The organism is Pseudarthrobacter sp. NPDC058329 (assembly GCF_042879835.1).
Taxonomy (GTDB): Bacteria; Actinomycetota; Actinomycetes; order Actinomycetales; family Micrococcaceae; genus Arthrobacter.
The window spans coordinates 457,657-514,480 of sequence record NZ_JBHVZR010000001.1 but is presented as its reverse complement, the minus strand read 5'-3'; the positions used below and the strand labels follow the sequence as shown (position 1 = coordinate 514,480).

General features: G+C 65.1%; 51 protein-coding genes, 1 tRNA gene and 1 pseudogene (1 of these 53 cut by a window edge). 12 read left to right on the top strand and 41 right to left on the bottom strand.

Annotation, left to right across the window (positions count from 1 at the left end; all coding sequences use genetic code 11):
• Positions 1-626: the 3' portion of an isochorismatase family protein gene (locus ACFVYC_RS02425; RefSeq protein WP_387546157.1), read on the top strand. It extends 13 nt beyond the left edge of the window; only the last 626 of its 639 coding nucleotides appear in the window; the start codon falls outside the window, past its left edge; its stop codon occupies positions 624-626.
• A gap of 66 nt (positions 627-692) precedes the next feature.
• Here ACFVYC_RS02425 and ACFVYC_RS02420 read toward each other — a convergent pair whose 3' ends face one another.
• The 9 genes and pseudogenes from ACFVYC_RS02420 to ACFVYC_RS02380 all read right to left on the bottom strand — a co-directional run bounded on the left by ACFVYC_RS02420 (position 693) and on the right by ACFVYC_RS02380 (position 10,337).
• Positions 693-2,471, bottom strand: a complete 1,779-nt coding sequence (locus ACFVYC_RS02420; protein WP_387546155.1) for a DEAD/DEAH box helicase — start codon at positions 2,469-2,471, stop codon at positions 693-695.
• The gene (locus ACFVYC_RS02415; RefSeq protein ID WP_387546152.1) at positions 2,471-2,812 is read right to left on the bottom strand and encodes a DUF3039 domain-containing protein; all 342 of its coding nucleotides are present in this window, start codon (positions 2,810-2,812) and stop codon (positions 2,471-2,473) included. Before ACFVYC_RS02415 ends, ACFVYC_RS02420 begins: the two co-directional genes overlap by 1 nt.
• Positions 2,813-2,921: 109 nt before the next feature.
• Entirely contained in the window at positions 2,922-3,704 is a 783-nt protein-coding gene (nagB, locus tag ACFVYC_RS02410; protein ID WP_387546149.1) for a glucosamine-6-phosphate deaminase, read from the bottom strand.
• A 60-nt stretch (positions 3,705-3,764) separates the two neighbouring features.
• Entirely contained in the window at positions 3,765-5,336 is a 1,572-nt protein-coding gene (locus ACFVYC_RS02405; RefSeq protein WP_387546146.1) for a transporter, read from the bottom strand.
• Positions 5,318-6,112 (bottom strand): ABC transporter ATP-binding protein, encoded by a 795-nt coding sequence (locus tag ACFVYC_RS02400; protein WP_387546143.1) that lies wholly within the window; start codon positions 6,110-6,112, stop codon positions 5,318-5,320. The genes ACFVYC_RS02405 and ACFVYC_RS02400 overlap by 19 nt, the downstream gene beginning before the upstream one ends.
• A gap of 92 nt (positions 6,113-6,204) precedes the next feature.
• On the bottom strand, positions 6,205-6,489 hold the full coding sequence (locus tag ACFVYC_RS02395; RefSeq protein ID WP_387546140.1) for a DUF3253 domain-containing protein: 285 nt from the start codon (positions 6,487-6,489) through the stop codon (positions 6,205-6,207).
• A 14-nt stretch (positions 6,490-6,503) separates the two neighbouring features.
• A pseudogene (locus ACFVYC_RS02390) lies at positions 6,504-7,600 on the bottom strand (NADH:flavin oxidoreductase/NADH oxidase).
• Entirely contained in the window at positions 7,600-8,583 is a 984-nt protein-coding gene (locus tag ACFVYC_RS02385) for a co-chaperone YbbN (RefSeq protein ID WP_387546138.1), read from the bottom strand. The pseudogene ACFVYC_RS02390 and the gene ACFVYC_RS02385 overlap by 1 nt, the downstream one beginning before the upstream one ends.
• Before the next feature lie 53 nt (positions 8,584-8,636).
• Positions 8,637-10,337 carry a hypothetical protein gene (locus tag ACFVYC_RS02380; protein ID WP_387546135.1) on the bottom strand — a complete coding sequence of 567 codons (1,701 nt, stop codon included), beginning with the start codon at positions 10,335-10,337 and terminating at the stop codon, positions 8,637-8,639.
• 190 nt (positions 10,338-10,527) lie between these two features.
• Between ACFVYC_RS02380 and ACFVYC_RS02375 the strand changes: the two genes are divergently transcribed.
• On the top strand, positions 10,528-11,838 hold the full coding sequence (locus ACFVYC_RS02375) for an AI-2E family transporter (RefSeq protein ID WP_387546132.1): 1,311 nt from the start codon (positions 10,528-10,530) through the stop codon (positions 11,836-11,838).
• A gap of 21 nt (positions 11,839-11,859) precedes the next feature.
• Here ACFVYC_RS02375 and ACFVYC_RS02370 read toward each other — a convergent pair whose 3' ends face one another.
• Together ACFVYC_RS02370 and ACFVYC_RS02365 are read right to left on the bottom strand one after the other, a co-directional pair.
• Entirely contained in the window at positions 11,860-12,660 is an 801-nt protein-coding gene (locus ACFVYC_RS02370) for an alpha/beta hydrolase (RefSeq protein ID WP_387546130.1), read from the bottom strand.
• 33 nt (positions 12,661-12,693) lie between these two features.
• A complete protein-coding gene (locus ACFVYC_RS02365; RefSeq protein ID WP_387546127.1) occupies positions 12,694-13,050 on the bottom strand; it encodes an ATP/GTP-binding protein in 357 nt (118 codons plus the stop codon).
• A 115-nt stretch (positions 13,051-13,165) separates the two neighbouring features.
• Between ACFVYC_RS02365 and nucS the strand changes: the two genes are divergently transcribed.
• Both nucS and ACFVYC_RS02355 read left to right on the top strand, forming a co-directional pair.
• Positions 13,166-13,861: an endonuclease NucS gene (gene nucS, locus ACFVYC_RS02360; RefSeq protein WP_387546126.1), complete on the top strand. Its 696-nt coding sequence runs from the start codon at positions 13,166-13,168 to the stop codon at positions 13,859-13,861.
• 326 nt (positions 13,862-14,187) lie between these two features.
• Positions 14,188-14,391 (top strand): cold-shock protein, encoded by a 204-nt coding sequence (locus tag ACFVYC_RS02355; protein ID WP_011692441.1) that lies wholly within the window; start codon positions 14,188-14,190, stop codon positions 14,389-14,391.
• A gap of 160 nt (positions 14,392-14,551) precedes the next feature.
• On the opposite strand, the gene ACFVYC_RS02350 is transcribed toward ACFVYC_RS02355, so the two are convergent.
• From ACFVYC_RS02350 to argS, 26 genes are all read right to left on the bottom strand, one after another.
• The gene (locus tag ACFVYC_RS02350; protein WP_387546123.1) at positions 14,552-17,095 is read right to left on the bottom strand and encodes a bifunctional lysylphosphatidylglycerol flippase/synthetase MprF; all 2,544 of its coding nucleotides are present in this window, start codon (positions 17,093-17,095) and stop codon (positions 14,552-14,554) included.
• Positions 17,092-18,231 (bottom strand): alpha/beta hydrolase, encoded by a 1,140-nt coding sequence (locus ACFVYC_RS02345; RefSeq protein ID WP_387546121.1) that lies wholly within the window; start codon positions 18,229-18,231, stop codon positions 17,092-17,094. Before ACFVYC_RS02345 ends, ACFVYC_RS02350 begins: the two co-directional genes overlap by 4 nt.
• A 175-nt stretch (positions 18,232-18,406) precedes the next feature.
• Entirely contained in the window at positions 18,407-18,838 is a 432-nt protein-coding gene (locus ACFVYC_RS02340) for a DUF2550 domain-containing protein (protein WP_387546118.1), read from the bottom strand.
• Between the two features lie 10 nt (positions 18,839-18,848).
• On the bottom strand, positions 18,849-19,133 hold the full coding sequence (locus ACFVYC_RS02335; protein WP_013601509.1) for a F0F1 ATP synthase subunit epsilon: 285 nt from the start codon (positions 19,131-19,133) through the stop codon (positions 18,849-18,851).
• A gap of 1 nt (position 19,134) precedes the next feature.
• Positions 19,135-20,589 carry a F0F1 ATP synthase subunit beta gene (atpD, locus tag ACFVYC_RS02330; protein ID WP_387546115.1) on the bottom strand — a complete coding sequence of 485 codons (1,455 nt, stop codon included), beginning with the start codon at positions 20,587-20,589 and terminating at the stop codon, positions 19,135-19,137.
• Positions 20,590-20,670: 81 nt separating this feature from the next.
• Positions 20,671-21,561, bottom strand: a complete 891-nt coding sequence (locus ACFVYC_RS02325; protein WP_307094618.1) for a F0F1 ATP synthase subunit gamma — start codon at positions 21,559-21,561, stop codon at positions 20,671-20,673.
• 73 nt (positions 21,562-21,634) lie between these two features.
• On the bottom strand, positions 21,635-23,272 hold the full coding sequence (gene atpA, locus ACFVYC_RS02320; RefSeq protein WP_387546113.1) for a F0F1 ATP synthase subunit alpha: 1,638 nt from the start codon (positions 23,270-23,272) through the stop codon (positions 21,635-21,637).
• Between the two features lie 82 nt (positions 23,273-23,354).
• On the bottom strand, positions 23,355-24,182 hold the full coding sequence (locus ACFVYC_RS02315) for a F0F1 ATP synthase subunit delta (protein ID WP_387546111.1): 828 nt from the start codon (positions 24,180-24,182) through the stop codon (positions 23,355-23,357).
• Positions 24,182-24,733 (bottom strand): F0F1 ATP synthase subunit B, encoded by a 552-nt coding sequence (locus ACFVYC_RS02310; protein WP_387546108.1) that lies wholly within the window; start codon positions 24,731-24,733, stop codon positions 24,182-24,184. The genes ACFVYC_RS02315 and ACFVYC_RS02310 overlap by 1 nt, the downstream gene beginning before the upstream one ends.
• A gap of 54 nt (positions 24,734-24,787) precedes the next feature.
• Positions 24,788-25,006 carry an ATP synthase F0 subunit C gene (gene atpE / locus ACFVYC_RS02305; protein WP_011775261.1) on the bottom strand — a complete coding sequence of 73 codons (219 nt, stop codon included), beginning with the start codon at positions 25,004-25,006 and terminating at the stop codon, positions 24,788-24,790.
• A gap of 80 nt (positions 25,007-25,086) precedes the next feature.
• Positions 25,087-25,887 (bottom strand): F0F1 ATP synthase subunit A, encoded by an 801-nt coding sequence (gene atpB, locus ACFVYC_RS02300; RefSeq protein WP_387546106.1) that lies wholly within the window; start codon positions 25,885-25,887, stop codon positions 25,087-25,089.
• Between the two features lie 81 nt (positions 25,888-25,968).
• Positions 25,969-26,307: a hypothetical protein gene (locus tag ACFVYC_RS02295; RefSeq protein WP_387546104.1), complete on the bottom strand. Its 339-nt coding sequence runs from the start codon at positions 26,305-26,307 to the stop codon at positions 25,969-25,971.
• Complete coding sequence (locus ACFVYC_RS02290; RefSeq protein WP_387546101.1) at positions 26,300-26,782, bottom strand: hypothetical protein; 483 nt, start codon at positions 26,780-26,782, stop codon at positions 26,300-26,302. Before ACFVYC_RS02290 ends, ACFVYC_RS02295 begins: the two co-directional genes overlap by 8 nt.
• A gap of 97 nt (positions 26,783-26,879) precedes the next feature.
• Entirely contained in the window at positions 26,880-27,905 is a 1,026-nt protein-coding gene (locus ACFVYC_RS02285; protein WP_387546099.1) for a glycosyltransferase family 4 protein, read from the bottom strand.
• Positions 27,902-29,770 carry a polysaccharide biosynthesis protein gene (locus tag ACFVYC_RS02280; protein WP_387546097.1) on the bottom strand — a complete coding sequence of 623 codons (1,869 nt, stop codon included), beginning with the start codon at positions 29,768-29,770 and terminating at the stop codon, positions 27,902-27,904. Before ACFVYC_RS02280 ends, ACFVYC_RS02285 begins: the two co-directional genes overlap by 4 nt.
• A gap of 100 nt (positions 29,771-29,870) precedes the next feature.
• A complete protein-coding gene (locus tag ACFVYC_RS02275) occupies positions 29,871-30,833 on the bottom strand; it encodes a glycosyltransferase (protein ID WP_387546095.1) in 963 nt (320 codons plus the stop codon).
• Between the two features lie 6 nt (positions 30,834-30,839).
• A complete protein-coding gene (locus ACFVYC_RS02270; protein ID WP_387546094.1) occupies positions 30,840-31,751 on the bottom strand; it encodes a glycosyltransferase in 912 nt (303 codons plus the stop codon).
• A gap of 1 nt (position 31,752) precedes the next feature.
• On the bottom strand, positions 31,753-32,532 hold the full coding sequence (locus ACFVYC_RS02265) for an L-threonylcarbamoyladenylate synthase (protein WP_387546091.1): 780 nt from the start codon (positions 32,530-32,532) through the stop codon (positions 31,753-31,755).
• Between the two features lie 12 nt (positions 32,533-32,544).
• Positions 32,545-33,417, bottom strand: coding sequence for a peptide chain release factor N(5)-glutamine methyltransferase (gene prmC / locus ACFVYC_RS02260; RefSeq protein WP_387546089.1), 873 nt, complete (start codon positions 33,415-33,417; stop codon positions 32,545-32,547).
• A gap of 21 nt (positions 33,418-33,438) precedes the next feature.
• On the bottom strand, positions 33,439-34,512 hold the full coding sequence (prfA, locus tag ACFVYC_RS02255) for a peptide chain release factor 1 (RefSeq protein WP_387546088.1): 1,074 nt from the start codon (positions 34,510-34,512) through the stop codon (positions 33,439-33,441).
• Between the two features lie 236 nt (positions 34,513-34,748).
• A complete protein-coding gene (gene rho / locus ACFVYC_RS02250; protein WP_387546085.1) occupies positions 34,749-36,911 on the bottom strand; it encodes a transcription termination factor Rho in 2,163 nt (720 codons plus the stop codon).
• Between the two features lie 297 nt (positions 36,912-37,208).
• Complete coding sequence (gene thrB, locus ACFVYC_RS02245; RefSeq protein ID WP_387546083.1) at positions 37,209-38,183, bottom strand: homoserine kinase; 975 nt, start codon at positions 38,181-38,183, stop codon at positions 37,209-37,211.
• A gap of 2 nt (positions 38,184-38,185) precedes the next feature.
• Positions 38,186-39,292: a threonine synthase gene (gene thrC / locus ACFVYC_RS02240; protein WP_387546081.1), complete on the bottom strand. Its 1,107-nt coding sequence runs from the start codon at positions 39,290-39,292 to the stop codon at positions 38,186-38,188.
• Positions 39,293-40,609, bottom strand: a complete 1,317-nt coding sequence (locus ACFVYC_RS02235) for a homoserine dehydrogenase (RefSeq protein ID WP_387546079.1) — start codon at positions 40,607-40,609, stop codon at positions 39,293-39,295.
• The gene (lysA, locus tag ACFVYC_RS02230) at positions 40,610-42,085 is read right to left on the bottom strand and encodes a diaminopimelate decarboxylase (RefSeq protein ID WP_387546078.1); all 1,476 of its coding nucleotides are present in this window, start codon (positions 42,083-42,085) and stop codon (positions 40,610-40,612) included.
• Positions 42,086-42,089: 4 nt separating this feature from the next.
• Complete coding sequence (argS, locus tag ACFVYC_RS02225; protein ID WP_387546076.1) at positions 42,090-43,754, bottom strand: arginine--tRNA ligase; 1,665 nt, start codon at positions 43,752-43,754, stop codon at positions 42,090-42,092.
• A 171-nt stretch (positions 43,755-43,925) separates the two neighbouring features.
• Between argS and ACFVYC_RS02220 the strand changes: the two genes are divergently transcribed.
• The 6 genes from ACFVYC_RS02220 to ACFVYC_RS02195 all read left to right on the top strand — a co-directional run bounded on the left by ACFVYC_RS02220 (position 43,926) and on the right by ACFVYC_RS02195 (position 48,984).
• Positions 43,926-44,390: a hypothetical protein gene (locus ACFVYC_RS02220; protein WP_387546074.1), complete on the top strand. Its 465-nt coding sequence runs from the start codon at positions 43,926-43,928 to the stop codon at positions 44,388-44,390.
• Between the two features lie 3 nt (positions 44,391-44,393).
• Positions 44,394-45,266, top strand: a complete 873-nt coding sequence (locus ACFVYC_RS02215; protein WP_387546072.1) for an FAD:protein FMN transferase — start codon at positions 44,394-44,396, stop codon at positions 45,264-45,266.
• Entirely contained in the window at positions 45,263-46,807 is a 1,545-nt protein-coding gene (locus ACFVYC_RS02210) for an FAD-dependent oxidoreductase (RefSeq protein WP_387546070.1), read from the top strand. The genes ACFVYC_RS02215 and ACFVYC_RS02210 overlap by 4 nt, the downstream gene beginning before the upstream one ends.
• 125 nt (positions 46,808-46,932) lie before the next feature.
• A tRNA-Arg gene (locus ACFVYC_RS02205) sits at positions 46,933-47,008 on the top strand.
• 549 nt (positions 47,009-47,557) lie between these two features.
• Positions 47,558-48,601, top strand: coding sequence for a M4 family metallopeptidase (locus ACFVYC_RS02200; protein ID WP_387546068.1), 1,044 nt, complete (start codon positions 47,558-47,560; stop codon positions 48,599-48,601).
• A gap of 62 nt (positions 48,602-48,663) precedes the next feature.
• Complete coding sequence (locus ACFVYC_RS02195) at positions 48,664-48,984, top strand: protealysin inhibitor emfourin (RefSeq protein WP_387546066.1); 321 nt, start codon at positions 48,664-48,666, stop codon at positions 48,982-48,984.
• Between the two features lie 9 nt (positions 48,985-48,993).
• Here ACFVYC_RS02195 and ACFVYC_RS02190 read toward each other — a convergent pair whose 3' ends face one another.
• On the bottom strand, positions 48,994-49,962 hold the full coding sequence (locus ACFVYC_RS02190; RefSeq protein WP_387546063.1) for a GlxA family transcriptional regulator: 969 nt from the start codon (positions 49,960-49,962) through the stop codon (positions 48,994-48,996).
• Between the two features lie 81 nt (positions 49,963-50,043).
• Between ACFVYC_RS02190 and ACFVYC_RS02185 the strand changes: the two genes are divergently transcribed.
• Positions 50,044-50,211, top strand: a complete 168-nt coding sequence (locus ACFVYC_RS02185) for a hypothetical protein (protein ID WP_387546061.1) — start codon at positions 50,044-50,046, stop codon at positions 50,209-50,211.
• An 82-nt stretch (positions 50,212-50,293) separates the two neighbouring features.
• Positions 50,294-54,259, top strand: coding sequence for an ATP-dependent RNA helicase HrpA (gene hrpA / locus ACFVYC_RS02180; RefSeq protein WP_387546059.1), 3,966 nt, complete (start codon positions 50,294-50,296; stop codon positions 54,257-54,259).
• A gap of 10 nt (positions 54,260-54,269) precedes the next feature.
• Here hrpA and ACFVYC_RS02175 read toward each other — a convergent pair whose 3' ends face one another.
• Genes ACFVYC_RS02175 through ACFVYC_RS02165 form a run of 3 tightly spaced genes read right to left on the bottom strand, consistent with a single transcriptional unit; the run spans position 54,270 to position 56,779 of the window.
• Entirely contained in the window at positions 54,270-54,695 is a 426-nt protein-coding gene (locus ACFVYC_RS02175; protein ID WP_387546057.1) for an HIT family protein, read from the bottom strand.
• Complete coding sequence (locus tag ACFVYC_RS02170; RefSeq protein ID WP_387546054.1) at positions 54,692-55,867, bottom strand: NAD(P)-dependent alcohol dehydrogenase; 1,176 nt, start codon at positions 55,865-55,867, stop codon at positions 54,692-54,694. Before ACFVYC_RS02170 ends, ACFVYC_RS02175 begins: the two co-directional genes overlap by 4 nt.
• 9 nt (positions 55,868-55,876) lie before the next feature.
• A complete protein-coding gene (locus ACFVYC_RS02165; protein ID WP_387546052.1) occupies positions 55,877-56,779 on the bottom strand; it encodes a sulfurtransferase in 903 nt (300 codons plus the stop codon).
• Positions 56,780-56,824: the final 45 nt, after the last annotated feature.

Below are 56,824 nucleotides of genomic sequence, written 5' to 3'. Positions count from 1 at the left end.
TGATCATTGTTGACGTCCAGAACGATTTCTGCGAGGGCGGCGCGCTTGCCGTGGCTGGCGGCGCAGCGGTGGCTGGTGCCATCAGCGAATACGTTGATGCCCACCACAGCGAGTTCGACCACGTAGTGGCTACCCAGGACTGGCACATCAACCCCGGAGACCATTTCTCCGAAACCCCTGACTTCATCGACAGCTGGCCGCCGCACTGTGTGGCGGGAACCCGCGGCGCAGAGCTCCACCCGGACCTGGACACCGAGTACATCGACGCCTACTTCCAGAAGGGCCAGTTTGCTGCCGCCTACTCCGGCTTCGAGGGACTGCAGGCCCCCGAAGACGCCGTTCCCACCGGGGAACGGCAGCCCGGTGCATTGCCCGGCGCCGGCGACGCTGACCGGTACGCGGCCGCCGAAGATGCCATCGGCCTGGACGACTGGCTGCAGAGCAACGACGTCGAGGACGTGGTGGTGGTGGGCATCGCCACCGACTACTGCGTCAAGGCGACGTCCCTGGACGCCGTACAGGCGGGGTACTCCGTGACGGTCATCCGCTCACTGACGGCAGGAATTGCGGAGGACCTTGAGGAAGCGGTCACCGAAATGGAGCTCGGCGGCGTCGACGTCGCCTGAGCAGCAGCACAAGAAAAGCGTGGCCGGGCCTGGAGGGCACGGCCACGCTTTTCTTTCTGCCCGCTCCTACTTCCGGCCGATGAACCAGTCCTGAAGCTTCCGAAGGCGGGACTGCAGCTGTTCCTCGTTGGCCTGCGCAACCGGCGGACCACCGCAAACCGTCCTCAGCTTGGTGTGGACCACGCCGTGGGGCGTCCCGGTGCGGGCGGACCAGGCAGCGACGTTCTTGGCCAGTTCGTTCCGGAGATCCATCAGCATCCGGTGGTCCGGGACGGCCGGAGCCGCGATTTCCGCCGCCGGGACACCCCGGTTCTTGCGGTTGAGCTGCTCATGCTGGCGCTGGCGCAGCAGCGTGCCCACCTGTTCGGCATCCAGCAGCCCGGGGATTCCCAGGAAGTCCATTTCGTCGTCGGAGCCCACCTCGCCGCCGGTGCCGAACTCGCCGCCGTCGAACAGGACACGGTCGAAGGACGCCTGCGAGTCCAGTGCCTCGAACTTGCCCTTCGTGAGGCTGTCCGATGCCTTGTCCTCCCGGTTGGCCTCCGCCATCAGGGAATCCTCGGGATTGAACAAGCCGTCGGCGTCCTCCTTCTCGGGGCGGTCCAGGGCGTGGTCGCGCTCGGCCTCCATGGAGTTGGCCAGGGCCATCAGCTGAGGCACGGACGGCAGGAAGACCGACGCCGTCTCGCCCCGTTTGCGGGCGCGCACGAAGCGACCCACGGCCTGGGCGAAGAACAGCGGCGTGGAAGTGGACGTTGCGTACACACCCACCGACAACCGGGGCACGTCAACGCCTTCGGACACCATGCGGACCGCCACCATCCACCGCTTCTCACTGGCGGTAAATTCCTCGATCTTGCTGGAGGCCTTGGCGTCGTCGGACAGAATCACCGTGGGCGACTCGCCGGTGATCCGCTTCAGCTGCCCGGCGTAGGCCCTGGCGTCCTCGTGGTCGGTGGCGATGACCAGCCCGCCCGCATCCGGAACGGTACGGCGCACCTCGCTGAGACGCTTGTCCGCCCCGGCAAGGACAGCCGGAATCCATTCGCCGGCCGGGTTCAATGCCGTGCGCCAGGCGTGGGAGGTGATGTCCTTGGTCACCGCTGCCTCGCCAAGGGACGCCGCCATCTCCTCGCCTGCGCTGGTTCGCCAGCGCATCTGCCCGGAGTACGCCATAAACATCACCGGACGGACTACGTGGTCCCGCAGGGCGTTGCCGTAGCCGTAGGTGTAGTCCGCCTTGGACCGACGGATCCCGTCCCGGTCCTCCGCGTACTCCACAAACGGGATGGGAGAGGTGTCGGAGCGGAACGGCGTGCCGGTCAGGGACAGCCGGCGCGCAGCGGGATCGAACGCCTCCCGGAGGCCGTCGCCCCAGGACAGCGCCTCGCCGCCATGGTGGATCTCGTCCAGGATCACCAGTGTGCGCGCGGCCTCGGTCTTGGCCCGGTGCAGCATGGGTTTGCTGGCCACCTGGGCGTACGTCACGGCGACGCCAATGAAGCCGCGCCCGTGCTGGCCGTCAGAGTTTTTGAAGTTGGGATCGATGGCAATACCCACCTTGGCCGCCGCATCCGCCCACTGGCGCTTGAGGTGGTCCGTGGGCGCCACGATGGTCACGCGGTTGACTGCGCCGGAGTCGATGAGCGTGGACGCGACCCGGAGCGCGAAGGTGGTCTTACCCGCGCCGGGCGTGGCCACGGCCAGGAAGTCCCGGGGATTTGTCCTCAGGTAGAGGTCCAGGGCTTCCTGCTGCCAGGCACGGAGTTTCGGGGCGGTTCCCCAGGCTGCACGTTCCGGATAAGCCGGAGGCAGGGTGGGGCCGCCAAAAAGCGTCTCCGTCACTACTTGTTGTTGCCTGAGTCCCCTCCGGGACCCTTGCCGCCGTCGTTGCCCGGGCGGAGGCCTTCATAGACCTCTTTGCACATCGGGCACACCGGGAACTTCTGCGGATCCCGGCCGGGCGTCCAGACTTTGCCGCACAGTGCGATGACGGGTTCCCCGGTCAGCGCGGACTCCATGATCTTTTCCTTGCGCACGTAGTGCGAAAAGCGCTCCCGGTCTCCGGGCTCCACCTCCTGGCGCAGTTCCTCGCGCTCAATGGTGGCCGTGGACGTTCCAGCCCCGGAAAGCTCGCGCATCGGGTCGTTTTCGAGAGGGTCCGTCATGCTAGTCATGCCAACCATCTTAGCCTTTCCGGCTGGTGGGCGTTCGACGGCGGCGCATCCAGCCGCGGTTGGAAACAGCCGCCGCCGCTGTACTTTTCCCCTACTGGACAGGGCCGTTGCCGTGCGGTCAAATACCTTGCCAGCCGGGCTTGTTGTCATAGGTGTGGCGGTAAAAATCCGCCAGTTTCAGGGCCGAGGCGGCAGCCTCGTCCAGCAGGACGGTGGTGTGGGGATGGAACTGCAGCACCGATGCAGGGCAAATCGCGGACACCGGCCCTTCGACAAACTCCCGGACAGCCTGGGCTTTTTGAGCGCCGGTTGCCACGAGGATCACATGCCGGGCATCCATGATCGTCCCCAGACCCTGGGTCAGGACGTGATGCGGAACCTCGGCAAGGCTGCTGAAAAACCGGGCGTTGTCCCGGCGTGTCTGTTCGATGAGGCTCTTGATCCGGGTGCGGGACGCGAAGGAGGACCCCGGCTCGTTGAAACCGATGTGGCCGTCGGTGCCCACACCGAGGAGCTGCAGGTCGATGCCGCCGGCCCCGGCGATGGCCTCCTCGTACGCACGGCAGGCCGCGAGGATGTCTGTGGCCGTCCCGTCCGGTCCGTGGACATTCTCGGGGGCGATGTTGACCCGGTCGGTGAACTCCCGCCGGATGACCTCGCGGTACGATTCGGGATGCCCCGCCGGCAGGCCCACGTACTCGTCCAGGGTGAAAGCCGAGGCACGGCTGAAGTCCAGGCCGTCCCGCTCGTGGCGGGCAGCGAGCTCATCGTATGTGGGCAACGGCGACGATCCGGTGGCGAGCCCCAGGACTGCGTCCGGCTTGTGGCGGAGAAGCTCCCCAATGGCGTCCGCGGCAAGCGTCCCGATCTGTTTGCTGCCGTTGAGGATGACTACTTCCATGCTGTTCCTTCCGGGGCCGTGTCAGTTCTTCACTTCGTTGACTGCTGCCGTGGCAACTGCTTAGCGGTTCACGGTGACCTGGGCCAGCAGCTCAGGTCCGCGGGCGTCCAGCCATCTTCCGCCCAGCCGGACACCCACCACAAACAGGACCAGGCCCAACACGAGACCGACGGCAAGGTTCAACCAGCCGAACAGGCTGTTGCCGGTGACCAGCTGTGCGATCAGGAGGGCGGCCTCCGGCAGCACCAGGACCGTCAGGATTCCCAGTCCGGCGAACTGGACGGCAAGGGTTTGGCCCACATTTCCCGGAGGTTTCTTGAAGGGGCTGTCGCCCGGCAACGGAACTGCCACGGTGTAGCGGGCGGAAACCACCGAGGACAAACCCAGTCCCGTGAAGAGGATCCCCAGGCTTAGCCCCAACTGGCCGGGCAGCACGTCCCAGTCACCGGTGAAGGCAGAGTAGCCACCGGCGAACACCAGGACTACCGGCAGGGCGAAGGCAAGGCACGCCAGGGCACGGCCCAGCCTGTCGTCCAGGCCCCGGACCCCGCTGGCCAGATGCAGGGCGAAGGCGGTGTTGTCATAGGACACATCGGCGGAGATGGACCAGGCGAGGATAAACGCCGACAGCGGGGCCAGGAGCGCCAGGGTGCTGAAGTCACCGGTTTGGCTGCCTTGGAACACCAGCACCACCGGAAGAAGCGGGACCACGATGAGCGAGCCGGAGTAGCGGGGGTCCCGGACCCAGTACGTGAGGGCCCTGGCCATCACGGCGCCGGCAGGAACAGCGGGCAGGAACCCGAGCAGCCCCAGCTTGCCGCCCGTGCGCCTGCCGCTGCCCGAGTAGGGCGGAGTGACGAGGGCCCGTTCCAGCAGCAGCTTCCAGCACCATGCGAGGCCGGCGAGCACCGCAACGGACATCAGCAGCTTCACCGCCGCCGCGTCGGGCCGGCCGGCCGCGACGTCGCCGGCCAGGGCCCAGGGCGCGCCAAGTGGAGTCCACGACAATGTCAGGGCGAAGTCCGGAAGGAATTCGGTGGAGGCGGTGATCCCCCGTCCTACCCCCGCAACGATGGGGCCCAAAAGGACCAGCGGCACCATAAACGCGACGGCGCTCACGTCCTTGAAGCGGCGGGACGACGCGAGGCTTGCCGTAGCCGTGGTCACCACCTTGGACAACACGATGCAGATGAGCAAGCCCACTGTTGCCCCCACCAGGGCTGCGAGCGCGGGCAATACGCCGTGGGACCAGGTCACCACCGTGGACAGTGCCACCAGGGCGGTTGCCAGGCCAGGAATGCCGATCAGTCCGCCCAGCGCCAGCCCTGCGAGCATCTGCTTCATCGGGATGGCGAACGTGGTGAAGCGGGCCGGGTCCAGGGTCATGTCCGTGGCCGAGGCCACCACCGGGATGATTCCCCAGCCGAGGACGGCCGCGGAACCGCCAAGCACCACGGCGGTGTACGCCAGTTCGTGCTCCGCGTGGCGAAGCAGGACCAGCACCACCACCAGGGTGGCCACGACGCTGAGGGCATAGAGCCCTGCGAACGCCATGCCCACCAGCTGCCAGGGGCTGCGGCGCAGGCCGTTGCGCAGCAGCGTGATTTTGAGCCTTAGAAGGTGCGCAACCATTCGAGCCCTTCCGTGTGGCTGCGTCCGCCCACCAGCTGGACGAACCGGTCCTCCAGGGAGACTCCCCCGCGCACCTCGTCGACGGTGCCCGTGGCCAGCAGCCTGCCTCCGGCCACCACCGCGACGTGATCGCACATGCGCTGCACCAGGTCCATCACGTGGCTGGACACAATCACCGTGCCGCCGGATGCCACATAGCTGTCCAGTATGGAGCGGATGTTGGATGCAGACACAGGGTCGACGGCTTCGAAGGGCTCGTCCAGCACCAGCAGGCGGGGCGCATGAATCAGGGCTGAGGCCAGGGCGATCTTTTTGGTCATGCCCGCCGAGTAGTCCACCACCAGCGTTCCGGCGTCCTGGGCCAGGTCCAGTGCCGCCAGCAGCTCGCCCACGCGGCCGGATACAACTTCCTTGTCCATTCCCCGCAGCAGCCCCGCGTACGTAATAAGCTGCTCGCCCGTCAGCCGGTCAAACAGCCGTACGCCGTCCGGCAGGATTCCCATCAGCCGCTTGGCCTCCAGCGGGCGGGCCCAGACATCCACCCCATGGACGACGGCGGTGCCGAAGTCCGGGCGCAGCAGCCCGGTGGCCATCGACAGAGTGGTGGTCTTGCCTGCGCCGTTGGGTCCGACAATCCCGAAAAAGGAACCTGCGGGGACGTCCAGGCTGACGCCGTCCACCGCAATCTTTTGCCCGAAGCGTTTGGCGAGTCCGCGGATGGACAGTGCGGCCACGGTACCGGCGGACCGCGCCGGGTCTGGTTGCTGAGCAGTCATGAAGCCAGACTAGTCCTCAGGCTGCGGCAGCAGGGTCCTCCTGCAGGAGTAGCGAAAAAGGCGTAGGACAACCTCCACCGGGCTACCCGCTTCTACCGCACTTTACGGATCCGAATGGGTCCCCTGGCAGTGGAGGGATCAACCACTGAACCACCCTGGGTGATCTCCACCTCGCCGGCATCCACCAGCCGCCGGGCGGCCTTGCGGGCAGGCTCCATGAGGTCGCGCCAGTTCTCGCCGCCGACTGCGCGCGCAGCATCCGACGGGCAGATGGTGGACGTGGCCGCTCTTGCAGCCAGAAGTTCCAGGATGCTGGCCTCCAGCTGCCGGTCGATCCCGCCATGGGCCTGTTCCTTGTCCGGCCGCCCGTTTGTCATGACGAACGGGTCAATCAGAAGGTGCGCCGGGGGACGGCGCGCTCGTACTGCGGTGCCCAGGTGATGTCATGGCCCAGCTCGAAGGCGGCACGCAACCACCAGTGCGGGTCCCGGAGCGCGGCCCGGGCAATAAAGACGCCGTCAGCCTGTCCGGTCGCAACCGCATGTTCGGCCTGGCCTGCCGAGGTCAGGAGGCCCACGGTGCCGGTGGGTACTCCCGCGTCCCTGCGAATGGCGGCAGAGAACCCCGTTTGGTATCCGGGCCCCGCCTTGATCTGCTGATGGGCTACGGCTCCTCCGCTGGAAACGTCAACGAGGTCCACGCCGTGCCGGGCAGCCTCCTGCGCCAGCCGCACGGAAGCCGCGAGGTCAACCCCGCCGTCGGCCCAGTCACTGGCCGAAATCCTCAGGAGCAGGGGCATGGAGTCCGGAAGACCGCCCGCACCGCATCAACCACAGCAAGCATCAGGCGGTTCCGCCCTGTTTCGTCCCCGCCCCAGGCGTCGGTCCGCGTGTTGATCAGCGGGCTCTGGAACTGGTGCAGCAGGTAACCGTGCGCACCGTGGATTTCCACCGTATCGAACCCGGCGTCGACGGCGCGGACCGCGGCGGCCGCGAAGTCGCCGATCACCCCTTCAATCTGTTCCGCGCTCATCGCGGCGGGTGCGGCGTAGCCGTCGAAGGCCGACGGTGAGGGCCCCACTGTGGTCCACCCGCCGTCGGACTCCGGGACACTGCCGTGCTTGCCGGAGAAGGGCCAGTATGTTGAGGCCTTCCGGCCCGCATGGGCCAACTGGACGCCGATTTTTGCTTCCGCCGCACCGTGCCGGTGCACAAAGGACGTGATCCTCTGCCAGGCTTCGGCCTGGGCATCGTTGTACAGGCCGGCGTCGCGCGGGCTGATCATGCCCTCGTGGTTTACGGCGGCAGCCTCGGTGAGGATCAGCGCGGCGCCGCCGGCGGCAAAGGAGCCCAGGTGCATCAGGTGCCAGTCGTGTGGAACGCCGGGCGCGGCGTCGGCATCGCAGCTGTATTGGCACATGGGCGATACCCAGCCGCGGTGCTGGAGCTCAAGCGAACGGAGCTTCAGCGGCTCAAATAAAGCGGACATTAGAACAGCACCCGCGCGAGTGCCTGGCGCGCTTTGGCAACCCGGTCGTCCGCAGCACCCACAACGTCGAACAGCTCAAGCAGGCGGACGCGCGCAGTCTCGCGCTCCGGGCCGAAATTCCTGCCGATGAAACTGACCAGGCGGTTCAACGCGTCCTCCACGTGCCCGCCGGCAACATCCAGGTCAGCGACGGCAAGCTGTGCCTGCAGGTTGTCCGGCTCGTTGGCGGCATTGGCGCGCAGTGCTTCGCTGTCCTCGGCCGAGAGCGGCTGGAGACGCTCCATCAGCTCCACCTGGGCCAGCCCCGCCTTGGCCTCATGGTCGGCGGGCATCTCGTTCAGGGCCTGCCGGTAGGCTTCGGCCGCCGCCGCGTAGTCGCCTGCTTCGATGGCGTCAAAGGCCGTCTGGTGGAGCGGCGGCAGCGGGGCGGGCCCGTCTTCCTGCGCGGCACCCCCGCCGAGGCTTCCGGTCACGCCGTTAGCCGCGGCCACCTTCAGCAGTTCGTCAAGCAGGCCGCGGACCTGCTGTTCGTCGGCGCCGCCCTGGAAAAGCGGAACCGGCTGGCCCTTGAGTACGGCGACTGCGGTGGGCACGGCCTGCACCTGGAACGCCTGGGCCAGCTGCGGGAACGCCTCGATGTCGGCCGCTCCCAGGACCAACCGGCCGCCGTAGCTGTCCACCACGCGTTCCAGGACGTCCAGCATGGTTGCCGATTCGGGTGAGTAGGAAGCCCACAGGGCGAAAACTACAGGTACCTGCGCGGACAGTTCCACCAGTTGCTGGAAGTTGCCCTCGGTCACGTTGACCACCAGTTCGGGAGCACCGGGAGTGACGCCGGGCTGCGTTCCTCCCGGCGCTTCCGGTCCCGATGGCGGGGCGGCCGCGGCGGGGCGCTGCTTCAGCGAAGAAAGGTCGACGGCGCCGCGCAGGTTAAGCGGGTTGGCAGCGGCAGGAGGGACTGGGCGGGAAGCTGGCGAACTCATGCTTTCCACTCTAGCCACTCCGGCCGCTGCCGGGGGTAATGCAGGGACGGCGCCTACTTGAAGCTGGCGCCCACCAGGCCGCGGGTGGCGGCCACAAGCTTCATGGGGTCGGTGGAGCCGGCCGGGGGAACGTAAACGGCCACGGACTCGGCGAAGCCCAGGACCATCCCGGTGGTGGTTTCCTTGCCGCCGGCCAGGGCTGCGGCGTCGTCACCGATGGTGAGCTTGTCACCGGCAGCCTTCGGCGTTCCCTCGAAGCCGAAGTTAATCCGGCCCAGGACCAGGGCGCCGCCGTCGGCAGTGCGGAACACCACAGTGCTTTCGGGGACAACCTTGTGCGTGAAGGAGAAGTTGCCGTTCTCGCCCGCCTTGACCACTTCAGCCTGGTAGGACAGCGTGTCCGCGATGTACGGCGAGGACTCGCCCTCCACCAGCTTGTCCTTGAACGCGGACTCGGCGGTGGTAAGTCGGTCGGCCAGGCCGGACATGGCTTCCTCGCCGCTGTAGAGCAGCCCGGTCTTGTCACCGGCTGCCAGCGTCTCGGTACCGTCCCGGTTAATGGTGGGGAAGGTGGTACCGGGCTGGAGCGGGTTGGTCTCCACGAGCTTGTAGTTCTCGCGCGGTGATGCCTGGACCATTGTCAGGAGTTGCGGAACCACGTTGCCGTCGCCCTGCGTCACGGCAAGGACGGACCGCGGCCAGTCGCGGTTGCTGGTGACCACGGTGGTGAGGAGCTTGGTGGAACGAACAGGCATGCGTGCCTCGTAGGATCCCACCTGGGAGCGGATCTTGTAGTTCTGGGTCCGGACTTCAAGCTCGGTCCCGCCCACGCGGTCGGCGAGCTTTGCTGCATCCTTCGCTGCGTCGCCGGCGTCCGCTGCGCTGGAGACCTGCTCCAGGACGCGGCGGAACTGGGCGTCCAGCAGCACGGGCGAGCCAGACTGCTCCTGCGCGGCGGCTGAAGCATCCGTGGACGGCTCGGGGGCGGGCGAGGCAGCACCTGCGGCCACACCGGTTCCGGCCACAACAGCAGCCGCAACCACTCCGGCGGCGGCCATGGTCACCCGCGAGGAGGAACGCGCCTCAGTCCTGGCACGGGCACGCTGGGCGAAACCGCTGCCCTTGCCGTCGCCTTCGCCATTGCGCTTGCGCATCGAGAGCAGCGCGAGGACGATCCCGCCGAGGGTCAGGAGCGAGCCCAGCACCATCAGTGGAACTGCCCACGGGGTGGAGGTGTCGTTCGGGAACGTCATGGAGATGGAGGCCGGAGCGGGCTGGGTGCCGTCGGAGGCCAGCAGGAGGGTCCAGTCGCCGTCGGCCGGGGGCGTCCAGGAGTACTCCAACTCGCCGCTGGCGTTCTCCGTGGAAACCCAGAGGTCCGAACCTGCGGGGTTGGGCGCTGTCGCTTCGCCGTCTGCGTGTTCCACCGACAGCGACGTACCGTCCTCCGAAACCCCCGTCACGGTGTTGTGCGCCGTCTGGCCCACCCAGGCGTCCACGTCATCGGGACGCCCTGATGCCAGCAGGAAGTTGCCATCACCCTCGATGTTGATCTTGACGGTGCCGCCGTGCAGGGTGCGCAGGTTCTGGTCAATGACGGTCAGTGGCGCAGCCCCGGCATCAGCCGGCGCAGTGGCCGTGAAAGTCTCGGACGGCGCCCAGATGGTTCTCTGGCCGATACCGGCCAGCAGTGTCAGGAGGCCGAGCAGCACGAGTGCGACTGCAGTCTTTAAACGCAAGGGAACACCTATCATCAGCGGGGGTTTACCTTCAATAGTAACGGTTTGGTTACCGGGACCCTGGTCCGGACGCCCGAAACGCCCCTTCCTCCGCCCCCGAAAGGGGCCCTCCGCAGGTGTTGACAAGGCTGCTGATAGTGTTTGCGATGATCATCACACCGGCCCGCACCAGCGGCGCCACGCACTGAACAGGCCCTAAATTCCAGTGACTGACAAGACGGACGAGTCCTCCGCGGCACACGAGAATCCGACGGGTGCTGAGCCTTCGGCAGGCGCTCCGCAGGTCCCTGCGCCTGTGCGCCGGACGGGGGCAGCCGCGGCGGCCCTCGGACTGGTGGTACGCCGCCTTCGCCAGCCGCTGCCCGGCGCCCAGCCGAGGCTCCGCTTTGAGATGCCGCCCGAGTACTCCCACCAGGACAACAAGGCGGCCGGTGTGTCCGGCGAGGTGGAGCCGCAGTTCGGAGATCCCGGCCCGCGGATGTCGCCGCAGCATCCCCTGTACATGGGATTCATGGGTACCGTGGGTGTGGGCCTGGCCCTGCTGGTCTACTGGATCGGGTCCAACACCACGCAGCTGCTGCTGTGGATCGTGGCTGCGCTGTTCATCTCACTGGGCCTGGAGCCGGTGGTGGGCTGGCTGGAAAGCCGCAAGATCCCCCGCCCTGCCGGAATCCTGGTGTCCGTCACCGTGCTGGTGAGCGCCGTCGTCGGGTTTTTTGCCACCCTTATCCCCACGATCGTGGAGCAGGTTACGGAAATTGTCCAGCAGGCACCTGTCTGGGTACGGGACTTCATTGATTCAGACTTCTTCCGCAGCCTCGATGACCAGTTCGGCGTCCGGGACAGGATTACGGAGGAGCTGGACAAGTTCGTCAACGACCCCGCTGCAGTAGGCGGAATTTTCGGCGGTGTGGTGACCTTCGGATCGACGGTGGCCAACGGCCTGTTCGGCACCCTGATTGTGCTGGTACTGAGCCTGTACTTCCTGGCTGCCCTGCCGGCCATGAAAAAGTGGGGTTACCGGCTGGCACCCCGTTCCCGCCGTGACCGAGTGGAGGCGTTGTCCGAGGAGATTACCCGCTCGGTGGGCAATTACGTGATCGGCCAGGCCTGCGTGGCCCTGCTGAATGCCACATTCGCCTTCATCGTGATGTCAATCGTAGGGGTCCCCTTCGCACTCCTGCTGGCGTTCGTGGTGGCCCTGCTCGCCTTTATCCCTTTGGTGGGCGGGCTGATTGCGGGTGTGCTGGTAGTCCTCATCGCGCTCACCGAAGGCTGGCAGACCGCTACAATTTACGCCATTTGCTACTTTGCATACCTGCAGTTCGAGGCGTACTTCATCTCCCCGCGCATCATGCAGAAGGCAGTCGCCGTGCCGGGTGCAGTGGCAGTCATTTCCGTTATCGCCGGCGGCAGCGTGCTGGGTGTACTCGGCGCCCTGATTGCCATTCCCACGGCGGCCGCCGTCCTGCTGCTGATCCGGGAAATTTACATCGTGCGTCAGGACAAGCACTGACCCACGGCCCCTGAGCCCGGCTTAGGCCGGGGCGTTGGCCGCGGGTCCGTCCCATTCCTGCGGCAGGCTGGTCCCGCCAGGGCCTGCTCCGGTGACCTCATCCACAATCTCGTTCAGGACGCGCCCGGCGTACTTCTCCCCCACCCACAGATGCTTGGCGCCTGTGACTCCCACAACGCGGGCCTGGGGCACCAGGGTGAAGCGAGCGGCTGCGGCCTCCGGCTGCAGGTAGTCATCGTGCTCGGGCACCAGGACCTTGAGTGGTTTTCCTGACTGTGCCCATTCCAGCAGGTGCGCATCCTTGGCCCGGTGCAGCGGCGGGGACAGCAGGACTGCGCCCTCGATCCGCGAAGCGACCGGCTCGGTGGCGCCGTACATCAGGGCAAGTTCGGTGCCGAAGGACCAGCCCACGAGCCACCGGTTGGGCAGGCCGCGTTCGACGGCGAAGCGGACGGCCGCCTCCACGTCATGCCGCTCCCCAACACCCTCCTCGAAGGCACCGGTGCTGGTACCCCGCGGGGACTCCGTGCCGCGGGTATTGAACCGCAGCACCGCGATACCGGCGAGCGCCGGCAGCCTGTAGGAGGCCTTGCGGTAGACGTGGGAATCCATAAATCCGCCGTGGGTAGGCAGCGGGTGCAGGGTAATCAGCGTGGCATTGACCGGGCCGGACTCCGGCAGCGCCAGTTCGCCCACCAAAACGTGGCCGTCCTCCGTCTCCAGCTCCACGTTTTCGCGCCGGGCCGGCAGGACAGTGGAGGCCCGGATGGGAGTGGGGCCGGTGGACTGGCTGTATTCATACGACGCCGGATCAAAAGTCATGCCTGCCAGCTTAGCGACAGCTGCGCCCCTCCCTTACCGGTAGCGGTAACTGCGGGTCATCCAGCAGTTGGTGTGCCAGTGGCGGCGTTCCGCCAGCCCGGCAGCGGCACCGAAGAGGTGGTCATCCTTCCAGACCACCAGGTGGGCAACCCCTGGCAGCACCGCGGTGGAACACTCGGGGCAAATGTAGGTCTTTTCGGCATTCCTTGCCGTCATGGTGCGCACCATCCAGTCGCCGTCCGGAGCGCTTTCCCGCCGGGCGATCCCTGCCCGCGCGCGTTCCAGGTCGAGTTCAGGGACCTCGCTGCTGCCCTTCCTTCCGGCCGCCCTGCCCGAAGCGGCACCGGATTTCCCGGACACGGGACGGCGGGGTCGGTTGGAGCGCGGCATGCATCCATTCTGCCCCAGCACGGGACCCGGCCAATCCCTGCAAGGTCCGCGTCATGCTTGACGCAGGACTTTCCCGGGGCGGAGGCCGGCGGCACCAGACGGTAGTCTGTACGGCGTGCGACTTGTCATAGCCCGATGCTCTGTTGATTATGTTGGCCGGCTCAAAGCCCATCTCCCCCTTGCCACCAGGCTGCTGCTGGTCAAGGCTGACGGCTCTGTGCTGGTCCACTCGGACGGCGGCTCCTATAAGCCGCTCAACTGGATGAGCCCGCCGGCCACCCTCCGGGTCTCCTCCCCCGAGGACGTGGACCTCGAACTGGGAGTTGTCGAGCAATGGACGGTGCAGTCGGCCAAGACGGACGACCGCCTGATCATCAATATCCACGAGAAACTCAGCGAGTCCTCCCACGACCTGGGTGTTGATCCGGGCCTGATCAAGGACGGTGTGGAGGCGGACCTGCAGCGCCTGCTGGCGGAACAGATTGAAACGCTGGGTGAGGGATACTCCCTGATACGCCGAGAGTACTTCACGGCCATCGGACCGGTGGACATCCTTGCCCGCGACTCGGGCGGCGGCACCGTGGCCATCGAGCTCAAGCGGCGCGGCGACATCGATGGCGTGGAGCAGCTCACCCGGTACCTCGAGTTGCTGAACCGCGATCCGCTGCTGGCGCCGGTACGGGGCATCTTCGCTGCACAACAGATCAAGCCGCAGGCCAAGGTCCTGGCCAACGACCGCGGTATCGACTGCGTCACCCTTGACTACGACGCCATGCGCGGCGTGGATGACAGCGAGTCCAGGCTTTTTTGACGGCTGCCATTCCCCGGTACTCCCCCTCCGGGCCAATGAGCCTATTTTGGTCCCGCCCAGGCTCGCACAAGGTCATTTAACCGACTTTTTGCCTAAAATTTAGGTGTTTCCCCGGCCAAACCGTTGACCTCCGCTGGGCAGCGTGAAATTGTTATCTCAGTCTTTGTGTAGGTGTTTTTCATGCTCGCAAGACATGTTGCGAGTGCGAAGCTCCTGCAGCGCCGGTCCCATTTCCGGACGGGCAATCCAGGATTCTTCTCACGGAGTGACCAAGGCCGGCACGAGGTGTGCCGATCTTAAGCAAGTTCCACAATGAGGAGAAATAAATGGCACAGGGAACCGTCAAGTGGTTCAACGCTGAAAAGGGCTTCGGCTTCATTACCCCGGATGACTCCGATGGTGATGTCTTCGTGCACTACTCGGAGATCCAGACCGGTGGATTCAAAACCCTCGACGAGAACCAGCGTGTTCAGTTCGAAATCGGCCAGGGTGCCAAGGGTCCCCAAGCAACCGGCGTAACGCTGGTCTAGTCCCCGCGTCTGGCCGCTAAATGCGGCCGGCAGCGAAAGAATGATCCCCGGCAATTATGCCGGGGATCATTTTTGTTGAATTACGGGTTTCATCCAGTGGCCGCGTTGGGCGGTCCTTCGCCGGCCTGGGCGTGCATTGTTGGTGCTAATTGGAAGAAGTTCAGTTCACCAATTTGCGCACCAGGCGCGCACCCTGCGGAAGGGAAAGCCCTGGCAAGTAGGCACGTGTTAATGCGCGGCCAATTGCGGGCAGGTGGAGCGGGTCCTGGTAATACAGGTAAAGGGCCCGGTACTCCGGCTTGAACCGGGACTTGAAGGCTGCCAGGGACCGGAATCCGTAGACCGGTTCCAGGGCATGTCCCACGAGGTCGAGGATCCGGACCAGGTTATCCGCTTCACCCTCCCGCGCGGAATCGCCGCCGGCTCCGGGGACACTTGCCAGCGGCGAACCCGAAAGGGAGATGACCTCCACCGAACTGCGCAGCTCGAGCACCGCAGAGGCGATCAGGAATTCCATCACTCCCGGGAACCCCTCGGCTCCCCGGCGCATAACGTCGAGCGTCCGGCTGACAAGCCGCCCGCCGTCGTAAACCGGGAGCCAGCTGGTCACTCCATGGACGGTGCCATCATCGTCTACGGCGAGGCAGCACAGTACCTCCCGGTCATCGAGCTCATCAATGCCGCCGAGGGTGAAGCCCATCTCGGGGACAGTCTTTCCAGCTGCCCATTCCTCGGAGACTTCACTCAGGCGTGAGCGCAGCGCCGCGGGCAGCGACTCATACGATCCCCAGACAGCCCTGACTCCCAACTTTGCCGCACGGTTCAGCGCAGTTCGGACGTTCTGCCACTCCTTGCCCTTGAATTCGAGCTCGCGAATGGCCAGCCGGGTCTCCTGCGCCACGGCAACCCGCGAGAAGCCGCGCTCCTGGAGCATGGGCCAGAGGGTGTCGTCGCAGGAGTAGAGCGCAGGGATCAGGGCCTGCTGGCCGCAGTGGGCCAAAAAGCCCGCCGTGACGTCCTTCTGCGACCGCACCGGACCGAAGGCTCCGCCCAGGGTCAGCGCCACGCTGCCGTGCCGCTGGAAGGCCACCGCCCCCCGGCCGTCGGGACTGAACCAGTACTCATTGGGTTCCCAGAGCGCCATCCAGGAAAGCGGTCCGCCGCCCTGGTGAAGCAGCTTGCGGGCCTGGATCCTGTCCTGCCGCCCGGAATCGTTGCCATGGTGTCCGCCCAGCAGCGCCCACCAAACGGCCGCCAGGGCAATCACCCAGAACACTGGACCGGAGTACGCAAAGAGGACAGCCTCCACACTGTTCCGGTCAGAGAAAAGTCGGTGGTAATGCTGCGGGATGGGAACGGGGACGTATTGCCGGGCGAGCTCCGCGAACAGTCCCAGCAGGCCGCCGTCGCGGGTCAGCCCGCCTGCCCAGAACCAGGCAACCGCGTAGGCGCCGGCAAGGACGAGCCACGTTCCGCCCACCACCAGCCCCAGCGTCCGCCGGGCGGAGGGCAGCGTCTGTACGCGGAAATGCCGCCGGTTGAACCAGAGGAGCACCGCCAGCAGCAGCGGTACCCCCACCAGCGGAAGCACGTGGGCGAAGGCAGATCCCATCGGCGCGGCGGACGGCCCGGGCAGCCGGGACGGAACCAGGGCGAACAGCGCCAGGTAGACGGCCGCCAGCCCGGTTACTGCGAACTGGATGGCGAGGGCGATGTTGAGGGCCAACCGCCGGCCGCGGCGCATGCCGTCCGCACAGATCAGCAGCAGGACCACCGGAACAACTGCAAGCGCAAGGCCGAAGGGTCCGGCGAAACCCGCCCTGCCCGCTTCGAGGCAGGATGCTTCCACTGTGGCGCCGCAGTTGAACGCCAGCTGGCTGAATGTGGGCATCGGATTCAGCACGACGTCACGCAGGAGCGCCAGCGGGCCGGTGGGTGCCCGCGCTATACCCGTGAGGATCGGACCCACCGCGAACACGGCGACGGTGAGGGCGAGGAGGTTCCGGGTTTCCCTGCCGGTGGACCGGTGCCGGTGGAGGTGGCCGTGGTCGCCCTGGATCCACCACCCGGCCAGGAGTCCCAGGACAGCGCCCAGCAGCCCGATGACCGTTTCAGCATGCCCAATGTAAAGCACCAGCAGGAGCGAGATGGACAGTATGCCCGTGCGCAGCCGGCGCTGCCACAGGACCGGCAGCGTTCCACTCGCCGCGAGTGCCGTGGTCAGGACTGCCGGATAGGGTCCGATCAGGATGTCATCAGCCATCCGGTCAAGCCATCCGTCGCCCGCGTAGCCTGCCAGTTGGGTGAGCAGCAGGAACAGCGTCACCGCTGCGAACTGGCCGCCGAAGAAGAACGCGGCCGCTGCAGGTGATCCCAGCCGCCGTTCGGCAGGGCCCAGCAACAGCAGGATCATCAGGGATGCGGCAACGTAGGCCATCGGGTTGGTGGCGAAGAAGAGGCTGGTGAACAAGGACCACCAATTGCCCTCGCGCAGCCCCGGCCCGCTGACTCCTGCCACATCGAGCAACTGCTCAGGAGGCCCCGCCATATAGCTGCCGGTGATGGCTCCGGTTGCCAGGAACACCACCAGCACGGCCATGGAGAACGGCATCGATTTCAGCGCCTCGATGATCCGGTTCCGGGCCGGGCGTCCCACGGTGGTCCACGCCAGGGTTGCTGTGCGGACCGGCTGTCCGGAGCTCACTGCTGGAGTCCCCACCGTTCGGCCAGGAACTGCAGTGCATCGGCAATCCGCTTGGACGACACATCCCACGAGTGTCCGGTGTGTTCCACCTCGTGGGCCCGCACACTGAAGCCGGCGTCCCGGGCCGCTGCGGCCAGTGTGTGAAGGTACGCCACAAATTCGGGGTCGTCCTGGCCGGCAGTGAGGTAAGCCCCGCTGGACTCAAAGCTGCGTTCCTTCATGATGGCAAGGGGCGTCTGCCGTTCAAACAAGTCCGGTTCCCCCGGGAAGGCGGCGTCAATGGTTTTCTGCCGTTCCTTGGCTATCGCCGGTTCGGCTTCGCCGGAGAAGGAGAGGACTGACGGAAACAGTCCGGGGTGCCGGGTTCCCATTTGCAGGGCGCAGGTGCCGCCGAAGGAGAATCCGCCGATGGCCCACTGGTGGTGGTTGGTGTCCACTGCAAGGGTGGTGCTGATCCATTCCGTGACATCCCGGGAAAGGTAGGTATCGGCCTTGGCTATGCGGCTGTCCATACACATGGTGTTGGCGGACTGGGCGCCGTTCGGGTCGGGCACCACCACCACTGGTGCGACCCCGCCGTGGGACTGTGCGAACGAGTCCATGTGGGTCTGAATGCTGCCCCCGGTAATCCAGTCAGCGGGGCCGCCGGGCTGGCCGGCTACCAGGACAAGCACCGGAAGGGCAGGACGCTTCTCTGAGAAGTATGCGGGCGGCAGGTAGATATAGGCTTCGCGCGTATCCATGCCGGAAAGGACGCCGGGGATGGCGGACCTGCGGAGCACTCCCCCGCCCGGCAGCGCGCCCTGGGGTGCCCACCCAAGGAGGGGGACGCCGTCGGCCTCACCTGGCTGGCGCATCAGCTCCGGTTCGAGGGCGGGGATTCGGGCCAGCGCCGTGCCGAACAGGTCATCCACAGTTCGGTTCAGTCCAAAATAGGCATTGATCTGGACAGATGAAAGGGCCACAACCAGAACTACTGCCGCCAGGCCGGTGGCGCGTCGGCGCCAACTGCTCCGGGGCAGCCGGAGCAGGAACAGGATCAGGGCGGCGACACAGGGCACCACCCACAGCAGCACCTGATCCGGAATGTTGTCCGGAAACACGGAGAAGACGTTGATGAGGGCCCAGTGGACCATGGCCACCAGCGCGAAGCAATGGCGGCAGCGGCGGTGGCGCGGAGAATCCAGCGCCGCGCGCGGATGTGGGAGGGCGGCGCCAGGAGATAGAGAGCGCCTGCCAGGCCCAGGACGAGGGAACCCCAGTACACCGGGCCCTCGGTGAGCCGGAGATCGAAGAACCAGTCCACGCGGGCTAGCGCCAGGTACCCACGCCGATGACCGGCCCGGCCTCAAGCCAGGACGAGAGACCGGCATAGGCGTCGAATTTCATGGCAAGGCGCAGGTCCTGGCCTTCATACCGCAATTCGACGATGACGACGTCAGGCTGGACCTTGACGGCCTCAGCTTCGGTGGGCTTGCGCCGGCCCAGCAGTTCGAGCGAATGACGCTTGAACTTGTGCTTGGGACGGACGCTCAGCGAGAGCAGCCGGAACCACTCGAGGTCGTTGTCCTGATAACGACAAACCCCCATCTGCCAGCTGTTACCAGCAACGCAAATGGAGGCGTCCACCGTGCCGAGGGCACGCCGCAGATTGAAGCGGCGCACCCCCGAAAGGCACAGTGCAAATATCAGCAATCCAAAAACGATTGCCATGGCGATGAACGGAAGACTCGGTGCGTCCATCAAGGTGGTGCTAGCGGATCCCAGCGGTAGCCGAGCCGCCCAGGTGGGCGTTGTCAGCAACAATAACCACGCGGTTGTTGTCGACGGAGAAGAATCCGCCGTCCACATCTACAGCGATACGGTCACCGGACACCGGCTGGATGGCCAGTTCACCCTCGGCCAGGATCGCCAGCAGGGGCGAGTGGCCGGGCAGGATTCCGATTTCACCATCGCTGGTGCGGGCCTTGACCATCTTGGCCGCTCCGGACCACACGAAGTGGTCCGCTGCGACAATCTCAACCTCAAGCTCAGCCATATTACTTGGTCTGTTCCTGGATCTTGGCCCACTGGCGCTCAACGTCATCAAGGCCACCGACGTTGAAGAACGCCTGCTCCGCAATGTGGTCCAGCTCGCCGTCGCAGATGGCGGTGAAGCCTTCAACGGTGTCCTTGATGGAAACCGTGGAGCCCTCGACGCCGGTGAACTGCTTGGCGGTGTAGGTGTTCTGCGAGAGGAACTGCTGGATGCGGCGTGCACGCGACACAACGATCTTGTCCTCTTCGGAGAGTTCGTCAACACCGAGGATGGCGATGATGTCCTGGAGTTCCTTGTTCTTCTGCAGGATCTGCTTCACACGGACGGCCGTGTTGTAGTGGTCCTTGCCGATGTACTGGGGATCCAGGATGCGGGAGGTCGACGTCAGCGGGTCAACGGCCGGGTACAGACCACGGGAGGCGATTTCACGGGAAAGTTCCGTGGTCGCGTCGAGGTGTGCGAAGGTCGTGGCCGGAGCCGGGTCGGTGTAGTCATCTGCGGGAACGTAGATGGCCTGCATCGAGGTGATGGAGTGGCCCTTGGTGGACGTGATGCGCTCCTGCAGGAGACCCATCTCATCAGCCAGGTTGGGCTGGTAGCCCACGGCCGACGGCATGCGGCCGAGGAGGGTAGAAACCTCGGAACCTGCCTGCGTGAAGCGGAAGATGTTGTCGATGAAGAGCAGCACGTCCTGGTTCTGCACATCGCGGAAGTACTCCGCCATGGTCAGGGCAGACAGGGCCACGCGCAGGCGCGTTCCCGGCGGCTCATCCATCTGGCCGAATACAAGGGCGGTGTCCTTGAGGACGCCTGCCTCTTCCATTTCAACCCAGAGGTCGTTGCCTTCACGGGTACGCTCGCCAACACCGGCGAATACCGAAGTACCACCGAAGTTGCGGGCAACACGCGTGATCATTTCCTGGATCAGAACGGTCTTGCCCACGCCGGCGCCGCCGAACAGGCCGATCTTGCCACCCTTGATGTACGGGGTGAGAAGGTCGATGACCTTGATGCCGGTTTCGAGCATCTCGGTGGAGCCTTCGAGCGAAGCGAAACTCGGAGCCTTGCGGTGGATGGGCCAGCGTTCGCTGATCTCCAGTTCCGCTTCGGTAACGTCCAGGGGCTGGCCCAGGACGTTGAAGATGTGTCCCTTGACGCCGTCGCCGACGGGTACGGAAATCGGCGCACCGCTGTCCACTACGGACGTACCGCGGACAAGTCCGTCGGTGGCCTGCAGGGAGATGGCGCGGACGAGGTTGTCACCCAGGTGCTGGGACGTCTCGAACGTGATGGTCTTGGTCTCACCGTTGAGAGTGATCTCGGTGGTGAGTGCGTTGTAGATGGACGGGATTGCGTCAGCCGGGAATTCGACGTCGACAACCGGGCCGATTACGCGCGCAATGCGGCCGGTGGCACCGGACCTTGCGGCTACGTGTTCGGTAGCAGTGGCAGTCATCTCTCTCACTTCACTCAGTAGATGGCGTGGGTTTAAGTTTATCTGTGGTGGTGCAGGTCCAGCGGAACCGGGCCTTGCAGGCTAGGACGCGAGGGCGTCTGCGCCGGCAACGATCTCGGACAGCTCCTGCGTAATTTCAGCCTGGCGGGCCGTGTTGCGCAGACGCGTGTACTTCTTGATGAGGTCCGTAGCATTGTCGCCTGCGGACTTCATGGCCCGCTGGCGTGCAGCAAGCTCGGAAGCCGCTGCCTGCAGCATGGCCGCGAAGATACGTGACTCGATGTAGCGCGGCAGCAGAGCGTCAAGAACACGCTCGGTTTCCGGCTCGAACTCGTACAGCGGCAACAGGTCCGACTCAGAAGCAGCCTGCTCTTCCACTACTTCCAGGGGAAGCAGGCGGATGACTGTGGGCTCCTGGGTAACCATGGACTTGAAGCGGGTGTACACCACGTGGATTTCGTCCACGCCGCCCTCTTCAAAGTCGGTTGCGAAATCTGCCAGCAGAGCTTCGCCGACTTCGCGCGCGGTAGTGAACTCGGGTGCGTCGGTGCCTCCGGTCCAAACCCGTGAGTATTCACGGTTCCGGAACTCGAAGTAGGCCTGCGCCTTGCGTCCGACGAGGTACGTCTTGACTTCCTTGCCTTCAGCGTGGAGCAGCTCGTTGAGACCCTCCACCTGCTTCAGCACACTTGCCGAGTACGAACCAGCCAGGCCACGGTCCGAGGTGATTACCAGGACGGCGGCACGGCGGATCTGCTCCGGCTCGGTGGTCAGCGGGTGGTCGATTTCGCTTTGGCTGGCGACAGCAGAAACGGCGCGCGTGATCGCGTTCGCGTAAGGCAGTGAAGCTGCTACGCGCGCACGGGCCTTGCCGATGCGCGAGGTAGCGATCAGTTCCATCGCCTTGAAGATCTTGCGCATCGACGTGGTCGAGCTGATCTTCTGGCGGTAGACCCGAATCTGGGCTCCCATACTTATCCTTTCCTAACATTCCGTAGACCGCGTGTGCCGGACCCCGTGGGCCCGGCACACCCGGTCAGTGGAATTAGCGCTTCTGCTTGACGATTTTTTCCTGGTCGACATCGCCCTCGGAGATAGCGCTGTGCTCCTCGTGGCCGGCGCCTACCAAGTGGTTGTCACCTTCACCGAAGAAGCCCTTTTTGAAGGCCACGATGGCGGACTTCAGCGCTGCCACGGTGTCATCGTCCAGCACGTTGGTCTGCGCCAGCGTGGTGAGGATCGAGGACTTGTGAGTGAGGTGCTCCAGGAACTCCGACTCGAAACGGTTGATGTCCTCAACCGGCACGTCGTCGAGGTAGCCGTTGGTGCCTGCCCAGATCGATACAACCTGGTTCTCCACCGGGAACGGCGAGTACTGGCCCTGCTTGAGCAGTTCCATCAGGCGTGCGCCACGGGTGAGCTGCTGGCGTGAAGCGGCGTCCAGGTCAGAGGCGAACATGGCGAATGCCTGCATGTCGCGGTACTGGGCGAGGTCCAGCTTCAACGTACCGGAGACCTTCTTCATGGACTTCACCTGTGCGGCGCCGCCCACGCGGGACACCGACACACCAACGTCAACAGCAGGACGCTGGTTGGCGTTGAAGAGGTCCGACTGGAGGAAGATCTGGCCATCGGTGATGGAGATGACGTTGGTCGGGATGTAGGCCGAAACGTCGTTGGCCTTGGTCTCGATCAGCGGCAGACCGGTCATGGAACCTGCGCCCAGCTCGTCGGAGAGCTTTGCACAACGCTCGAGCAGGCGGGAGTGCAAGTAGAACACGTCGCCCGGGTAGGCTTCGCGTCCCGGCGGACGGCGGAGCAGCAGCGACACTGCACGGTAAGCCTCAGCCTGCTTGGAAAGGTCATCAAACACGATGAGGACGTGCTTGCCGCCGTACATCCAGTGCTGCCCGATGGCCGAGCCGGCGTAGGGTGCGAGGTACTTGAAGCCAGCGGGGTCGGAAGCGGGAGACGCCACAATGGTGGTGTACTCCAGCGCGCCGTTGTCCTCGAGGGTCTGGCGGATGGCGGCAATGGTTGACGCCTTCTGGCCGATCGCCACGTAGATGCAGCGCACCTGCTTGGTCACATCGCCCGAAGCCCAGTTGGCCTTCTGGTTGATGATGGTGTCGATCGCAATGGCGGACTTGCCCGTCTGGCGGTCACCAATGATGAGCTGGCGCTGGCCGCGGCCGATCGGGATCATGGCGTCGATAGCCTTGAGTCCGGTCTGCATCGGCTCGTGCACCGACTTGCGCTGGGTCACGCCCGGAGCCTGGAGCTCCAGTGCGCGGGTGGTCTCGGCCTTGATCTCGCCGAGGTCGTCGATGGGCACGCCCAGCGGGTCAACAACACGGCCGAGGAAGGCGTCGCCCACGGGTACGGACAGAACCTGTCCGGTGCGGTGCACTTCCTGGCCTTCTTCGATGCCGGTGAAGTCGCCGAGGATGATGACGCCGATTTCGCGGACGTCAAGGTTCTGGGCGAGGCCCAGGGTGCCGTCCTCGAAGCGCAGCAGCTCGTTCGCCATGACCGAGGGAAGGCCCTCAACACGGGCGATGCCGTCACTAGCGGTGGTTACGCGGCCGACCTCTACGCGCTCTGCGTTTCCGGGTTCGTAGGACGCCGCGAACTCGTTCAGCGCATTACGGACGTCGTCGGCGTTGATGGTCAATTCGGCCATCTGCAGTCCCTGCTCTCCTGTTTTGTGATCACCGTTGTCCACGGTGACCGGGGTTTCTATCAGTTGTGTTGTGCTTGTCCGGCTAGCCGGCCAGCTGGCGCTGCAGCTCGCCGAGGCGGGTGATGACCGAAGCGTCGAGCACTTCGTCACCTACCTGGACGCGGATGCCGCCAATGAGTGCCGGGTCAACGTTGACGTTGACCTTCAGTTCCCGCCCATACATTGCATTCAGGCCCGCCTGGAGGCGTGCAAGCTGCGTCGGTGTCAGGGGACGGGTCACGCTGACCGTTGCAATCCAGCGCTGCTGCCGCTTGGCCGCCAGTTCGGCGAACCGTTCCACAAGCCGGGTGGGCTTGATGCCGCGGGGCTGGGTAACTGCCTGCGTGATGAGGACTTTTGCTTCCTCGCTCGCGCCGGGCACCAGCTTCTCAGCGAGGGCAGCCTTGGCTGCAGCGCTGGCCTGTGGTTCGGACAGAGCACGTTGTACCTCGTGGCTGGAGGCAACGGCCTGGTTGAAGGAGAACAGATCGTTCTCCAGCTCTTCCAGGCCAGAGATTCCGGAGGCAGAAACGGCCGACTTGTTTTCAGCAACGGAAATGACCACCGTTGCGGCAAGAGTCTCGAGTGCATCGCCGATATCCCGGGCGGTTGCCCAGCGTGAGCCGGCCAGCCCGCCCGCGATCTCTGCAGCATCAGCGGAGACTTTTCCGCCAACCAGCTGCCTGACCAGCGCCGACTTTTCGTCACCGTTGCGGGACGGGTCAGTCAGGGCGCGGCGCAAGCCAGCCGAGCTGTCCACCATTCCCAGAATTCCGAAGAGTTCCTTTGCCAGCTGCAGTGACGCCGTCGGAAGCTTCGCTTCCAACCCGGCCAGCCCTGTTGCCAGCGATTCGCTCGATACGCCTGCCATTACTTAGCTGCACCTGCGTTCTGGGTCTCCAGATCTGCAAGGAAGCGGTCCACTACCCGTGCTGCGCGCTGGTCGTCGTTCAGCGATTCGCCAACGATGCGGCCGGCGAGGGTGGTGGCCAGGGTGCCTACCTCCGAACGCAGGGACACAACGGCCGCCTGGCGCTCGGATTCGATCTGGGCATGGGCCTGGGCCGTGATGCGGGCAGACTCTGCAGCTGCCTTTTCCTTGAGCTCCGCGAGAATCTGCGCACCTTCGGCGCGGGCTTCCTCACGGATGCGGTTCGCTTCGGCGCGGGCGTCGGTCAGCTGCTGCTTGTACTCTTCGAGTGCAGCAGACGCCTCAGCCTGGGCCTTTTCAGCCTTTGCGATGCCGCCTTCGATAGCCTCGGCACGCTCGGCGAAGGTCTTCTCGAACATCGGGACAACGAACTTGACCACGATGAACATGAGGATGGCAAAGCCCACGAGGACAACGCCCATTTCCCAGAGGTTGGGAACCAGGGGGTTGACTTCGCCCTCAGTGGCGGCTGAGATGATCAGCTGATTCATATTTCACCCGTCCTTTTCTACTCGGTTCTGAATGTTCGCTTAGTTCCGAAAGGACTAGCTAAGAACGAAGGCGAAGACGAGACCCAGGATGGCGAGGGCTTCGGTCAGCGCAAGGCCGAGGAATGCGATCGGCTGCAGTACGCGCTGTGCTTCCGGCTGGCGTGCGACGCCGTTGATGTAAGCAGCGAACACGAGACCCACACCGATACCACCGCCGATGGCCGAGAGGCCATAGCCGATGAGGTTGAGGGAGCCGTTGATGGTGCCTTCCATTTTTCTTCCTTTCAAGATGCCACCCATGTGGCAGGTTGTTTGGGTTGCTATCATCCCCGCGAGGGGAAGTTTAAGGGTGCCTAGTGGCTGTCGGCGTGGATTGCGCCTTCGATGTAGATCGCTGTCAGCAGGGTAAAGACGTAGGCCTGCAGGACCATGATCAGGGCTTCAAGCATGTACATGGCGATAGCGCCTGCGAGGACAAGCAGGGAGGTTCCCTTGAGCAGGATGTTCTCCTGCATGATGAGGAACTCGATGCCGTAACCGGCGATCATCACGATGAGGTGTCCTGCGAGCATGGTTGCGAACAGACGGAGGCTGTGCGTGACCGGCCGGACAATGAAGTTGGAGATGATCTCGATCGGGATGACGATCGGCAGAATGTACCAGGGAACACCCGAGGGCACGGTGGCCAGCTTGAAGTAGCGGAGTCCGTTCTTCTTGACGCCGATGGCGATCCAGGTGAAGTAGACAATGCCCGCCAGCACATATGCTCCGCCCACGTGCGAGAACGTGGGGAGCTGGAAGAACGGGATGGCACCGTAGATGTTGTTCACCAGGATGAAGAAGAACAGGCTGAACAACAGCGGGACGTACTTGATGAAGTCCCTGCCGCCGATGATGTCCTTGGCGATTCCGTTGCGGACGAAGCCGTAGGCGGCCTCGCCGGCGAACTGGAGTTTGCCGGGTACCAGCTGCTGCTTGCGTGCAGCGAGCACGAAGAAGACGGCGATAAAGACGACAGAGAGGAGGACCAGCAGCATCTGCTTGGAGAATCCTTCTGCGGCACCCCACGGCAGGATTGCCGGCAAATGCATTTCGTTAATACCAGGAGGAGTGAACTCTCCTGTATTTTGGGCCGGGAGCGCAAGCGCGATCAACGCGTTTCCTCTCTGCAGTGTCCATCATTGGGCGTTGGGCGGGGACCGGCAGCCTGACGGCCTGCTGTTCCCCCTGTGAAATTATTTGGCATTAGTGTCGCCGTCCTGGGACGGCCCGCTGGCAGCATGGCGCTCCCCAGCGTTTTTGCGAGAACTGGTAAGGCCATGCATGTGGGAAAGGTAAAAACCTCCGACGGCTCCAAGCAGAGCGCCTGCGAGCACGATCCAGCGCGTTCCCCACACGTAATCCAGTCCCCACCCTATCAAACTCCAGACGATGATTCCGCCAATGATGTAGCTGAATACGGCCATGCCGGCGTTGTATCCGCCGCTGGTTCCGTCCCTTGATACACCGGGGGCAGAGCCGTTCGAACCGCCTGTGCCGTTGGCACCGTTGGCGGGGTTCTTTGGATCACGCATCGCGGTTTTCCTTGGTCTCTGGATCGTTGTAGATCTGCAGGCGGGCTTTGCTGAAACCGTAAAGTTCTGCAGCCTGCCAGAGGACGACGGCGGTGACGGCACCGGCAATGAACCAGCGGGCTTGCAGCCACTGGGGAGCACCGATAACGAACAGGACCGCGGCGAATCCGACCACCTTCACGAAGTAGGTGGCGACGAACATGCCGATAGCCCCGGAGGGATTGTTACGTCCCACGAAGTGGCCCACCAGCAGGCTGATCCCGAAGAACAGCATCACCAGCAGGCCGCCCAAGGTACTGGACAGTGCACCGCTTCCGCCGTCAATAAGTGCTGCGGCGACTGCACACAGGGCCAGTCCGGCCGCTGCAACCACCGAACTCCGCTTCAGGAGGCCCAGCCAGAGGGACGGCGCGGGGCCGGATGCGCCAACGTTTCCGTTGCCGGACGCAGGTCCGGATTCGGCGTTGGAGGTCATTCGATCCCAATCGTCGGCACCACGAGGCAATGAGCCAGGAGGCAGTTTTGGAGGGCAGCTTTGGCTGCCCCTGAATTCTACACGAGATAGAACACAGCTAGCTCACCGGCAGGCGTGTGACCTTCGACGGGCGCCGGTACCGGCGGATGAGGTCCGGGCTTGCCAGGTACAAGACGAGAACCAGCACGCTTGCGGCGACGCACAGGGCGACGACGGGAAGCGCAGCTGTGGCGGCGACGAACCCGAGGGTGATCACGGCTGCGGTGCACACAGTGACTGTGGCAGCTGACTGCAGGTGCGAGAAGCCTACGTCCGTGAGCCGCTGATAGACGTGTTCGCGGTGCGAGGCGTACCACCGCTCCCCTGCCTTGATGCGCCGGAGCAAGGTATAGCCGGCGTCCGCGGCGTAGACAAGGATCGGCGAGAGAACATATTCGACATAGACGCCGCCGAGGAAGCCGGCCACCGCGAGGGCGGCTATCGACGCGCCCAGCAGGTAGCTGCCGACGTCGCCCAGGAAGACTGAACCACGGCCCAGGTTCCAGGGGAGAAACCCAAGGAAGGACATTGCCAGCACCGTGCCCCCGGCGGTCAGCCAGGGCTGCCCGGACAGCAAGCCCGCCACCGCATAGGCACCCCCTGCTGTAACGCCGTGCAGGCCTGAGATGCCGTTGACGCCGTCCATGAAGTTGGCGATGTTGACGTAGGCTGCGATTGCCACGGCGCCCAGCGGCAGCCACCAGAACGACTGTCCGGTGAGCACGATGAGCACCGCGGAGCCGACCGCTCCGATGCCGAGCTGGGCGGCTGCACGCCCGCGGATGGACATGCCTCGCAGATCCTCGATCCAGCCGACGGCTGCGCAAGCGGCAATGATGCCAAGCACGACTGCAGCAATGGAACGGTCAACCGTGACAACCCCCAGCAGCACTGCCGCAGCGTAGCCGACGGCTGTGGCAAGGGCCACTGCGACACCCATGCCGCGAATGGTCACCACCACATGCGATGAACGGGCGGAAGGAACATCAACCACGCCCATCCGGACCAGCCACGGCTTCACTGCAAACGGGAGCAGCAGGCTGGACACCAGCGTTATCCCGGCCACCAGGGCCAACGGCATCATGACGCCACCCGGATTTCACCGGCGTCATCGGCCTCTTCATCGGGAATGTCGGCGATGCTGGCGCCCTGTTCGGCCTCGCAGCGGGCCAGCCAGACGTTGAGGTCAAGCTTGTCCGGGTCCTGCTCCGCTGCCCTGGTATGTGAAATCTTCGGGTGCAGGGGGCGCTTGTCGCGTTCACCGCTGCCGACCAATACCTCGTGTAGCTTCTCCCCCGGACGCAGCCCGGTATAGATGATCTCCACGTTCTTGCCCGACATCGCGATCATCCTTTGAGCCACATCCAGGATCCGGACCGGCTCGCCCATGTCAAGGATCAGCACGTCGCCCCCGGTCCCGATTGCGCCTGCCTGGATTACCAGCTGGCAGGCTTCCGGGATGGTCATAAAGAAGCGGGTAACGTCGGGGTCGGTGACAGTGACGGGACCGCCAACGCGGATCTGCTCGGTGAAAAGTGGCAGCATCGAGCCGCGGCTGCCCATCACGTTACCGAAGCGGACGGAGACAAACTTGCTGCCGGTCTGGCCGGCCATCCAGGCGGTCAGTTTTTCGGCAACCCGTTTCGAGTGGCCAAGGGCGGTGGTCGGGTTGGCCGCCTTGTCGGTGGATATGTTCACGAAGTGCGAGACGCCGGCGTGCTGGGCAGCACGCAGGACGTTCAGGGTCCCGCAGACGTTTGTTTTCCAAGCCTCTACCGGATACTGCTGCAGCAGTGGCGCGTGCTTGAGTGCAGCGGCGTGGAACACCACTTCAGGGCGCCGGTCCTCGAAGATATGCTGCAGGGCTTCGCCATCGCGGATGTTGGCCAGCACGGTATCCCGGCCTGCCAGCAGGCCGTGGCCGGTAATGGAAATCTGGGTCTGCTGCAGGCCCGTCTCGTCGTGGTCCAGCATGATTAGCTCCGCCGGGTCGAACTGGACGATCTGCCGGCAGAGCTCAGAGCCGATGGAACCGCCGGCACCGGTCACCAGAACCCGCTTGCCCTTGATATACCCGGCAATCTCGTCAACCTTGATGTCAACGGGCCGCCGGCCGATCAGGTCCTCAACCGCTACATCGCGGAAGTCGGAGAAGCCGGCGGGTGCGCCGCTGCCCAGCATGTCCCGGAGCGGGGGAAGAACCAGCACGCGGACATTCAGGCCGGCAACAGCGTCCGAGATACGGCGGACTACTGTGGCCTCGACGTTCGCGAAGGCCAGGACCAGGATTGTTGCGCGGGTGCGGCGGATGATCGCCGGCAGGTCGTCGCCGCGGCCCTGGACCTGGACACCGGAAAGCCGCAGGTGCTTCTTGGCGGGGTCGTCATCGATCAGGCCAACCGGAAAGTACGGGGAATCCGGGTCCTGCAGCATCCGGGTCACCAGGGAGTTGCCGAGGAATCCTGCGCCGTAGACGAGAGTGTTTTGTGCCCCGTCCCCGGGCCGGGCCTTACCCTCCACGTAGAGCCGCTTGGCGTACCGGGCGGCGCACATAAAGAGGCAGGCGAACGGAAAAGCGATCAAGCCCACACTGCGGCCCACTTTGATGGCCTCGTAAAGCACCAGCAGGCTCGCTGTGACGGAGGCAGCCACAATAACGGTGACGAATACCAGCGCCCTGGCTTCCTGGAAGCTTCCGAATGGATACCTGCCGCGGTACAGGGCGAGGGAGTACCCGGCCAGCATCTGCGCCACCACGGCGATGGCAGCGATGAGGCAGGCACCGGGCAGCTGTTCCACCCGGATGCCCATCTCGTAGCGCAGCAGCAGCGCCAGGCCGATCGCCACGATCCAGGACATCGAGTCGAGGAAGAGCTGGATCCAGATCCAGAGGGCGGGCTTCTCGTCCCGTACTGCGGCAGGTGCGCGCGTTTCTGATTTTGTACTCAACGAAAGATGCAACCGACTTCCACTACCACGGCGGCCAGGCGCCTGTTTCAAAAATCCCCGCCGCAATTACCGTCGGATGGCGGCGGGGCCTAGAACGATACTAATCGCTTCGGGTTCCGCTGCCCGGATACACCGGCAGCGACGGCATGGGTTTCCAGCCGGCGTCGGCAAGGATACTGCGTGATTCACGCCATCCCTGCCACAGTGCACCGGCCCCTTTGAGGGTCCGCTCGACGAGGACCAGCCGGGTAAGTTCCTTCAGGAAAGTCAGGGCAGTGCCGGCTGCGAAACCCGCCCGGTTGAACTTACCGTGGGCCCGCAGGTAATGCGCCACGTGCCCCCGGTTGCGCATCACATAGCGTCGGCTCAGGTCGGAGGAATCGTTGAGGTGGCGCAGCCCCAGGTCCACTTGCCGCTGCGCGCGGACCTTTTTGATAACAAAGGCGTTGACGTACACCACTGGAGTTTGCTGCGCCGCCAGCCAGCCGTAGATCAGGTCGTCCCAGGTGATAAAGAACCGCGGATCAGGCAGGCCGATGTTCCGGGCCACGGAGGCTTTGATGAGCATGCCTTCGAAGTTCCCCACGTTTGTGCGGAACACGTCCGAATGCCGGAAGACATCGCGCGAGACGGGAAGGAAGATGCCCAGCGCCTCGACAAAATGGTGCTGCCAGAAGAACGGTTTGCCGTTGGCGTCGTAACGCCGGCCAATCAGGCAAGAGTATTCCGGCGTGAACTTCTCCAGTGCCTCCACAGCACCGGGCAGGACCTCAACGTCGTCATCCATCAGCCACAGCCATTCGGCGCCGGATTCCAGGGCCAGTTCCACGCCGCGGGAGAATCCGCCGGCCCCGCCGACGTTCCGGTCCAGGCGTTCGTACTGGATGGACGGTCCGCCGGCGGCGGTGGCCTGGGCGACGACCTCCGGGGTGTGGTCGCTGCTGGCGTTGTCCACAACGAGAATCCGCTCCGGTGCGGTGTCCAGCCGGGCGAAGGAATCGAGCAGGTTGCGCAGGAAGTCGGCGCGGTTGTAAGTGACAACGACGGCGTACAGGTTCTCCACGGGCGCCTAGCTCTTCGCGGCCATCAGTTCCGCGGGCGAGCCGAAGCCCTTGCCGCGGAAGCCGGTTGAATAGGCCCTGAACCAGTGCGCCAGGCCCTTGAGGTCCCGGGCCTTCAGGAAGTAGTAGGGGAACCCGACGATGTCAGCGCCAAACCACCGCAGGTTACGGTACTTGCGGGTCAGGTAGCCCCGGTTGCGGAAGTAGCAGTAGCGCTTGAACTCACCCTCGGGGATGACGGGGGTGATAAACCCGCCGAACACCGGTTTCATCTCGGTCCAGGTGGCGGGGTGCTGCACCGCGACTGTGGCGAGGGTGCCGTACTTCAGCCCGGCCTTTTTCACCCGCGACAGGAAGTCGACTTCGTCGCCACGGATAAAAAACTTCACATCCGGGATGCCGATCCGGTAGAAAACCTCGGTCCGGATGAGTGCACCATTGAAAAAGTGCACCATGTCCGGGAGGTAGCCCATGGGAGCCAGCCGTGACCGGTCGTTGGTCAGCAGCCCATTGATGCGGAAATTGAACGACAGCCGGTTGGGATCCGCCGTGGCGGCGACCAGGGGGCTGACGATGTCGAGCTGGTGTTCCCCGGCCGTGCGGAGAAGTTCGGCCAGGCAGCTGGCGTCTTCGGGGTGGCCGTCGTCGTCCATCATCCAGATCCACTCGGCACCACTGGCCATGGCTGCCAGGATGGCGTAGGCAAAACCGCCCGCACCGCCGAGGTTGGCTTCTGAGCGCAGGTAGTTGATGTTCTCCGCGCCCCCGGCATTAACGACGTCCGTGGCCGGGACAGTGCCGGAGTCCACCAGCGCGATCGAATGGATGGGTGCCGTCTGTGCCGCCAGGCCCTTCAGGAGCAGGGCAAGCTCCTCGTGGCGGTCAAAGGTCACGGCCGCGACGGCCACTTTGGGCTGCATGTCAGTTCCCCGGGTTGTTGTCGGTGCTGCTGACGGCGCTGCTGCCGGCGGCGGTGTGGGCTTCGGCCTGCGGCGCCTCCGGTGCCTGCGGTTCTTCCGGTTCTTCCGGCGCCATGGGGATTTCGCCCAGTCCCAGGACTCCCGGCACGTGCTCGCGGAGCTGTTCCAGGCTCACTGCGCCGTTGCGGACTACCCGCAGGAGGGGGCCGGTGGCGTCAACGATGGTGGAGGGCACTGCTGCCTCGCCGTCGAGCGGCCGGAAGCCGCCCTCAAGGTAAACCTCGACGGACTCTGCAAGCTGCTCGCGGGCGTCGGCGGCGGTCTGTCCCGGGGCATGGCCGGTGCGGTTCGCGGAAGACACAGCCAGCGGGCCGGTGAGGGTCAGCAGCTCCTGGGCGATCTCGTCATCCGGCATACGCAGGGCCACTGTTCCTTTGGTTTCACCGAGGTCCCAATCAAGGGACGGCTGGGCGTGCAGGATCAGGGTCAGGCCGCCCGGCCAGAACGCCTCGGCCAGCTTCCGCGCGTCCGCGGACACATCGGTGGCGAGTCCGTCGAGGGCGTTGATGCGCGGGATCAGCACCGGCGGCGGCATGGTGCGGCTGCGTCCCTTGGACACCAGCAGCATGGTGACCGCCTGCGGTGAAAAGGCATCGGCAGCAATCCCGTAGACGGTGTCAGTGGGAAAAACCACGCACTTCTTCTCGCTGATGGCCCGCTGGGCGTGCTCAAGTCCCCGGGCGCGCTCGTCGTCGCTGGTGCAGTTATAGGTTGTGGTCACTCGCCCATTCTTTCATTCACTGTGGTCCGGACCGGCAAGGAGGGCGCTGGTGGCGCGCTCCTTGCCGTTGAGGTCCAGATGCGTTCTGATGCTGGTCCAGGTCCCGGTCCGGGCCAGCATGGCCGCGATCCAGCCCGCCTGGACTTCTGCATGTTCCATCACGAAGTAGCCGCCGGGAACCAGCAGCCGGGCAGCAGAGGCGGCCGCCGCCGTCGGAAGTTCCATGCCGTCCGCTCCCCCGCCGTACAGCGCTTCGGGCGGATCATGCAGGGCGACCTCGGGCTCGTTGGGGATGGCCTCGGCCGGGATGTACGGCGGGTTTGAAATTACGACGTCGAAGGTCCCGTTCAGTTCCGGCAGCGCGTCCCGCAGGTCCCCGAGGACGAGGTGGACGCCCAGGGGGGCCAGGTTCTTCTCGGCCCAGGCATGGGCGAAGGGGCTGAACTCCACCGCGTGCACTTCCGCATTCGGCACTTCGTGCGCAATGGATCCGGCGATGGCGCCGGATCCCGTTCCGAGGTCGACGATCCGGGGGTGCCGCAGCCCCTGGACGTGGTCGATGACCAGCTGGACCACGGATTCGGTCTCGGGACGGGGCACAAAAACGCCAGGCCCCACTGCGAGTTCGAGATACCGGAAATGCGCTACTCCGGTGATGTGCTGGAGCGGGATCCGGCTGGCACGCTCCGCCACCAGCGCCTCATAGCCCTCAGGGGCCGGGGTGTCACCCAGCATCATGGCGCGCAGCCGGCCCAGCCCAACGTTCAGCAGGTGGTCGGCGAGCAGCTCGGCGTCCACCCGCGGACTGGGGACGCCGGCGTCGCGCAGGATGCCGGTTGCCTCGCTGACCGCATCCGCGAGGGACTGGCCTGGACCGAATGTCATGCGTTGATTCCCGGGGACGCGTTAGTCGCCGATGGCGTCCAGGCGGGCCTGTTCGTCCATCTCGATGGCCGACTGGATGACCGGTTCCAGGTCGCCGTTCATCACCTGGTCCAGGTTGTACGCCTTGTAGCCGGTGCGGTGGTCCGCGATCCGGTTTTCCGGGTAGTTGTAGGTGCGGATGCGCTCCGAGCGGTCCATGGTGCGGATCTGCGACTTCCGCTGGGCCGAGTTTTCGGCGTCGATCTGCTCCTGCTGGTGCGCCAGGATGCGTGCCCGCAGCACGCGCATGCCGGCTTCACGGTTCTGCAGCTGGGATTTCTCGTTCTGCATGGCCACCACGATCCCGGTGGGAAGGTGGGTGATGCGCACGGCGGAGTCGGTGGTGTTCACGGACTGGCCGCCGGGGCCGGAGGAACGGTAAACGTCGATTTTCAGGTCATTCTGGTTGATCTCAAGCTCTTCGGGCTCATCCACTTCAGGGAGAACCAGCACACCGGCGGCGGACGTGTGGATGCGGCCCTGGGATTCGGTGACGGGAACACGCTGTACGCGGTGCACGCCGCCTTCGAACTTGAGCCGCGCGAAGACGCCCTCGGCGGGATCGTTGGAGCTGCCCTTCACGGCAACCTGCACGTCCTTGTAGCCGCCAAGATCGGATTCGGTGGCGGAGATGATTTCAGTCTTCCAGCCGCGCGATTCCGCGTAACGGGTGTACATCCGCAGGAGGTCTGCAGCGAACAGTGCAGCCTCGTCGCCGCCTTCACCGCCCTTGACCTCAAGGATCACGTTGCGGGCGTCGTCAGGGTCGCGGGGAATGAGCAGGCGCCGAAGCCGGGCAGCGGCAACCTCCAGCGACTCCTCCAGCTCAGGCACCTCGGCAGCGAACTCAGGATCCTCGTCAGCCATCTCCTTGGCGGCAGCAAGGTCATCCTGAATGGCTTCCCACTTGTGATAGGCCTCAACAATGCCGTTGAGCTGAGCCGAACGCCGCCCAAGCTTCCGGGCAAGCCGCTGATCAGCATAAACAGCAGGATCTCCCAGCTGTGCCTGGATAGCATCATGCTCATCAAGCAGGCCCTGTACGGACTCAAACATCTATAAACCTCTTTCGACTTGTACAAGTCTAGTAATGCCATAAGCGGGGCGCGAAGCAGGACGGCGACTCAACGACGAAAGCCGCGCGGACTTTCCGCCCCGGGAGTGGCATCGGGCCTGCCGGAGCGTGGCGGCGAAGGTCCGTCAGGACAGAGCCGCCATGCGAAGGGGCGGGGGCGGAAAGTCCGCACGGCACCCAGCCGCACGAACAATCCGACACCCCGCCCCGAAGACAGCTACTTGTCGTTATCCGACTTCGCACCAAGCGTCGTCTTCTGAACCTGCATCAGGAACTCGACGTTGCTCTGGGTCTCCCGGATCTTGTTGGTCAGGAGTTCAAGGCTCTGCTGGGTCTCGAGTCCGGAAAGGACGCGGCGCAGCTTCCACATGATCTTGACTTCCTCGGGGGAAAGCAGGTTTTCCTCGCGGCGGGTGCCGGACGCGTTGACGTCCACGGCCGGGAAGATGCGCTTGTCAGCCAGCTGGCGGGACAGGCGGAGCTCCATGTTGCCGGTGCCCTTGAACTCTTCGAAGATGACTTCGTCCATCTTGGAACCGGTCTCGACGAGTGCCGTTGCGAGGATGGTGAGCGAGCCGCCGTTTTCAATGTTGCGGGCTGCACCGAAGAAGCGCTTGGGCGGGTACAGTGCTGCGGAATCCACACCACCGGACAGGATGCGGCCGGAGGCCGGTGCTGCCAGGTTGTAGGCGCGGCCCAGGCGGGTCATGGAGTCCAGCAGGACCACAACGTCCATCCCCATTTCCACGAGGCGCTTGGCGCGTTCGATGGAAAGTTCGGCCACTGTGGTGTGGTCGTCGGCGGGGCGGTCGAAGGTTGAGGCAATGACCTCGCCCTTGACGGTGCGCTGCATGTCCGTAACTTCTTCGGGACGTTCGTCAACGAGCACCATCATGAGGTGGACCTCAGGATTGTTGGTGGTGATGGCGTTGGCGATGGACTGCAGGATGAGCGTCTTACCGGCCTTTGGCGGGGAGACGATCAGGCCGCGCTGGCCCTTGCCGATCGGGGCGACCAGGTCGATGACGCGGGGGCCGATCTTCTTGGGGTCGGTTTCGAGGCGCAGGCGCTCGGACGGGTACAGCGGCACCAGCTTGGCGAACTCGACGCGGTCCTTGAGTTCTTCGGAGGTCTTGCCGTTGACTGACGTCACGCGGACCAGGGCGTTGAACTTCTGGCGGGCCGACTGCTGGCTGCGGTCTTCCCCGTCACGCGGTGCGCGGATGGCGCCAACCACGGCGTCGCCCTTGCGCAGGTTGTACTTCTTGACCTGGGCGAGGGAGACGTAAACGTCGTTCGGGCCGGGGAGGTAGCCGGAGGTGCGGATGAACGCGTAGTTCTCCAGGACGTCAAGGATGCCGGCAACCGGCAGCAGGACATCGTCCTCGGTAACCTCGACGTCGTCGACGTCCGGTCCCTGGGCGCGTCCACGACGGCGGTCGTTGCGGTCGCGGAAACGGTCGTTGCGGGAGTTGTCCCGATCCTGGCCGCCGGAGCGGTCGTTCCGATCGTTGCGGTCATTACGGTCGCGGCGGTTGCGGCGGTTGCGGCGGCTGCCGCCGTCGGCATCGTCGTCGCGGTTGTCGTCGCGGCGGGCGCCGTCACGCTGGCCTGCCTCACGGCTGCCGGCGTTGTCGCGGCCGCCGTCGGCGTTCTCACGTGCAGCGTTGTCGCGTCCGCGGGTGCGTCCGCCTTCGCGGCGGTCGGTGCGCTGCCCGGCTTCGCCGGCTTCACCTTCGGTGCGTTCTGCGGTGCGGGGTTCTGCGCCGGCCTGCGCTCCGGTGCGCTGCTCGGCGTCGGCCTGTTCTGCCGGCGCCTCCACATTCTCGGCACCCTGCGGCGCTGCTGCGGCTGCTTCGCCGCGGCGGCGGTTGCGGGTGCGCGGCTGGCGGCGCTCGGCACCTTCGGCGGCTTCGGGGGCCTCGCTGGCAGCCGGAGCCTCGACCGGGGCGGCCGTGCTGGTTTCGGGAGCAGCCGGTTCGGCGGCTGCAGGCGCCACCACTCCATCGCTGACGGCCCGGCGGCTGCGGCCACGGCCACGTGCCCGCGTTCCTTCAGCCGGGGCCTCGGTTGTTTCAGCAGATTTCGCCGGGGCGGACACTGCCGGAACGGTTGCCGGGGCAGATACGTTCTCGACGGCCTTTTCCGCCGCCTTGGCCGGAGCCTTGGTGATGGGGGTGCCTGCGCGGTGGGCGGAGATGGCTGAAACCAGGTCCCCCTTGCGCATGCGGGAACCGCCGGAAATCCCGAGCTGGCTGGCAAGTGCCTGCAGCTGGGCGAGCTTGAGGCCTGCAAGGCCGCTGCTCTTGGCGGATGCTGCCGGTGATTCAGCAGCAGAAGATAGTTCCACAGCTGGCGACAGCTCAGTGGTTTCGGTCACGAAGGATCCTTCCCCCTCGACGGCGTCCAGACTGGGAGCTGGACGCGATGATTTGATCTGGGCTGCAGTTCAGATCTGCAGCCGGATTGTTCGGCCTTGCCGGTTGAATATCGGCCAGCAGGGCCGGATACTGATTCACCTTGCGCTCCACCCATGGTGGGACGCAGGACTGACGCTTCAGGGGCAGTTTGAGTGCTGCAGATTCCTGCGACAGACCAAGCAGGCGGCACCGGAATAGATTGCGCAGTAAGAGACCCTGTGGCAACTAAGTGCAATAGCAGATCAGATAGGCGTCAATTACCGCCGGTGCAACTCCACCTTAGCACCTTCAACGTCCACTGCCAGCTTCAGAACACGCCACCCGACGTCCGGCGTGTTGGCGGCGGTGAACTCCTCGATGAAAGCAACAACGGCTGCCGCTTCAGGCTGTCCGTCCGCCAGGACCAGCACGGTGGGCCCGGCACCCGACACCACTGCCGCGTGGCCTGCTGCGCGAAGCGCCGAAATCAGCGCAGCACTTGGACGCATGGCCGCCGCACGGTAACTCTGGTGGAGGTAGTCCTCGGTGCCGGCCAGCAGGAACTCGGGCTTACTGGTCAAGGCATGGATCAAGAGGGCCGCGCGGCCGGCATTCATAGCGGCTGCATGATGCCCCACGGAGGCTGGAAGCAGCGCACGGGCGGCCTCCGTTGACAGCTCGAAATCAGGAACAGCCACCACTGGAACCACGGCTTCGGACACCGTTGCGCTGGTGCTGCTGTACTGGTCACTGTCCTGCCATGACAGCGCCAGACCGCCGAAAATGGCCGGTGCCACGTTGTCCGGGTGTCCTTCCAGCTCGCTGGTGAGCTGAAGGATCCAGTCCTTCCCGCGGCGGCTGGACTCGGGCACCAGGGCGTTTGCTGCGGAAACGGCTGCCACTACAGCCGAGGCAGAAGAGCCAAGGCCCCTGCCGTGGGGATTGACGTTGTCAGCTGTGACCTTCAGGCCGCCGTGCCGGAAGCCCAGCCGTTCGAAAGCCGCTTCCATGGCACGGATGACCAGGTGGCTGGCATCCCTTGGGAGGGTGTCTGCGCCTTCACCCCGAAGATCGAACAGGAGCTCCTCGGATTCGAGGCTCTCCACGGTCAGCGTGTCATGCAGTGCCAGGGCAAGGCCCAGGCTGTCGTACCCGGGACCAAGGTTGGCCGTGGTCCCCGGTACCCGGACGGTGACCTCTTGTCCGGGTTCTATAAGTTGCAGTCCGACGGCGGTCTGCGAGGTGGCGTTCAAGGTTACTTTTCTTCCAGTCCCAGTTCGGCAGCAACAGTGACCACGTCGTTGGAAACCTTGACCGGCTGCACATCGCTGCCGTCCTCGGTGCGCAGGGCCCACTGGGGATCCTTCAGGCCGTGGCCCGTGACGGTGATGACGATGGTTTTGCCGGCGGGAACCTCGCCCGCTGCGTGCTTCTTGAGGAGACCAGCCACGCCGGCGGCGGAGCCGGGCTCCACGAAGACACCCTCGCGGGAGGACAGCCAGCGGTGGGCGGCGAGGATTTCGTCATCCGTGACGGCATCGATGAATCCGCCGGACTCGTCTCGGGCGGCGATGGCGCCGTCCCAGGAGGCCGGGTTGCCGATCCGGATGGCGGTGGCGATGGTGTCCGGTTCGGTGATGGGGTGGCCGGCCACGAACGGCGCGGCACCGGCAGCCTGGAAGCCCCACATCGCGGGGGTCCTGGTGGCGACGGGAGCAAGCGTGCCGGCGGTTTCGGACTCGAAGGGAGCCGAGTACTCTTTGTAGCCCTTCCAGTAGGCCGTGATATTTCCGGCGTTGCCGACGGGCAGTACGTGGATGTCCGGTGCGTCGCCCAGGGCATCGACGATCTCGAAAGCACCAGTCTTCTGTCCCTGGATGCGGGCGGGGTTCACGGAGTTGACCAGGAACACCGGGTACGACTCCCCCAGCTTCCGGGCGATGTCGAGGCAGTTGTCGAAGTTGCCGTCCACCTGGAGCAGGGTGGCGCCGTGGGCGATGGCCTGGCTGAGTTTGCCCATGGAGATCTTGCCTTCGGGCACCAGGACGGCGCATTTCAGGCCGGCCGCCGTTGCGTAGGCGGCTGCGGAAGCGGAGGTGTTGCCGGTGGAGGCGCAGACAACGGCCTTGGCCCCGGAGGCTACTGCGGCGGTCATGGCCATGGTCATGCCGCGGTCCTTGAAGGAGCCGGTGGGGTTCATGCCCTCCACCTTCAGGTACACCTCCGAGCCGGTGAGCTCGGAGAGCTTCTGCGCGTGCACCAGCGGGGTGCCGCCCTCCCCCAGCGTGATGACCCGGGTGGATTCCGTCACGGGCAGACGGTCAGCGTATTCGCGGATGACCCCGCGCCATTGGTGAGCCACTTAGACTCCTTCTACCCGCAGAACGGATGTAACTGAATTGATGACGTCCAGGCCCTTCACGGCCTCAACGGTGGCTGCGAGGGCAGCCTCTGACGCGCGGTGCGTAACGATCCGCAGTTCGGCCGACTCCGCATTGGACTCGGCGTCGCGGTGGATGGTCTGCCGCATGATTTCGATGGACACGCCGTGCTCGGCAAACAGCTGGGCAATCCTGGCGAGGACGCCGGGCTGGTCCGCCACGTCGAGGCCGATGTAGTAACTGGTGACGGCAGCGTCGATGGGCAGCGCGGGCACGTGGCCCGTGGTGGTTTCGGTACGCTGCGGGCCGCCAAGGACCAGGCGGCGGGCCGCGGAGACAAGGTCGCCGAGGACTGCGGACGCTGTGGGGGTGCCGCCGGCGCCCTGGCCGTAGAACATCAGTTCTCCGGCGTTCTCGGCCTCGATGAACACCGCATTGAAGGCACCGCGGACGGCAGCCAGCGGGTGCTCGCGGGGCAGCAGCGTGGGATGCACGCGCACCGAAACGCCTTCACCGCCGTCGGCATCCGTGAGTTTTTCTGCGATGGCCAGCAGCTTGATAACAAAACCGGCATCCTTGGCCGCTGCGATGTCCGCAGCGCTGACGGAGGTGATGCCCTCGCAGTGCACGTTCTCCAGAGCGAACCGGGTGTGGAATGACAGCGAGGCGAGGATAGCAGCCTTCGCGGCGGCGTCGTGGCCCTCGACGTCGGCCGTGGGGTCGGCTTCCGCGTAGCCCAGGCGCTGTGCTTCGGCCAGGGCGTCGGCGAACTGGGCCCCGGTGGAGTCCATCTGGTCCAGGATGAAGTTGGTGGTGCCGTTGACGATGCCCAGCACGCGGGTGATGCGGTCGCCGGACAGGCTGTCGCGGATGGGGCGCAGGATGGGGATGGCGCCGGCCACAGCTGCTTCGTAGGACAGCTGGACGTGGGCTTTGTCAGCTTCTTCGTAGAGGGTGGGACCGTCCTGGGCGAGGAGGGCCTTGTTGCCGGTGACCACGCAGGCACCGTTGCGCAGGGCGGCGAGGATGAGGGTACGGGCAGGCTCGATCCCGCCCATCAGTTCGATGACCAGGTCCGCGTCCTTGACCAGGGTCTCGGCGTCGGTGGTGAACAGGTCCTGCGGCAGTTCAACGTCGCGGGGAGCGTTGACGTTGCGCACGGCAATGCCGCTCAGTTGCAGGCGTGCACCGGTGCGGGCGGCAAGGGCGTCGGCGTCCTCGATGAGAATCCGCGCAACCTGGGCCCCAACGTTGCCACAGCCCAGCAGGGCCACTTTCAGGGTTCGCAATTCGGTCATTCAGACTCCCATGTCGCGGTTCAGCAGATCTTCTTCGGTTTCCCCGCGGACAATCAGCCGGGCAGATCCGTCGCGCACAGCGACAACGCCCGGCCGGGCCAGATAGTTGTAGTTGCTTGACAGGGCCCAGCAGTAGGCGCCGGTCCCCGGTACAGCGAGCAGATCACCGGCTGCCACGTCCTCGGGCAGATATACATCTCTAACAACTATGTCGCCGCTCTCGCAATGTTTGCCCACCACGCGGGACAGCTGCGGTGCGGCAGCGGACGCGCGCGAGGCCACGATCGCCGAATAATCCGCGTCGTAGAGCACCGGGCGGGCGTTGTCGCTCATGCCGCCGTCCACCGACACATAGCGGCGCGGATACGTAACGTTTTCGCCGGCCTCGTCGCTCTGGCCCGAGCCGGGCGCGTCGACGCGGACGGTTTTGAGGGTTCCCACTTCATAGAGGGTGAAGGTGGTGCTGCCCACGATCGCGCGGCCCGGTTCAATGGAGATGCGGGGCGGGTTAATGCCCAGCTCAGCGCAGGTGGAACGCACGACGGCGGCCATCGCCTTCGCGATTTCGGCTGCGGGGCGGGGGGTGTCCACCGGCGTGTACGCGATGCCGTAGCCGCCGCCGAGATCCAGTTCCGGCATAACGATGGAGTACTTTTCCTGCATGGCGGCGAGGAAGCGGAGCAGCTTTTCCGCGGCCAGCGCGAAGCCGTCCGGCTCGAAGATCTGGGAGCCGATGTGGCAGTGCAGTCCGAGCAGTTCGATGCCAGGGTGCACCGCGGCGGCCGCCACGGCTTCCTCCGCGGCTGACAGGCCGGCCTGCCCGGTGGTGTCCTCCGCCATGGAGAGCCCAAACTTCTGGTCCTCGTGGGCTGTGGCGATGAACTCGTGCGTGTGGGCATGGACGCCGGGCGTGAGCCGCAGCATCACTTTTGCTTCTTCACCGCGGGCCTGGGCAATAGCCCCGACCCGTTCCAGCTCGTCCAGGCTGTCCACCACGATGCGGCCCAGCTTCATGTCCAGCGCCCGGTTGATCTCCGCGTCGGATTTGTTGTTGCCGTGCAGGGCGACGCGCTCCCCCGGAATTCCGGCACGCGCGGCCACGGCCAGTTCGCCGCCGGAGGCGGTGTCCAGGCGCAGCCCTTCCTCCTCCACCCACTTCACCACGGCGGTGCACAGGAAGGATTTTCCGGCGTAATAGACGTCGACGCCGCCGCAAATGTCAGCAAAAGCGGCGTCAAAGGAGTCCTTGAACGCACGTGCCCTGGCGCGGAAGTCCGACTCGTCCATCACGAACAGCGGCGTGCCGAACTGTTCCTTCAGGGCGGCGACAGAAACGCCGGCAACTGCCAGCCCGCCGTCGTCGTTCCGTTCAACAGTCCGGGCCCACAGGGGTTCCTGCAGGGCATTCAGGTCCGCAGGGACTGTGAGCCATTCAGGGGCAAGGGGTGAGGCGTTGGTGGTGTCCTGGGCAGTCATGGGGCTACATCCGTTCCGGTGCGGAAACGCCGAGCAGGTCCAGGCCGTTGGCCAGCACCTGGCTGGTGGCGTCGTTGAGCCACAGGCGGGTTCGGTTGACGTCGGTGACCGCTTCGTCGCCCATCGGCGCAATGCGGCAAGCATCGTACCAGCGGTGGTAGGCGCCGGCGATGGTTTCGAGGTGCCGTGCCACCCTGTGCGGTTCGCGCAGCTCCGCGGCCTTGGCCACGATTGAGGGGTAGCTGCCCAGGTACGAGAGCAGCTCGTTCTCCGTCGCATGGTCCAGGAGGGAGGCATCGAAGCTGTCTTTGCCGTCTACACGGCGCTCCACCCCGGCGTCGACAGCGTTGCGGGCTGCGCCGCGGGACCGGGCGTGGGCGTACTGCACGTAGAACACCGGGTTCTCGTTGCTGTGCTTCTTCAGCAGCTCGGGGTCCAGGGTCAGCGGCGAATCTGCCGGGAACCGCGCCAGGGAGTAGCGGACAGCATCCTTGCCGAGCCAGTCGATCAGGTCCTTCAGCTCGATGATGTTGCCGGCACGCTTGGACAGCTTGGCGCCGTTCACGGAGACCAGCTGACCGATCAGCACCTCGATGTTGACCTCCGGATCATCTCCGGCGCAGGCGGCAATGGCCTTGAGCCGGTTGATGTAGCCGTGGTGGTCGGCGCCGAGCAGGTAGATCTTCTCGGTGAAGCCGCGGTCCTTCTTGGATAGGTAATACGCGGCGTCAGCAGCGAAGTAGGTGGGCTCGCCGTTGGCGCGGATCATCACCCGGTCCTTGTCATCGCCAAAGTCCGTGGTCCGCAGCCAGACAGCACCGCCGTCGTCGAACACGTGGCCCTGCTCGCGAAGGCGGGCAACGGCACTTTGGATTGCCCCGGCGTCGTGCAGCTCCTGCTCGGAAAAGAACACGTCGAACTCGACACCGAAGTCGGCCAGCGTGGCCTTGATGTCTTTCATCTGTGCCTTGTAGGCGGCGGCGCGGATGACCGGCAGGGCAGCAACTTCGGTCAGCTCGCGGATGTCCGGGTGCGCGGTGAGGACCTCGTGGCCCAGGTCGGCGATGTACTGGCCGGGATATCCCCCCTCGGGCACGGGCAGGCCGTGGAGGCGGGAGTACACCGAGTTGGCGAAGGTGTTCATCTGCGAGCCGGCGTCGTTAATGTAGTACTCCGCGGTGACCTGGGCGCCGGAAGCACGCAGCACCCTGGCGATGGCGTCGCCCAGGGCAGCCCAGCGGGTGTGCCCAATGTGCAGCGGCCCGGTGGGGTTGGCGGAAACAAACTCCATGTTCACGGTGTGGCCGGTGAGCGCCGTGTTGGTTCCGTACTGCGTACCGGCCTCAACGATCACCTTCGCGAGCGCGCCGGCTGTTGCGGCATCCACGGTGATGTTCAGGAACCCGGGCCCCGCGATGTCCACTGCGGAGACGCCGTCGATCGACTTAAGCCGCGCACTCAGCACGGTGGCGAACTCCCGGGGGTTCGTGCCGGCCGGCTTGGCAAGCTGCAGGGCGATATTGGTGGCCCAGTCGCCGTGGTCCCTGTTCTTGGGTCGCTCCACGCGTACCTCGTCTGGCACTGCTGATGCTGAAAGGGCGATCTCGCCGGCGTTGACGGCGTCTTTCAGGCAGGCGGATATGGCGAGGGAGAGTTCTTCGGGAGTCACACCTCTAGCCTACCGGGGGCCAGTGACAGCAAAAGAATTGGGACTGTGGCCGCGACATAGGCATTCCACAGGAAATCCACAAGCCACCTACAAGATGAACCAATACGCTGGGTTCATCGTTGACACCAGCGTAAGCACCGTCCCAGACACTTAACCGAAATGAGAGCCTTTATGAGACCGTCAGTCCGCAAAAGTGTTTTCGCCGGAATCGCCGGCCTTTCCCTCGCTGGAACGGTGGCCGGTTGCGCGCCGTCCGCCGCTGAAAGCTCACCGGCAGCCTCCGCCGGCAGCGCCGCGGCGACCACGTCCGCAGGAGCGTCGCCGCTGGCCACCAGTGGTGGCACGTACAAGGACGGCACTTACAGCGCCGACGGAAATTACGTTTCCCCGAACGGCACCGAGACGGTGGGCGTTGAATTGACTCTGGCAGCAGGCACGGTCACGGCTGTCAACATCACAGAGCATCCCTCCAATCCGAACACCCGCAAGTTCCAGGGGGAGTTTGCCGGCGGCATCGCGTCCCAGATTGTGGGCAAAAACATCAATGAGCTCAACGTCTCCAAGGTCGCAGGCTCTTCCCTGACCAGTGGCGGTTTCAACCAGGCCGTGGAACTGATCAAGTCGGAGGCGCAGTAGCCAGTGCCGGGCGGGGACTGGGAGGACTTTTCGTTCGAGGGAATCGGCACGCAGTGGGAGATCTCCACGCCCCTTGCGCTTGCTGAGTCCGTGCGGACGCGCCTCCTTGACCGGGTGGAGAAGTTCGACGCCGACTGGTCCCGTTTCCGTGCCGACTCCCGCGTCAGCTTCATGGCGCGGGAGCCCGGCCGGTTTGGTTTTTCGGACGAGGCGGGCCGGCTTGGTCCGCTGTACAGGACCCTTTACGGCCTGACGGGCGGAGCCATGACCCCGCTGATCGGCGCCTCCCTGGAGCGGCTGGGGTACGACGCCCGATACTCCCTCATGCCCTCAGGGGCCCCGCTGCCCGCACCTCCCTGGGATGAAGTCCTGGAGTGGGCAGGAACAACCATCACCACCACTTCGCCCGTGGTCCTTGACATCGGGGCGGCGGGCAAGGGCCTGTTGGTGGACCTGCTCGCGGACGAACTGGACGCTGAAGGCATTGATTCCTTTGTCATCGACGGCAGCGGGGACCTGCTGGCAAGGGGCCCCCGTTCCAACCCGGTCGCTTTGGAGCATCCCTACAATCCGGGGCAGGCAATCGGCGTCGTGCCCCTCGCAGGGCGGGCGCTCTGTGCCTCGGCGTCCAACCGCCGGGCGTGGGGCGACGGCTTGCACCACGTCCTGGACGGAACAACCGGGCAGCCCGTGAGGACCGCCGTCGCCACGTGGGCCCTGGCGGACACGGCGATGCTGGCCGACGCCCTGGCTACCGCGCTTTTCTTTGTTCCAGGCGCACGCTTGGAACAGGAGTTCGATTTCTCCTGGTTGACCGTATTTTCTGACGGAAGCGCTGCCCACTCCGCCGAGTTTGAAGGGACACTGTTCACATGAGCCCTGTGGAAACGCCGAAAGCCCGGCAGGCCCCGTCCGTGGCCGCCCGGCTGGATACTGTTCTTGGCCGGTTCACCATGTACCGCCTCGTCCTGATTGTCCTTGCCGTGCTTGCCGCGTACAGCCTGCTGCTTGACGTTCTTGGCTGGCTGACATTCGGTATTCCCGAGATGCTGGCGCACCTGGTGCTGTGCCTCGGCCTGACGTACGCCTCGAACAGGGCCTTGGCAGCTCTGTTTCGGGTGCGGCCCCATTCTGAATCCTCACTTATCACGGGGCTGCTGCTGTATTTCCTGTTCTGGCCCTCCTTCGCGCCGATGGATGTGGCTGGAGTGGCCCTGGCCTGCGTCCTGGCATCGGCGTCGAAGTATGCACTCGCGTGGCGCGGGCGGCACATCTTCAACCCGGCCGCTTTGGGGGCCTTCGTGGTGGGGCTTACGGGGCTCAACATTGCCACCTGGTGGGCAGCTACTCCTGCCATGTTGTTGCTGCTGGTGCCAGGGGTCCTCCTGGTCCTGTACCGCACCCGCAGGTTCCTGATGGCTTCGGTGTTCCTCGTTGTGTCCTGCGCCATTATTTCCGCAGAACTGCTTCAGGCCGGCATGTCCGTGGGGATGGCGTTGTGGCAGTCCTTGGCCCAGCGGCCGCTGCTGTTCTTCGTGGGCTTTATGCTGACCGAGCCCCTCACTCTGCCGCCGCGCAAATGGCAGCAACTGGCACTTGCAGCCGTGGTGGGCGTGGTCTTTGCCGTTCCCTACAACTTCGGCTTCCTGGCCAACTCTCCTGAAGCCGCGTTGCTGCTGGGCAATATCCTGGCTTTTATGGCGGGCCAGCGGGGCGGGGTGCGGTTGAAGTTCAACGGGACGAGGCCGCTGACGCCGAGCACCACTGAGTTTTCCTTTCAGCCCTCCCGGCCTGTCCGCTTTGTACCGGGACAGTACATGGAGCTGGACCTTCCGCACGCCAAGTCTGATGGAAAGGGACGACGCCGGGTGTTCAGTTTGACGGGTTCCCCCAGGGAACGGGTGGTGAAGTTCGGCGTGCGGACTGCCGAGCCCCTCTCGGCTGCGAAGAAGGTTCTTCTGTCGCTGCAGCCGGGCGACGAAGTCATGGCCACTTCCGTTGGAGGTGACTTTGTCCTCCCCCGCGATCCCCGCAAGCCCGTCCTCATGATGGCCGCCGGCATCGGCATCACGCCCTTCCTTTCACACATCTCCTTCGGAGGGATGGAGGACCGCGACGCCGTGCTCCTCGTGCTGGCAAGGAGCGCAGACGAACTTGCGTATGCGGATGAACTGAAGGCCGCAGGCATCCGTGTGGTGGCCCGGATTGCTGATGGTTCTGAGCCGCCGTCGCACATCACTGCGTTTCCGGCTGATGGAGCCAGGGTGGACGGTGAGGCTCTCAAGGCGCTCGTTCCCGACATCGCTGGCCGCGAAGTCTATGTTTCGGGTTCGCCCGCCAGCGTCGCTTCGCTGCGGCGCGCAGCAAGGCAGGCGGGGGCCAGGCGGGTGCACGTGGACTCGTTCTCCGGCTACTGACATCCGCGGCACAGATCCCGGACCGGCCTGACGAACTGAGTGGCGGTGTGGCGATTTTCCCTTGCGGGCCACCTTCCTGCTAAGCTCTAGGACGTCCCGCCAGCAACGGCAGGAACCCCCGGATTGCCCTCGTAGCTCAGGGGATAGAGCGTCTGCCTCCGGAGCAGAAGGTCGTAGGTTCGAATCCTATCGAGGGCACCAGCTGAAGCACCCCGGTCCACCGACCGGGGTGCTTCTTTTTGTTTGTCGGGCTCCTGAGGCCGCGTCTTTGCTTCCCCGGCTCCGGTGGACCTGGTTGTCCTGGACCTCGCAGGCCATCGCCACCATATTTCCTCCGGGAGAGGGTCTTTCGGCAACCTGTACCCGGGCAACAACCAGTCCTCATAGGTGTCTTCCGGCAACTCTTCGTGCCACAACAAATTCTGGGCAGGCACATCGTCGGGCGGAGGCCGGACGGGCCAGGCCGTCAGGTGGAGGCCAAAAATTGCAAAGGGTCGTCCAGCACGCTGACGTCTACAGGCGAAGCAGAGTCCGGCCGGAGTGGTGGTTTCCAGTCCTGGTGTTCGCATGTGTAGTGCTGCCTGGGCCGCCGCTCTCCTGCAAAGTTTTTACAAACTTTTCCCAGTGCCCTGCGAGCGAAGTGCACCAAAGCCCTCGGCACTTCACGGACGGCGTGGCCCTGTGTGCTCCCACCCTTTGTCAGGGCCTCCTCGTAGGCTGTTCACACCAGCAGAAGTAAAGGGGTCTCACATGTACTGTTCCATCATCCCGCCCTACCTGTTGAGGCGGCTGGCCAGGCAGGACGCCCCGGAGTTCTCCGCCGCCGCAAGAGCCGCCAAGGAAGCTTTGGGGCACGTCCGGTCTGTCCAGGCAGCCCGCATCCAGGCCGCCCCCGAGGTGCCGGCAGGAGTGCGCCAAGCCAAACCAGGACCGTCCAACCGCTCGATCTTCGACGCCGACGGCTCGGAAACCCTTCCGGGCAAACTCGTCCGCAAGGAGGGAGAACCCGCAACGGGGGATCCCGCAACTGATGAAGCCTATGACGGGCTGGGCCACACCCATCGCCTCTACGCGGACGTCTTCGGAAGGAACTCCATCGACGGGCGGGGGCTGCCCCTGAAGGCAACCGTGCACTTTGGCAAGCTCTACGACAACGCGTTCTGGGACGGCACGCAGATGGTCTTCGGCGACGGCGACGGGGAGGTCTTTGAGCGCTTCACCCGGTCCCTCAGCGTTATTGGCCACGAGCTTGCCCACGGGGTTACCCAGCACTCGGCCGCGCTGGTGTACCGGAACCAGGCCGGTGCCATCAACGAGTCCATGTCGGATGTTTTCGGTGCCCTCGTGGAGCAGTACGTGAAGAACCAGCCGGCCACGGAGGCAAGCTGGCTCATCGGCGAAAGGCTTTTCACGCCGGAGGTGGAGGGGCGCGCCCTGCGGTCCATGAAAGCCCCCGGAACCGCGTACGACGACGACGTGCTGGGTAAGGATCCCCAGCCGGACTCCATGGACTCCTACGTGAGGACGAGCGCTGATAACGGCGGTGTCCACATCAACTCAGGCATCCCCAACCGGGCATTCTACCTGGTGGCCGAACAGCTGGGCGGAAACGCCTGGGACTCCCCCGGGCGCATCTGGTACGAGACACTCACCTGCGGCGATTTGCCCACTGGTGCCACGTTCACCGTCTTCGCCCGCGCCACTGCCGCTACGGCAAAGGAGCTTTTCGGTTCTGATTCAAAAGAGCATGACGCCGTGCGGAACGCGTGGGAAACTGTGAAGGTCAAGCTTTAACGGGACGCCTGGCTGCCGTACTTCGGTCCACCAGGCCCGACGTACCACCCAGGAACCAGGCCATGAAGATCAGTGTGGAGCGCACCGGCGGCATAGCGGCGATGACTCGGGTTTGGACTGTGAACGCTGTGTCCGAAACCGCACGGAACCAGTGGCAGCCCATCGTGGAAGCATGCCCCTGGGACGCAGTGCCCAGGACACCACGGGCCGCCGCAGCCGAATTTTCGGGTGCCCAACCCGACCGGTTTATCTACTCCATCCGGGCCGGGGAGCATCGCGCCGCGCTGCCCGAGCGTGCAGTCACCGGGCCCTGGCGGGTGCTGGTGGACAGCACCCGGGCGGCGGCTGAGAAATCCCGCGCGGCACAGCGCCGGGAGGCCTGAAGCCCGGGCCTAGCCTACTTCCGCCAGCTGTCCGCGGAAGGCCCTGCGGTAGGACTGCGGGCTGGTGTCCAGGACTTTCCCGAAGTGGTGCCGCAGCAGGACCGGATGCCCAAATCCGGACTCACGCGCGATCTCCTCAATGTTCATGTCCGTGGCCTCGAGGAGTTCCTGGGCCCGAAGCACCCGCTGCGAGTTGAGCCAGGCTGCGGGCGTCGCCCCGGTTTCGGACCTGAACTTCCGGGCGAACGTCCTGGCGGACATGTGCACCCGCGCCGCAAGCTCGTTCACCGAATGCTCGCGGTCCAGGTGCTCAACCATCCAGCGGAGAAGTTCCTCCATCGGCGCGGAGCCGCAGGTGGGCATCGGCCGGTCAATGAACTGTGCCTGGCCACCATCCCGGTGCGGGGGGACCACCATGTCGCGGGCGATCGCGGCGGCCACGTGTGCACCCAATTCCACCCGCACCAAATGCAGGCAGGCATCGATGCCGGCAGCCGTACCAGCCGAGGAGATGATGTTGCCGTCCTGGACGTACAGGACGTTTTCGTCCACCTTCACGTTCGGATACTCGGTGGCCAACTGGTCCGAGTAGTGCCAATGCGTGGTGCAGCGCCGGCCATCCAGGAGACCGGCCCGGGCCAGGGCGAAGGCACCGGAGCAGATGGACATCACCCATGCTCCCCTCGCATCCGCGGCACGAAGGGCTTCGAGGACGGATTCAGGCAGGTCCTCTTCCCGGCCGTAGGGGGCCATGATGACCAGATCGGCGTCCGCGGTAGCCTCCAGCCCCAGGCTTACGTTCATGGACAATCCGGATTTGAGCTGGATGTTCCCCGGGGTCGGCGTGCAGACGCGGAAGTCGAAGGCAGGGACGCCGCTCCCCCGCTCCGACCTGTCGATCCCGAACACTTCGCAGGCAGTGCCAAATTCGAACATCGAGAAGTTGGGAACCACGATGACGGCTACTGATTTCAGCATGCTTCCATTATGGCAGGAATTTTAGCTTTTTGGGCATTTCTGCCACTTTTTCTTGATGTTACACAGGAGCAGCATGGAGGCATGGAAATCTTCACAACCATCCTCATCATCCTGTTGCTCCTCGTATTTGCCGCCACTGTGTCGGCCCTCCTGCGGGACGGCCGGGGGCACACGCCTCCCGTCGAATCGCATGAAACATGGTCCGCGCTGGACCTTCCCAGCACCAACTACACGCTCCGCATTTTCTAAGCACTGACCAGCCAACGGCTGGGGAAGGCTGCAAGCAGTCGAAACGGGAAGCCCGGGCTCCCGCAGTAGACTGTCAGCAGCCATGACACTTCACATCTCCTATCCTGCCGAGCTGCCAGTATCCGAGCGCCGCGAAGACCTGATGGCCGCCATCGCAGCGAACCAGGTCACCATCATTGCCGGCGAGACCGGCTCCGGTAAGACCACCCAGATTCCCAAGATGTGCCTCGAACTAGGCCTGGGTGATAACGGGCTGATCGGCCACACCCAGCCGCGCCGGCTTGCGGCCCGGACGGTCGCTGAGCGCATTGCCGAGGAACTGGGCGTGGACATCGGCCAGGAAGTCGGCTTTCAAGTCCGCTTCACCGGCGAGGTCAGCCGGAACACCAAAATTAAGTTGATGACTGACGGCATCCTGCTGGCGGAAATCCAGCGCGACAAGCTCCTGCGCAAGTACAACGCCATCATCATTGACGAAGCCCATGAGCGCAGCCTCAACATCGACTTCATCCTCGGCTACCTGAAGCGGATCCTGCCACAGCGGCCTGACCTCAAGGTGATCATCACCTCCGCCACCATCGATCCCCAGCGCTTTGCCAAACACTTCGGCACGCCCGAACACCCCGCGCCCATCATCGAGGTCTCGGGGCGAACGTACCCGGTGGAAATCCGGTACCGCCCGCTGTCACAGCCACCGGCCGGAACGGATGAGGAGAACGCTTCCGACGACGAACTCGAGGAAGACCGCGACCCCCTCGACGCCGTGTGTGACGCGGTGGACGAACTCGCTGCCGAAGCGCCCGGCGACATCCTGGTGTTTTTTTCCGGCGAGCGCGAGATCCGGGACGCTGCCGATGCGCTCCAGGCCCGCATCCAATCCAACCGAAGGCTGGCGGGAACGGAGATCCTCCCCCTGTTTGCCCGCCTCAGCCTGCAGGAGCAGCACAAGGTGTTCCACCCCGGCAGCAGGCGCCGGATTGTCCTGGCCACCAACGTGGCAGAAACATCGCTGACCGTGCCGGGCATCAAGTACGTGATCGACACCGGCACCGCCCGTATCTCCCGGTACTCCCACCGCACCAAGGTCCAGCGGCTCCCCATCGAACGCGTCTCCCAGGCATCGGCCAACCAGCGTTCCGGGCGGTGCGGGCGCGTGTCAGACGGTATCGCCATCCGCCTCTACTCGGAGGATGACTTCGAGTCGCGTCCCCCCTTCACGGACCCTGAAATCCTGCGCACCAACCTGGCGGCCGTCATCCTGCAGATGACAGCCATGGGAGTGGCCCGCGGACCGAAGGACGTCGAAAACTTCCCCTTTGTGGAACCGCCGGAAACGCGGGCAATCAACGACGGCGTCACCCTGCTGCGCGAACTCGGCGCCCTCGCTGCCGCACGGCCCCAAAACGGCACGGACGGGGCTAAGGGCGGCGGCGGGCTGACCGCCGTCGGGCAGAAACTCGCCCAGCTGCCGGTGGATCCCCGGCTGGGCCGGATGATTGTGGAAGCGGGCAAACGCGGTTGCGTCCGCGAGGTCATGGTCCTCGCTGCGGCCCTTACCATCCAGGACCCCCGCGAGCGCCCCACGGACAAGCAGCAGCTCGCGGCGGAAAAGCACAACCGGTTCAAGGACGAGAACTCGGACTTCACCGGCTTCCTGAACCTTTGGAACTACATCCAGGAGAAGCAGCAGGAACTCTCGTCGTCGGCTTTCCGCCGCCTGTGCCGGGCCGAATTCATCAACTACCTCCGCGTGCGCGAGTGGCAGGATCTGTTTGCCCAGCTGCGCCAGCTGGCCCGGCCCCTGGGCATCAGCCTCGACAACAAACGCCTTGCCGACCCCGTGGGCAACCACGACGGCATCCACATCAGCCTCCTCTCCGGGCTCCTGAGCCATATCGGCATCCTCGATGAGCGCAAACGTGAATATGCCGGTGCCCGCGGAAGCCGCTTCGCGATCTTCCCCGGCTCGGCACTGTTCAAGAAGTCACCCACCTTCGTCATGGCGGCCGAACTGGTGGAAACAAGCCGGCTCTGGGCAAGGGTGGCCGCCAGGTTCGATCCCGCATGGGCGGAGCAGGTGGCCCCGGACCTGGTCAAGCGAAGCTACAGCGAACCCCACTGGTCCACCCGCCAGGGCGCCGTCATGGCCTACGAAAAGGTCACTCTCTACGGCGTGCCCATCATCGCCCAGCGCCGGATCAACTACGGCAGGGTGGACCCCGTCGTCGCTAGGGAACTCTTCATCAGGCACGCCCTGGTGGAGGGCGACTGGAAAACGCACCACAAGTTCTTCCACCGCAACCGGGCCCTCCTGCAGGAGGTCGAGGAACTTGAAGCCAGGATGCGCCGCCGGGACCTGTTGGTGGATGACGAGACGCTGTTCGAGTTCTACGACGCGCGGATCGGTCCGGACGTGGTGTCAGAGCGGCATTTTGATAAGTGGTGGAAAGAGGCCCGGCGCGAAAACCCCGACCTCCTGGACTACGACAAATCACTCCTCCTCAGCGACGATGCCGACGACCTCGACGTCTCTGCCTACCCGAAGACCTGGCTGCACAAGGGCTTCGAGCTCCCGCTGACCTATGAGTTCCACCCCGTGGCTCCCGGCTCCCCGCCCAACCCCAGCGACGGCGTCACCGCCGAAGTGCCGGTCCTGTTCCTTAATCAGCTGGACGACAAGGCGTTCCGCTGGCTGATTCCCGGCCAGCGCGCGGAACTGGTAACAGCCCTGATCAAGTCCCTGCCCAAGCAGATCCGCAAGAACTTCGTCCCGGCCCCGGACGTGGCGCGGCAGGCAGTTGCAGTCCTTGAGTCGGACTTCGATCCGGCCTCCGACGAGCTTGAACCGTCCCTCGAACTTGCGCTTCGCCGCGTCCGTGGGCACGTCATCCCGCCCGAATCGTGGAACTGGGAAGCTGTGCCCCCGCACCTGCGCGTCTCGTTCAAGGTGGTTGACAGCAAGGGCAAGGTCCTGGATGAAGGCAAGGACCTCGCCGCACTTCAGGAAAAGCTTGCGCCGGCCACCCGTCGGGCCATTGCCGAATCGCTGGGTGCAACACCCGCTTCCACCGCGCCGCGCAGCAAGGCCGGGGGCGCTGCCGGAAAGTCCGACGACGGCGGGTCACCCCGCGTGCAGGCGGCCGCCGACGTGCCGGCCGGGTCCGCCCCGGCCGGGTTCCGGGAGCGGGATGGCCTCACCGAGTGGAGCTTCGGGACGCTCCAGCGCCAGGTCAGCAACACGGTCAAGGGCCACACCGTCACGGGTTATCCGGCGTTGGTGGACCTGGGCAAGTCTGTGGCCCTTCGGGTATTCCAGACAGCGGACGAACAGCAGGACGCCATGCGCGGCGGCGTGATCAGGCTGCTGGCCCTGCGCGTTCCCGCACCCGACCGCTATGTGCTGGAGCACCTGAGCAACACCGAGAAGCTGACCTTCAGCCAGAATCCGCACGGCTCAGTAGCGGCCCTCATCGCTGACTGCGCGCTGGCGGCGATCGACAAGCTGACCCCCATAGAGCTTCCCTGGGACAGGAAGTCCTTCGACGCGCTCTATGAAATGGTTCGGGCTGAACTGATCGACACGGTGTTCAGCGTGACGGCGGTGGTGGAGCGCATCCTGGCCAGTACCCGGCGCATCGAAAAGCAGTTGAAAGGCACTACCAGCCTGGCCCTTATCAGCGCGCTCAACGACATCAAGAGCCAGCTTGAGCAGCTGGTTTACCCGGGCTTTGTGGCCCGGACCGGCTATGCCCAGCTCAGCCAGCTCCCGAGGTATCTGGCCGCCATTGAGAAGCGCGTGGAACGCCTCCCGGGCAACGTCCAGCGCGACGCTCTCAGCATGGCCGTGGTGCAGCGGCTTGAGGACGACTACGACGACGCCGTGTCAGCCCTGCTTCCCGGGCGGCGGGCAGGCAGCGAACTCGCCCAGGTGCGGTGGATGCTCGAAGAGCTCCGGGTGAGCCTGTTCGCCGTAGAACTCGGAACGGCCTATTCGGTATCCGAGAAGCGGATCCGCGCCGTGCTCAACAGGGCGCTGGCCCCGGCCTAGGACAACTGTCCTAGGCCGGAACGAACTCGCCGTACCCGGCAGCCCGCAGGCCCTGCCGCAGTTTTTCGGCGTTGGCGTCCAGGACTTCCGGATCGGGGTTCTGGTCTGCGGTCGCGAAGTTGAACTCTGCCATGCTCCTGGAGGGCCAGACGTGCACGTGGAGGTGGTTGATTTCATAGCCGGCCACGATCAGCCCGGCGCGTGCGGCACCAAAGACGTCCACCTGGACGGCTCCGATCCGCCGCGCCACCTCCATGACTCTGGCCAGGGTCTCCGGCGGGGCATCAGTCCAGCGGTCCACCTCCTCGGTGGGAACCACCAGGGTGTGACCGTCCGCCAGCGGACCGGTGGTGAGGAACGCCGCTACGTCGTTTTCCCGCCACACGAACCGGCCGGGGATTTCGCCGTTCAGGATCCTGGTGAAGAGTGTGCTCATGCGTCTGCCTCCTTGGCGGGTGCCTGCAATGTGCTGGTGTCCAGCACAAACCGGTATTTCACGTCGCCTGCAACCAGGCGGTCGTAGGCTTCATTAAGCTGGTCTGCCCGGACTACTTCGATGTCCGCCACCACGTTGTTCGCAGCGCAGAAATCGAGCATTTCCTGGGTCTCGGCAATCCCGCCGATGAGTGAGCCGGCGTAAGCGATGCGCCGCCTGATCAGGGCCCGGGGGTTCACCGGCGGCATCGCCTCGGCCGGAAGTCCAAGCTGGAAAAGTGCACCGTCGACGCGAAGGGTCTTGAACAGCGGGTTCAGGTCGTGCGGGGCGGCCACGGTGTCGATGATCAGGTCGATCGTGCGGTTGGCCGCATCCATGGCCGTTTCATCGGTGGACAGGACCACTTCGTCGGCTCCCAGTTCCAGGGCGGCCGGCACCTTGGACTCGGACGTGGTGAACACCACCACCTTCGCTCCCATCGCCTTGGCGAGTTTGACGGCCATGTGGCCAAGTCCGCCAAGCCCCACCACACCCACGACGTCGCCCTCTTCGACGTCGAAGTGCCGCAGTGGCGAGAAGGTGGTAACCCCCGCGCACAGCAAGGGCGCGACGGCGGCCGGATCCAGGGAGTCCGGGACGCGAAGGACGTAGCGGCGGTCCACCACTACCGAAGAGGAGTACCCGCCCTGCGTGATCGAGTCGCCGTTCCGCCGGTCCACGGCACCGTAGGTGCCGGTCATTCCGTTTTCGCAGTACTGTTCAAGGCCGTCCAGGCAGCTTTCACATTCGCGGCAGGAGTCCACGATGCAGCCGACGCCCACCCGGTCGCCCGGCGCGAAGTCGGTGACTGCTGATCCGACGGCGCTGACAGTACCAACGATCTCGTGGCCGGGCACCAGCGGCCACACGTGGCCACCCCACTCCCCACGGACTGCGTGGACGTCCGAATGGCACAGGCCGCAGAACTCAATGGCTATTTCGACGTCGTCCGCCTGGGGAGCGCGCCGGGCAAGTGTCAGCGGGACCAGCCCGCTGTCCGGGGACGTGGCGCCGTAAGCGGCAGCCAGCAGACCGCCGTCGGAAGCGGATCCGGAGGCCGTCAAGCCGTGGGGGGCAGTGTCAGGGGCGACAGGTTTTGCGAGGGGCGGCGGTACGGGGCGTCCAGGAGTCATAGTGCGACGCTACCCCTGGGCGTCGCCAAGTTTCCACTCAGCCGGGCCGCCGTCGCCGCGGGGCTCCGGTCCGGTCACCACCGGCAGGTGCGGGTTGTTGGACCACTCGGAGAACGACCCCGGATACAGGGCGGCACGGTAACCGGCGAGTTCAAGGGCGGCCACCTGGTGGGCTGCCGTGACGCCGGATCCACAGTAGACGCCGATTTGGACGTCGTCGGTGATGCCCAGCGACTCGAAGCGGCGGCGCAGTTCGGCGGGAGGCAGGAATCGTCCGCCGCTTTCCACGTTCTCCGAGGTGGGCGCGCTGACTGCGCCGGGGATGTGGCCTGCCCGGGGATCAACGGGCTCGATCTCGCCGCGGTACCTTTCTCCGGCCCGCGCGTCCAGCAGGATCCTGCCGGCGGGGCGCCCGTCCTCTATCCAGGCTGTTACGTCGGCTGCTTCCAGGACCGGCATCTGCCCGTCTGCTGCCAGGGTTACGCTGCCAGGACGGGGCTGGGCCTTGCCCTGTTCGAGCGGCAGGCCTGCTGCACGCCAAGCCGCCAGGCCGCCGTCGAGCAGGTAAACCTCCGGGAGGCCGGCGTTCCGCAGCATCCACCACACGCGGGCAGCCGCCATGTTGGCGCTGTCATCGTAGGCCACCACAACATCGCCGTTGTTGATGCCCCAGCGCCTTGCGGCATCCTGGAATCTCTGGGGTGACGGCAGCGGATGCCGTCCCCGCTCCGCTACCGCCGGGTCCGCAAGTTCGGTGGCGAGGTCAACGAACACGGCGTCCGGCAGGTGCCCCGCCAGGTAGTGGTCGTGGCCATGCGGATCGCCCAGCGCCCAGCGCACGTCCAGCAGCACCGTCCGCGCGCCGCCGGCACGGCGCTTCTCCAGTTCGGAAACATCCATCAGCGGATACATCGTGCTCCTTCGAATGGGCAGCCAACGTTCCCACTCTAACGGCAG

Excerpts from the sequence above, each read along its gene's own strand:
- ACFVYC_RS02415 (WP_387546152.1), bottom strand. The coding sequence starts at position 2,812 with ATGGTTGGCATGACTAGCATGACGGACCCTCTCGAAAACGACCCGATG.
- nagB (WP_387546149.1), bottom strand. The coding sequence starts at position 3,704 with ATGGAAGTAGTCATCCTCAACGGCAGCAAACAGATCGGGACGCTTGCC.
- ACFVYC_RS02405 (WP_387546146.1), bottom strand. The coding sequence starts at position 5,336 with ATGGTTGCGCACCTTCTAAGGCTCAAAATCACGCTGCTGCGCAACGGC.
- ACFVYC_RS02400 (WP_387546143.1), bottom strand. The coding sequence starts at position 6,112 with ATGACTGCTCAGCAACCAGACCCGGCGCGGTCCGCCGGTACCGTGGCC.
- ACFVYC_RS02395 (WP_387546140.1), bottom strand. The coding sequence starts at position 6,489 with ATGACAAACGGGCGGCCGGACAAGGAACAGGCCCATGGCGGGATCGAC.
- ACFVYC_RS02385 (WP_387546138.1), bottom strand. The coding sequence starts at position 8,583 with ATGAGTTCGCCAGCTTCCCGCCCAGTCCCTCCTGCCGCTGCCAACCCG.
- ACFVYC_RS02380 (WP_387546135.1), bottom strand. The coding sequence starts at position 10,337 with ATGATAGGTGTTCCCTTGCGTTTAAAGACTGCAGTCGCACTCGTGCTG.
- ACFVYC_RS02370 (WP_387546130.1), bottom strand. The coding sequence starts at position 12,660 with ATGACTTTTGATCCGGCGTCGTATGAATACAGCCAGTCCACCGGCCCC.
- ACFVYC_RS02365 (WP_387546127.1), bottom strand. The coding sequence starts at position 13,050 with ATGCCGCGCTCCAACCGACCCCGCCGTCCCGTGTCCGGGAAATCCGGT.
- ACFVYC_RS02355 (WP_011692441.1), top strand. The coding sequence starts at position 14,188 with ATGGCACAGGGAACCGTCAAGTGGTTCAACGCTGAAAAGGGCTTCGGC.
- ACFVYC_RS02345 (WP_387546121.1), bottom strand. The coding sequence starts at position 18,231 with ATGGTCCACTGGGCCCTCATCAACGTCTTCTCCGTGTTTCCGGACAAC.
- ACFVYC_RS02340 (WP_387546118.1), bottom strand. The coding sequence starts at position 18,838 with ATGGACGCACCGAGTCTTCCGTTCATCGCCATGGCAATCGTTTTTGGA.
- ACFVYC_RS02335 (WP_013601509.1), bottom strand. The coding sequence starts at position 19,133 with ATGGCTGAGCTTGAGGTTGAGATTGTCGCAGCGGACCACTTCGTGTGG.
- atpD (WP_387546115.1), bottom strand. The coding sequence starts at position 20,589 with ATGACTGCCACTGCTACCGAACACGTAGCCGCAAGGTCCGGTGCCACC.
- ACFVYC_RS02325 (WP_307094618.1), bottom strand. The coding sequence starts at position 21,561 with ATGGGAGCCCAGATTCGGGTCTACCGCCAGAAGATCAGCTCGACCACG.
- atpA (WP_387546113.1), bottom strand. The coding sequence starts at position 23,272 with ATGGCCGAATTGACCATCAACGCCGACGACGTCCGTAATGCGCTGAAC.
- ACFVYC_RS02315 (WP_387546111.1), bottom strand. The coding sequence starts at position 24,182 with ATGGCAGGCGTATCGAGCGAATCGCTGGCAACAGGGCTGGCCGGGTTG.
- ACFVYC_RS02310 (WP_387546108.1), bottom strand. The coding sequence starts at position 24,733 with ATGAATCAGCTGATCATCTCAGCCGCCACTGAGGGCGAAGTCAACCCC.
- atpE (WP_011775261.1), bottom strand. The coding sequence starts at position 25,006 with ATGGAAGGCACCATCAACGGCTCCCTCAACCTCATCGGCTATGGCCTC.
- ACFVYC_RS02295 (WP_387546104.1), bottom strand. The coding sequence starts at position 26,307 with ATGCGTGATCCAAAGAACCCCGCCAACGGTGCCAACGGCACAGGCGGT.
- ACFVYC_RS02290 (WP_387546101.1), bottom strand. The coding sequence starts at position 26,782 with ATGACCTCCAACGCCGAATCCGGACCTGCGTCCGGCAACGGAAACGTT.
- ACFVYC_RS02285 (WP_387546099.1), bottom strand. The coding sequence starts at position 27,905 with ATGATGCCGTTGGCCCTGGTGGCCGGGATAACGCTGGTGTCCAGCCTG.
- ACFVYC_RS02270 (WP_387546094.1), bottom strand. The coding sequence starts at position 31,751 with ATGCAGCCCAAAGTGGCCGTCGCGGCCGTGACCTTTGACCGCCACGAG.
- prmC (WP_387546089.1), bottom strand. The coding sequence starts at position 33,417 with ATGACATTCGGTCCAGGCCAGTCCCTCGCGGATGCGGTCAGCGAGGCA.
- prfA (WP_387546088.1), bottom strand. The coding sequence starts at position 34,512 with ATGTTTGAGTCCGTACAGGGCCTGCTTGATGAGCATGATGCTATCCAG.
- ACFVYC_RS02235 (WP_387546079.1), bottom strand. The coding sequence starts at position 40,609 with ATGACCGAATTGCGAACCCTGAAAGTGGCCCTGCTGGGCTGTGGCAAC.
- lysA (WP_387546078.1), bottom strand. The coding sequence starts at position 42,085 with ATGACTGCCCAGGACACCACCAACGCCTCACCCCTTGCCCCTGAATGG.
- ACFVYC_RS02220 (WP_387546074.1), top strand. The coding sequence starts at position 43,926 with ATGAGACCGTCAGTCCGCAAAAGTGTTTTCGCCGGAATCGCCGGCCTT.
- ACFVYC_RS02210 (WP_387546070.1), top strand. The coding sequence starts at position 45,263 with ATGAGCCCTGTGGAAACGCCGAAAGCCCGGCAGGCCCCGTCCGTGGCC.
- ACFVYC_RS02200 (WP_387546068.1), top strand. The coding sequence starts at position 47,558 with ATGTACTGTTCCATCATCCCGCCCTACCTGTTGAGGCGGCTGGCCAGG.
- ACFVYC_RS02195 (WP_387546066.1), top strand. The coding sequence starts at position 48,664 with ATGAAGATCAGTGTGGAGCGCACCGGCGGCATAGCGGCGATGACTCGG.
- ACFVYC_RS02190 (WP_387546063.1), bottom strand. The coding sequence starts at position 49,962 with ATGCTGAAATCAGTAGCCGTCATCGTGGTTCCCAACTTCTCGATGTTC.
- ACFVYC_RS02185 (WP_387546061.1), top strand. The coding sequence starts at position 50,044 with ATGGAAATCTTCACAACCATCCTCATCATCCTGTTGCTCCTCGTATTT.
- hrpA (WP_387546059.1), top strand. The coding sequence starts at position 50,294 with ATGACACTTCACATCTCCTATCCTGCCGAGCTGCCAGTATCCGAGCGC.
- ACFVYC_RS02175 (WP_387546057.1), bottom strand. The coding sequence starts at position 54,695 with ATGAGCACACTCTTCACCAGGATCCTGAACGGCGAAATCCCCGGCCGG.
- ACFVYC_RS02170 (WP_387546054.1), bottom strand. The coding sequence starts at position 55,867 with ATGACTCCTGGACGCCCCGTACCGCCGCCCCTCGCAAAACCTGTCGCC.
- ACFVYC_RS02165 (WP_387546052.1), bottom strand. The coding sequence starts at position 56,779 with ATGTATCCGCTGATGGATGTTTCCGAACTGGAGAAGCGCCGTGCCGGC.